At 27.4% G+C, this 57,671-nt stretch carries 42 protein-coding genes, 3 tRNA genes, 1 other RNA gene, 1 pseudogene and 1 other annotated feature (1 of these 48 cut by a window edge); of the genes and pseudogenes, 36 read left to right on the top strand and 11 right to left on the bottom strand.

Annotated elements, in window-relative coordinates:
* Positions 1–207 (top strand) — a sequence feature (23S ribosomal RNA rRNA prediction is too short).
* Between the two features lie 147 nt (positions 208–354).
* The 14 genes from BN7997_RS03525 to BN7997_RS03590 all read left to right on the top strand — a co-directional run bounded on the left by BN7997_RS03525 (position 355) and on the right by BN7997_RS03590 (position 13,769).
* Positions 355–429, top strand: a tRNA-Thr gene (locus tag BN7997_RS03525).
* A 153-nt stretch (positions 430–582) separates the two neighbouring features.
* A complete protein-coding gene (locus BN7997_RS03530; protein WP_071119502.1) occupies positions 583–855 on the top strand; it encodes a YbaB/EbfC family nucleoid-associated protein in 273 nt (90 codons plus the stop codon).
* Between the two features lie 277 nt (positions 856–1,132).
* Complete coding sequence (locus BN7997_RS03535) at positions 1,133–1,405, top strand: YbaB/EbfC family nucleoid-associated protein (RefSeq protein WP_071119502.1); 273 nt, start codon at positions 1,133–1,135, stop codon at positions 1,403–1,405.
* A 113-nt stretch (positions 1,406–1,518) separates the two neighbouring features.
* An RNA gene (gene rnpB / locus BN7997_RS03540) (RNase P RNA component class A) lies at positions 1,519–1,859 on the top strand.
* Between the two features lie 13 nt (positions 1,860–1,872).
* Positions 1,873–1,948: transfer RNA gene (locus tag BN7997_RS03545), tRNA-Asn, on the top strand.
* A gap of 3 nt (positions 1,949–1,951) precedes the next feature.
* A tRNA-Thr gene (locus BN7997_RS03550) sits at positions 1,952–2,026 on the top strand.
* Positions 2,027–2,130: 104 nt separating this feature from the next.
* Positions 2,131–3,204 (top strand): cell wall-binding repeat-containing protein, encoded by a 1,074-nt coding sequence (locus BN7997_RS03555; protein WP_071119503.1) that lies wholly within the window; start codon positions 2,131–2,133, stop codon positions 3,202–3,204.
* A 90-nt stretch (positions 3,205–3,294) separates the two neighbouring features.
* Positions 3,295–3,930: a cell wall-binding repeat-containing protein gene (locus BN7997_RS03560; protein WP_071119504.1), complete on the top strand. Its 636-nt coding sequence runs from the start codon at positions 3,295–3,297 to the stop codon at positions 3,928–3,930.
* A gap of 808 nt (positions 3,931–4,738) precedes the next feature.
* On the top strand, positions 4,739–5,590 hold the full coding sequence (locus BN7997_RS03565; protein WP_330385887.1) for a glycosyltransferase family 2 protein: 852 nt from the start codon (positions 4,739–4,741) through the stop codon (positions 5,588–5,590).
* A 196-nt stretch (positions 5,591–5,786) separates the two neighbouring features.
* Positions 5,787–7,373 (top strand): glucosyltransferase domain-containing protein, encoded by a 1,587-nt coding sequence (locus BN7997_RS03570; protein ID WP_071119505.1) that lies wholly within the window; start codon positions 5,787–5,789, stop codon positions 7,371–7,373.
* A 182-nt stretch (positions 7,374–7,555) separates the two neighbouring features.
* A complete protein-coding gene (gene galU / locus BN7997_RS03575) occupies positions 7,556–8,422 on the top strand; it encodes a UTP--glucose-1-phosphate uridylyltransferase GalU (RefSeq protein WP_071119506.1) in 867 nt (288 codons plus the stop codon).
* Positions 8,423–8,429: 7 nt separating this feature from the next.
* Entirely contained in the window at positions 8,430–9,443 is a 1,014-nt protein-coding gene (gene galE, locus BN7997_RS03580) for a UDP-glucose 4-epimerase GalE (protein WP_071119507.1), read from the top strand.
* 238 nt (positions 9,444–9,681) lie between these two features.
* Complete coding sequence (locus BN7997_RS03585; protein WP_071119508.1) at positions 9,682–12,018, top strand: cell wall-binding repeat-containing protein; 2,337 nt, start codon at positions 9,682–9,684, stop codon at positions 12,016–12,018.
* Between the two features lie 218 nt (positions 12,019–12,236).
* The gene (locus tag BN7997_RS03590) at positions 12,237–13,769 is read left to right on the top strand and encodes an N-acetylmuramoyl-L-alanine amidase family protein (RefSeq protein ID WP_071119509.1); all 1,533 of its coding nucleotides are present in this window, start codon (positions 12,237–12,239) and stop codon (positions 13,767–13,769) included.
* A 408-nt stretch (positions 13,770–14,177) separates the two neighbouring features.
* On the opposite strand, the pseudogene BN7997_RS03595 reads toward BN7997_RS03590, so the two are convergent.
* The 4 genes and pseudogenes from BN7997_RS03595 to BN7997_RS03610 all read right to left on the bottom strand — a co-directional run bounded on the left by BN7997_RS03595 (position 14,178) and on the right by BN7997_RS03610 (position 18,400).
* A pseudogene (locus BN7997_RS03595) lies at positions 14,178–15,471 on the bottom strand (IS256 family transposase).
* A 94-nt stretch (positions 15,472–15,565) separates the two neighbouring features.
* Positions 15,566–16,954 carry a DUF6056 family protein gene (locus BN7997_RS03600; RefSeq protein ID WP_330385888.1) on the bottom strand — a complete coding sequence of 463 codons (1,389 nt, stop codon included), beginning with the start codon at positions 16,952–16,954 and terminating at the stop codon, positions 15,566–15,568.
* Between the two features lie 88 nt (positions 16,955–17,042).
* Positions 17,043–17,453: a GtrA family protein gene (locus tag BN7997_RS03605; RefSeq protein ID WP_071119511.1), complete on the bottom strand. Its 411-nt coding sequence runs from the start codon at positions 17,451–17,453 to the stop codon at positions 17,043–17,045.
* Between the two features lie 23 nt (positions 17,454–17,476).
* Complete coding sequence (locus BN7997_RS03610) at positions 17,477–18,400, bottom strand: glycosyltransferase family 2 protein (protein WP_071119512.1); 924 nt, start codon at positions 18,398–18,400, stop codon at positions 17,477–17,479.
* A gap of 667 nt (positions 18,401–19,067) precedes the next feature.
* Between BN7997_RS03610 and BN7997_RS03615 the strand changes: the two genes are divergently transcribed.
* From BN7997_RS03615 to BN7997_RS03655, 9 genes are all read left to right on the top strand, one after another.
* Complete coding sequence (locus BN7997_RS03615; RefSeq protein WP_242873380.1) at positions 19,068–20,924, top strand: cell wall-binding repeat-containing protein; 1,857 nt, start codon at positions 19,068–19,070, stop codon at positions 20,922–20,924.
* 284 nt (positions 20,925–21,208) lie between these two features.
* Positions 21,209–22,489 (top strand): MBOAT family O-acyltransferase, encoded by a 1,281-nt coding sequence (locus BN7997_RS03620; protein ID WP_242873381.1) that lies wholly within the window; start codon positions 21,209–21,211, stop codon positions 22,487–22,489.
* Between the two features lie 8 nt (positions 22,490–22,497).
* Positions 22,498–23,673 (top strand): DHHW family protein, encoded by a 1,176-nt coding sequence (locus BN7997_RS03625; RefSeq protein WP_071119514.1) that lies wholly within the window; start codon positions 22,498–22,500, stop codon positions 23,671–23,673.
* Between the two features lie 28 nt (positions 23,674–23,701).
* A complete protein-coding gene (locus BN7997_RS03630) occupies positions 23,702–25,687 on the top strand; it encodes an LTA synthase family protein (protein ID WP_071119515.1) in 1,986 nt (661 codons plus the stop codon).
* Positions 25,688–25,868: 181 nt separating this feature from the next.
* Positions 25,869–29,411, top strand: a complete 3,543-nt coding sequence (locus BN7997_RS03635; RefSeq protein ID WP_071119516.1) for a cell wall-binding repeat-containing protein — start codon at positions 25,869–25,871, stop codon at positions 29,409–29,411.
* Positions 29,412–29,751: 340 nt separating this feature from the next.
* A complete protein-coding gene (locus BN7997_RS03640; protein ID WP_071119517.1) occupies positions 29,752–31,908 on the top strand; it encodes a cell wall-binding repeat-containing protein in 2,157 nt (718 codons plus the stop codon).
* A 108-nt stretch (positions 31,909–32,016) separates the two neighbouring features.
* Complete coding sequence (locus tag BN7997_RS03645) at positions 32,017–34,059, top strand: cell wall-binding repeat-containing protein (protein ID WP_071119518.1); 2,043 nt, start codon at positions 32,017–32,019, stop codon at positions 34,057–34,059.
* A gap of 228 nt (positions 34,060–34,287) precedes the next feature.
* The gene (locus BN7997_RS03650; RefSeq protein ID WP_330385857.1) at positions 34,288–35,178 is read left to right on the top strand and encodes a DUF368 domain-containing protein; all 891 of its coding nucleotides are present in this window, start codon (positions 34,288–34,290) and stop codon (positions 35,176–35,178) included.
* 81 nt (positions 35,179–35,259) lie between these two features.
* The gene (locus tag BN7997_RS03655) at positions 35,260–37,485 is read left to right on the top strand and encodes a cell wall-binding repeat-containing protein (protein WP_071119520.1); all 2,226 of its coding nucleotides are present in this window, start codon (positions 35,260–35,262) and stop codon (positions 37,483–37,485) included.
* A gap of 29 nt (positions 37,486–37,514) precedes the next feature.
* On the opposite strand, the gene BN7997_RS03660 is transcribed toward BN7997_RS03655, so the two are convergent.
* Together BN7997_RS03660 and BN7997_RS03665 are read right to left on the bottom strand one after the other, a co-directional pair.
* A complete protein-coding gene (locus BN7997_RS03660; RefSeq protein ID WP_071119521.1) occupies positions 37,515–37,712 on the bottom strand; it encodes a hypothetical protein in 198 nt (65 codons plus the stop codon).
* A gap of 250 nt (positions 37,713–37,962) precedes the next feature.
* Positions 37,963–38,331, bottom strand: a complete 369-nt coding sequence (locus tag BN7997_RS03665; RefSeq protein ID WP_071119522.1) for a helix-turn-helix domain-containing protein — start codon at positions 38,329–38,331, stop codon at positions 37,963–37,965.
* 262 nt (positions 38,332–38,593) lie between these two features.
* On the opposite strand from BN7997_RS03665, the gene BN7997_RS15370 reads away from it, so the two are divergent.
* From BN7997_RS15370 to BN7997_RS03680, 3 genes are all read left to right on the top strand, one after another.
* The gene (locus BN7997_RS15370; RefSeq protein WP_071119523.1) at positions 38,594–39,409 is read left to right on the top strand and encodes a conserved phage C-terminal domain-containing protein; all 816 of its coding nucleotides are present in this window, start codon (positions 38,594–38,596) and stop codon (positions 39,407–39,409) included.
* Between the two features lie 129 nt (positions 39,410–39,538).
* On the top strand, positions 39,539–40,843 hold the full coding sequence (locus BN7997_RS03675) for a replicative DNA helicase (protein ID WP_071119524.1): 1,305 nt from the start codon (positions 39,539–39,541) through the stop codon (positions 40,841–40,843).
* Between the two features lie 11 nt (positions 40,844–40,854).
* Positions 40,855–41,106: a Mor transcription activator family protein gene (locus BN7997_RS03680; RefSeq protein ID WP_071119525.1), complete on the top strand. Its 252-nt coding sequence runs from the start codon at positions 40,855–40,857 to the stop codon at positions 41,104–41,106.
* A 43-nt stretch (positions 41,107–41,149) separates the two neighbouring features.
* Here BN7997_RS03680 and BN7997_RS03685 read toward each other — a convergent pair whose 3' ends face one another.
* From BN7997_RS03685 to BN7997_RS03705, 5 genes are all read right to left on the bottom strand, one after another.
* Positions 41,150–41,296: a YvrJ family protein gene (locus BN7997_RS03685; protein WP_071119526.1), complete on the bottom strand. Its 147-nt coding sequence runs from the start codon at positions 41,294–41,296 to the stop codon at positions 41,150–41,152.
* Positions 41,297–41,308: 12 nt separating this feature from the next.
* Entirely contained in the window at positions 41,309–41,536 is a 228-nt protein-coding gene (locus tag BN7997_RS03690; RefSeq protein ID WP_071119527.1) for a DUF2922 domain-containing protein, read from the bottom strand.
* 69 nt (positions 41,537–41,605) lie between these two features.
* Complete coding sequence (locus BN7997_RS03695; protein WP_083334999.1) at positions 41,606–41,827, bottom strand: DUF1659 domain-containing protein; 222 nt, start codon at positions 41,825–41,827, stop codon at positions 41,606–41,608.
* 111 nt (positions 41,828–41,938) lie between these two features.
* On the bottom strand, positions 41,939–42,520 hold the full coding sequence (locus BN7997_RS03700; protein ID WP_083335000.1) for a transposase: 582 nt from the start codon (positions 42,518–42,520) through the stop codon (positions 41,939–41,941).
* The gene (locus tag BN7997_RS03705; protein WP_071119193.1) at positions 42,433–42,783 is read right to left on the bottom strand and encodes an IS630 transposase-related protein; all 351 of its coding nucleotides are present in this window, start codon (positions 42,781–42,783) and stop codon (positions 42,433–42,435) included. Before BN7997_RS03705 ends, BN7997_RS03700 begins: the two co-directional genes overlap by 88 nt.
* 379 nt (positions 42,784–43,162) lie before the next feature.
* Here BN7997_RS03705 and BN7997_RS03710 point away from each other — a divergent pair, with 379 nt between their 5' ends.
* The 10 genes from BN7997_RS03710 to BN7997_RS03750 form a co-directional block, all read left to right on the top strand.
* Positions 43,163–43,414, top strand: coding sequence for a Mor transcription activator family protein (locus tag BN7997_RS03710; RefSeq protein ID WP_071119529.1), 252 nt, complete (start codon positions 43,163–43,165; stop codon positions 43,412–43,414).
* A gap of 383 nt (positions 43,415–43,797) precedes the next feature.
* A complete protein-coding gene (locus BN7997_RS03715; RefSeq protein ID WP_071119530.1) occupies positions 43,798–47,097 on the top strand; it encodes a cell wall-binding repeat-containing protein in 3,300 nt (1,099 codons plus the stop codon).
* A 341-nt stretch (positions 47,098–47,438) separates the two neighbouring features.
* The gene (locus BN7997_RS16175; protein ID WP_278335236.1) at positions 47,439–47,564 is read left to right on the top strand and encodes a hypothetical protein; all 126 of its coding nucleotides are present in this window, start codon (positions 47,439–47,441) and stop codon (positions 47,562–47,564) included.
* An 8-nt stretch (positions 47,565–47,572) separates the two neighbouring features.
* Positions 47,573–49,015, top strand: coding sequence for a cell wall-binding repeat-containing protein (locus BN7997_RS03720; RefSeq protein WP_278335260.1), 1,443 nt, complete (start codon positions 47,573–47,575; stop codon positions 49,013–49,015).
* Between the two features lie 264 nt (positions 49,016–49,279).
* On the top strand, positions 49,280–51,622 hold the full coding sequence (gene secA, locus BN7997_RS03725) for a preprotein translocase subunit SecA (protein WP_071119532.1): 2,343 nt from the start codon (positions 49,280–49,282) through the stop codon (positions 51,620–51,622).
* A gap of 337 nt (positions 51,623–51,959) precedes the next feature.
* Entirely contained in the window at positions 51,960–53,954 is a 1,995-nt protein-coding gene (locus BN7997_RS03730) for an N-acetylmuramoyl-L-alanine amidase (RefSeq protein ID WP_071119533.1), read from the top strand.
* A 136-nt stretch (positions 53,955–54,090) separates the two neighbouring features.
* Complete coding sequence (locus BN7997_RS03735) at positions 54,091–54,756, top strand: sugar transferase (RefSeq protein ID WP_071119534.1); 666 nt, start codon at positions 54,091–54,093, stop codon at positions 54,754–54,756.
* Between the two features lie 100 nt (positions 54,757–54,856).
* Positions 54,857–55,891 (top strand): cell wall-binding repeat-containing protein, encoded by a 1,035-nt coding sequence (locus tag BN7997_RS03740; protein ID WP_071119535.1) that lies wholly within the window; start codon positions 54,857–54,859, stop codon positions 55,889–55,891.
* A gap of 62 nt (positions 55,892–55,953) precedes the next feature.
* On the top strand, positions 55,954–56,688 hold the full coding sequence (locus BN7997_RS03745; RefSeq protein ID WP_071119536.1) for a glycosyltransferase: 735 nt from the start codon (positions 55,954–55,956) through the stop codon (positions 56,686–56,688).
* 2 nt (positions 56,689–56,690) lie between these two features.
* Positions 56,691–57,671: the 5' portion of a polysaccharide polymerase gene (locus tag BN7997_RS03750; RefSeq protein WP_071119537.1), read on the top strand. Its footprint extends 174 nt past the window's final position; only the first 981 of its 1,155 coding nucleotides appear in the window; its start codon is at positions 56,691–56,693; the stop codon falls past the right edge of the window.

Below are 57,671 nucleotides of genomic sequence, written 5' to 3' on the forward strand. Positions count from 1 at the left end.
GTACCTCTGGTGTACCAGTTGTTCTGCCAAGGGCATGGCTGGGTAGCTATGTACGGAATGGATAAGCGCTGAAAGCATCTAAGCGCGAAGCCAACTTCAAGATAAGATTTCCCACCGTAAGGGTAAGCCCCCAGGAAGACTACCTGGTTGATAGGTCGAAGGTGTAAGTGCAGTAATGTATTTAGCTTATCGATACTAATAGGTCGAGGACTTGACCAAAATAAACCTAAAGGTTTATATCGCCAACCAAATCATTATTAAAATAATAATAAGAAAGATTTCGGTTGCTAAAATAAAATGACTAATATGTAAATGATATGCAGTTTTCAGAGTACTAACTTTGAAATTTAATATGCTGGTGTGGCTCAACGGTAGAGCAGCTGACTTGTAATCAGCAGGTTGTAGGTTCGATTCCTATCACCAGCTCCAATAAAGACTATACTTTTGTATAGTCTTTTTTACGTATAAGGTAGTTATGATATGAAATTTTTTATATAATGAAATTGATGGAAATAATTAGATATAGAGATTTTATAAGTAAAAATGTTATAATATATATTATAAAGCTAAGGAGTTGTAATTATGGATAACAAAATATTAGAAATATTATTAGATATGCAAAAAGAAATAAAAGATATGAAATCAGAAATGAAAGACATGAAATCAGAAATGAAAGATATGAAATCAGAAATGAAAGATATAAATACTAAAATTGACAGATTAGAATATAAAATGACTGATGGATTTGAAACTTTAGAATTATTAACTGAAAATAATACAAATGAATTAAATAAAGTTAAGATAAAAGTATCTAAGTTAGAAAAAAGAGTAGCAGAATTTAATACAGTTAACTAAATTTTTAATAATTTATATTTTATAAAAATTACCTTATAGTTACTTTAAAAACAAAAATTTACTTTTGACACAATATAAATCTTATGTTAATATANTGTAGGTTCGATTCCTATCACCAGCTCCAATAAAGACTATACTTTTGTATAGTCTTTTTTACGTATAAGGTAGTTATGATATGAAATTTTTTATATAATGAAATTGATGGAAATAATTAGATATAGAGATTTTATAAGTAAAAATGTTATAATATATATTATAAAGCTAAGGAGTTGTAATTATGGATAACAAAATATTAGAAATATTATTAGATATGCAAAAAGAAATAAAAGATATGAAATCAGAAATGAAAGACATGAAATCAGAAATGAAAGATATGAAATCAGAAATGAAAGATATAAATACTAAAATTGACAGATTAGAATATAAAATGACTGATGGATTTGAAACTTTAGAATTATTAACTGAAAATAATACAAATGAATTAAATAAAGTTAAGATAAAAGTATCTAAGTTAGAAAAAAGAGTAGCAGAATTTAATACAGTTAACTAAATTTTTAATAATTTATATTTTATAAAAATTACCTTATAGTTACTTTAAAAACAAAAATTTACTTTTGACACAATATAAATCTTATGTTAATATATATATTGTCAATTAAATACTAAGTAAGCCAGACAATCGCGGGTAGCATTTGCTACGTGAGGAAAGTCGGAGCTCCATAGAGCAGGGTGCTAGGTAACGCCTAGTGGGAGTGATCCTAAGGAAAGTGCAACAGAAAATAACCGCCACTTATGTGGTAAGGATGAAAAGGCGAGGTAAGAGCTCACCGTTTGCTAGGTGACTAGCAAAGCCGTGTAAACCCCACCTGGAGCAAGACCAAGATAGGGCTAAAAGGATGTTGCTCGCATCCTCCGGTTGGTAGGTCGCTTGAGCTTATTGGTGACAATAAGCCTAGAAAGATGATTGTCAAATACAGAACTCCGCTTATAGACTTGCTTATATTTATTGATACAAATGGGAATATGGCTCAGTTGGTAGAGCAATTGACTGTTAATCAATGGGTCACAGGTTCGAGTCCTGTTATTCCCGCCATATGCTGGTGTGGCTCAACGGTAGAGCAGCTGACTTGTAATCAGCAGGTTGTAGGTTCGATTCCTATCACCAGCTCCAAAAAAGACTATACGAAAGTATAGTCTTTTTTATTTTTTTAGAATAAATATTTAATTATGTAATAAAATGGATATGGTATATAAATTATTATATAGGGGGAATTTATGAAAAATATATTTAAAAGTGCATTATCATTAACAGTTGCAATAGGTTTAGCAGTTGTACCTATGGATTTATCCTGGGCAATATCAAATCAAGATACATATGTAGCTCTTGGAGATTCAATATCAACAGGTAATGTACTACAAGATATTGAAAATAATTTATTTGTTAACAAAATAAAAAAAGAATATGAACTAGATTTAACTAATTTAGCTGTAGATGGTATAGATACTACTAAAATGTTAGCTCTTTTAAATTCTAATGATAAAAACGGAATAGCTTATAGAAAAGCTATAAGTGATGCAGAGTTAATAACTATATCTATAGGTGCTAACAACATACTTCAACCAATTATGAATATGGTTAAAGAAGAATTAAATTTAAGTTTAGATGTAACAGGGAAACAACTTCAACAAGCTATAAAAAATAATCCGGAAGTCTTATCTAAAATATTTATCAAATTACAAAGCGAAGAAGTAATGAAAAAATTAGGAGAGCAAAGTGCATTATTTGTTAATACAGAATTTCCTCAAATAATAAAAAATATAAAAGAATTAAATCCTAATACTGAAATCATGGTCCAAACAATATATAATCCATTCTGTGATGATCTGAACAAATATTTTGCTTTAGCAAATGCTATTGATTCATATATTTCACCTATGAATGATGCTATAGAATACTATAGCAATATGGGATATGAGGTGGTAGATGTATATAAAGCATTTAGATTTAAAGAAAATTATTTACAAGTACCCCTTACAAATATGAATGAATTTGATCCACATCCAAATATAGCAGGTAATGAAGTTATATTTAATGAGCATAAAATAATATTAGATAACTTAGATAAAGAAGAAAATAAAATAGAAGTTAAAAAACTTGCTGGAAATGACAGATATGAAACTGCTATAAAAGTAAGCCAAGAAAGATTTAACAATGGAAAAGCTTCATCAGTTATATTAGTTGGAAAGGATGCTGTAGTAGATGGGTTAGCATCAGCACCTTTAGCAGTTAGTGAAGAAGCACCAATATTATTTGCAGACGTTAATTCTTTAAACGATGAAACAAAATAAGAAATAATAAGAGTTTTAGGTCAAAACTTTAATCAAAAAACTGTATATATAGTTGGTGGAGAATCAAAAATATCTAAAAATGTTGAGTTAATGTTAGATCAAACGGGAGTTAAAGTAGAAAGATTACATGGAGAAAATAGATATATGACATCTATAGAAGTAGCTAAAAAATTAAATAGTAATTCAGAAAAAGCTTTTGTTGTAGGTGGTAATGGAGAAGTTGATGCTATGAGTATATCAGCAAAAGCAGCAGAACTTAAAGCACCAATAGTAGTCGTTGAAAAAGATAAGTTAAATGAAGAGGCAAAAGCTTTATTAGAAAATAAAGAAATATATATAATAGGTGGAGAAAGTTGTGTATCTGAAGTAGTAAAATTAGAATTAGATAAGTTAGATTTAAATAAATCTTCTGAAAGAGTTGCTGGTTTAGATAGAAAAGAAACTAATGCAAAGGTAATAAGTAAATTCTATGAAAGTGAAGATGTTTTAGAATTATTTGTTGCAAAAGATGGATATGTTGGTGGAAAGGATAAGTTAGTAGATGCATTAGCAGCAGCTCCACTAGCGGCAACTAAATTATCTCCAATATTATTAACAACTGATGGATTAAATGGACTTCAACAAGGTAGTGTAGAAGAATTAAATAATGTTGAGAAAGTTACTCAGGTTGGAAACGGTATAAGTGAAAACACTATTCAATTAATACGTAATTTATTAGAAAAATAAGTATAAATAAGGATATACAAAAAGGAAATCTCAAAGTAGAGGTTTCCTTTTTTAATTACTTAATTATCAGAGGTTAAGTATAAATAAAAGAATTAAATGATTAAATTGATTACTTATAATGGTAAATTCAATTTAATACTTTACTTTAATTTTATATAGAAATCAGAATAATATACAATGTAATGAATATCACCAGAACTGATATAAAAATATAAAATAGATACGTATATGGTTTGTCTCTGATCCTAATCAATTTCATACAATATTGATTTTTACATATATCTATGATATATTAAAAAAGATTTTAGAAAAAATATCCAATGGCATTGTAATATATTGATTATATATTACAATCTTATCAATGTATCTCATTATATAACTTAGAGTAGATATACTTTAATTTTAACTTTTAGATATATATTAAATTTCTTAAAATATAAGAAGTATTTTCTAAATCCGTCTCTAAGATATATATAATAAATATGAAGCGAATAAAATTTAATAAGTATAAATACTATTTTTATACACATCATTTTATAAAATGGGTACATAAATTATATAGTATACGGATTAAAATGTAAATAAAAAATACTTTACTAAGAGTATTCATTGGAAATATGGTAGTTGGAGATATAAGTATCTAAAGTTTCAATTCATATTATACAATTTAAAATTATATAAATAAAAAAGGAGAACTATTATGGGAAAATTATCTGTGATAATATCTGCATATAACGAAGAACAAAATATCGATAATATTTCATCTGTAGTATCCTCTCTATTATAGGACAACAATATTGAGTATGAAATAGTATTTGTAAATGATGGTTCAAGAGATAATACTTGGGAGGTAATATCTCAAAGATGTAATAAAAACCAAAATATTAAAGGTTTTAATTTTTCAAGAAACTTTGGTAAAGAAGCGGCTATTTTTGCAGGACTTACTTATGCTACTGGAGATTGTTGTGCTGTTATAGATGCAGATCTTCAACATCCACCAGAAACTCTAATTAAAATGTATGAAAAATGGCAAGACGGATACGAAATAGTAGAAGGTGTAAAGGCTTCAAGAGGAAAAGAATCTTTTTTACATAAAGTGGCTGCAAAGAATTTTTATTCATTAATAAGCAAAGCTACTAATATAGATATGTCTAGAGCTTCTGATTTTAAGTTATTAGATAGAAAAGCTGTAAATATACTTAGGTCAATGCCAGAAAAGCATATATTCTTTAGAGCATTATCATCATGGGTTGGATTTAAGACAACATCAGTTGAATTCCATGTTCAAGAAAGGGAAGTTGGGGAATCTAAATGGTCTACATATTCTCTATTTAAGTATGCTATAACAAATATAACATCTTTTTCAACTGCACCTATGCAAATAGTTACTTTAACTGGAGTTATATTTTTAGTATTTTCATTAATATTAGGTATTCAATCACTATATAAACAATTTATGGGACATGCCTTAGAAGGATTTACTACTGTTATATTATTATTACTTATAATAGGAAGTATTCTTATGTTAAGCTTAGGAATAATTGGATACTATATTTCTAAAATATATGAAGAAACTCAAAATAGACCAAGATTTATAGTTTCAGAAGCTGCAAACTATGAAGAGAAATTAAATAGAAAAGAAAATGTTAGAAGTGCATAAGATATTAGACCTGTATAACTAGTATAAAGAAGTTATACTTTATTTATTTTTGGAGTATTAAATGTTATAGTTAGTATTTCAAGTTAATATCTTTGTAGCTAAATTTTAAATATAAAAATTTAATAATTAAATATTAGATTAATATAAAATATACTAACAAGTAGACAAGTGAATATAGTCGGATTTAGGAGGCAAAATGACAAAAAAATTTATATATGAAATGAAAGATTTTATAAAAAGTAAAAATGCGCTTTATTGCTTTATTTCATCGTTATTTTTTGGAGTGTTATCATATTTATATTTGTTTATGAATAATTTACATAACTGGGATAACATGTACAATACACCTGCAGGATATGGTGCAGGAACAAGTAGTGGAAGATGGTTTTTAAGTCTAATTGGAGAATTTGTACATAAGGTATGGGGAAAATATAATATTCCATTATTTAATGGAATTGTAGCTATAATTATATTAGGAGTTGCGTCTTGTATAATTGTTAAAATTTTTGACATAAAAAATAAATGGCTATGTGCTTTAATAGGAGGTATTACAGTAGTATTTCCACCTATAGCTAGTACAATGATATATATATATACAGTTGGATACTATGGTTTAGCAATATTATTTGTTGCTCTTGGAGCTTTATTAGTAAAAGAACTTAGAATCTTAGGATTTATACTTGGTTCATTATTATTCTCATGTTCTTTAGGTATATACCAAGCATACTATCCACTATGTGCATCAATATTTATTTTAATATTAATAAAGATGTGCATGGATTCAAAATCGGATATAAAAGAAATAATATTAACTGGTTTTAAGTTCTTATTTTCTTTAGCATTAGGATATATACTATATAAGTTCTTTTTACAATGTTGTCTACACCTATATAACATTGAATTAAGTCCATATCAAGGTATAGACAAAATGGGTAAAATAGATATTAGCTTAATACCATCACAGATTAAAGATATATTTAAATCGATGATTACATTAACACGTGATAATTATAGATCTATAAGCATAACAAGAATAGTGCAAGTTTCGTTCTTATATATATACATTATAAGCGCTATTATTATAATAATTAAATTTGTAAATAAAATATTGAATAAAGAATCAGCACTTAAAACTATATTATTATGTATATTTACTATAATATTCCCAATAGCGGTTAACTTTATAGTAATAATGGTACCACAAGGTCATGTACATACTTTAATGCAAATGGCATTTGTTTGTATTTTCTATTTAGTAATTTTACTAGTAGATAAAATAGATGTAAGTAATTTATCAGAAAATAAAATTAATATATTTGATAAATTTAAAATAAATAAAGTATTGTTATGCTCTACATTAGTAATAGTATTTACAGTTATAGTAAATTATGTATGGCAAACCAATGGAAATTATGTATCGTTATATTATAACAATAGACAGATAGAGAATTACTACGAAAGCTTATTCACAAGAGTAAAATCAATAGAAGGTTATAATCAAGATATGCCAATATATTTTGTTGGATCTGAAATAGATGATAGAACGTTTAGTCATGATTCATGGAGTTACACACCATTTAAATATGGTGAAAATACATATCCAATAAATAGCTATTCTAGAGGTTCATATATAGCAAACTATTTAGGATATGCATATACAGAAATCACAAAAGATAGTGAAGAATACAAGCAATATCAAGATGAGATAGAGAAAATGGAAAGATATCCAAATGACAAATCAATAAAAATTATAGATAATAAAGTATTTGTTAGATTTGAATAATTGATAAAATTAATAATAAATTTATTAAGATAGCTATAAAGCAAACTATTATAAATAAAAATATTCCAGTAGATAATTTTACTGGGATATTTTTGATTTACAATTAAATATGAGTTAAATTGAATAAAAATGCATAATATGTTATATTTAAAAGATAATCATAAAATAGAGGAGAAAAAACTATGACAGTAAAAAAAGCTATCATACCAGCAGCTGGATTAGGAACAAGGTTTTTACCAGCAACTAAATCACAACCAAAAGAAATGCTTCCAATAGTAGACAAACCAACATTACAATATATAATAGAAGAAGCTATAGAGTCAGGAATAGAAGAAATACTTATCATAACAGGAAGAAATAAAAAATCAATAGAAGATCATTTTGATAAATCCGTAGAATTAGAATTAGAATTAGAGCAAAAAGGAAAAGATGAAATGTTAGAAATGGTAAGAAATATATCTAACATGGTAAATATCCACTATATAAGACAAAAAGAGCCAAAAGGACTTGGACATGCAATACATTGTGCAAAAAGCTTTATAGGAAATGAACCTTTTGCAGTTTTATTAGGAGATGACATCGTTGACTGTGAAACTCCTTGCTTAAAGCAATTAATAAATGCTTATGATGAATATAAAACAAGTATATTAGGAGTTCAAGAAGTAGCTAAGGAAGACACTTGTAAGTACGGAATATTAGATGTAAAACATATAGAAGATAGAGTATACAAAGTAAAAGATATGGTAGAAAAACCATCTGTAGAAGAAGCACCATCAAACGTAGCTATACTTGGAAGATATATAATAACTCCAGCAATATTTAATATATTAGAAAATCAAGAACCAGGAAAAGGTGGAGAAATACAGTTAACTGATGCCCTAAAAACTTTAGGAAAGCAAGAAGCAATATATGCATACAACTTTGAAGGAAGAAGATATGATGTAGGGGATAAGTTAGGATTTTTAGAAGCCACAATAGACTTTGCTTTAAAAAGAGACAACCTAAGAGATGACTTACTAAATTATATGAGAAAAATTATAGAAAGGTAGTGATGCAATGGCGGTTTTAGTAACTGGTGGAGCAGGGTATATAGGAAGTCATACATCTATAGAGCTTTTAGAAGAGGGATATGATGTAGTAATAGTGGACAACTTATGCAATAGTGACAAGATAGTATTAGAGAGAATAAAAGAGTTATCAGGAAAGACTCCTAAATTCTATGAAATAGATATAACAGATAAAGAAAAAATGGAAGTTGTATTTAAAGAAAATGAAATAGATTCAATAATACACTTTGCAGCACTTAAGGCTGTTGGAGAATCAGTTTCAATGCCAATGGAATACTATTCAAATAATATAGGGAGTACATTAGTATTATTTGAGCTTATGAAAAAATACAATGTAAAAAACTTTGTATTTAGTTCATCAGCTACAGTATATGGAGATCCTGAGACATTACCAATAGTAGAGGATTCTTCATTATCAGTTACAAACCCTTATGGAAGAACTAAGCTTATAGTAGAAGATATGCTAAGAGATATATGTTTTGCAGATAAAAGTTTAAATGTAGCAATACTTAGATATTTTAATCCAATAGGTGCACATAAGAGTGGTAGAATAGGTGAAGATCCAAATGGAATACCTAATAATATAATGCCATATATAACTAAGGTTGCAGTAGGTCAGCTTCCATACTTGAATGTATTTGGAGATGATTATGATACTGCTGATGGAACTGGCATAAGAGATTATATACATGTAGTTGACTTAGCTAATGGTCATGTTAAGGCATTAGAAAAGTTATCAGAAAATCCAGGGCTAGTTACATATAATTTAGGAACAGGTAAAGGATACAGTGTGTTACAGTTAGTTAATGCATTTTCAAAGGCTAGTGGAAAAGAAATACAATATAAAATAACTGAAAGAAGACCAGGGGATATAGCAGCTTGTTATGCAGATCCAACAAAGGCAGAAAAAGAACTTGGTTGGAAAGCTAAGTATGGAATAGATGAAATGTGTGAAGATTCATGGAGATGGCAAAGCCAAAACCCTAATGGATATAAGAAATAGAGAGAGCTTAAATTGAGCTCTTTTTTTATTTATAAAAAACTTATAAAAAATAAAGATAAAGGTATAAATTAAGCTAATTATATCAATAATCTAATTAGTATATTGTGATAGTTACCTTGTTAAAATATTAAAATTATTATATCTAGTTTTTTATTATAAAATATATTTTTTATAATTTTGCGTTTTAAATAATTATATTTAACTAACAAAATTACTTAACTATAAAAATTAAAATGGGGTGAATAATATAATTAAATCAATAAGTTCAATAATTATTGTAGCTACACTTATAACTACAAATGCTTTTTGTAATGAAAAAAGCATAATAGCTGGAGAAGATAGATTTGAAACAGCTATAGAAATATCAAAATCTTGGAAAACATCTCAAGAAGCGATTCTAGTAAACTCAACAGCAGAATCAGATTTACTTTGTGCAACAGTATTAGCAAGTCAGATAGATTGTCCAATATTATTAACTGATAAAAATAACATAAATGAACCAACTAGTAATGAAATTAAAAGACTGAATATAAATAAACTATATTTAATTGGCGGAAAAGATGTGATATATGAAACTATAGAAAAAGAATTAAATAAAAGCAATATAAAAACAGAGAGAATCTGTGGAGTAGATAGATATGAAACTTCTATAAGTATTGCAAATAAAGTAAGAGAATTAAAAAAATCTAATACTGCAATTCTAGTAAATGGAGAATACTCAGTAGCTGATGCAGTATCAATATCACCAATAGCAGGTGATAAAAACATACCAGTAATAATATGCAAAAATAATCAAGTAAAACTTCAAAAAGAATGGATGAAAAATAACGATATAAAAAATTTATATATAATTGGCGGAGAAGATGTAATAAATAAAACTATAGAAAAAGAATTAAATATAGATAATATAAATATAGAGCGGATATATGGAAAAGACAGGTATGAAACAAATGCAAAAATAATTGAGAATTTTTATAAACAAGTTAAAATAAATAAAGTATTTTACTGTAAAGGAAAAAACTTAAATAAAGAGAATGAAATAATTGATGGAATGTTAGTATCACCTCTTGCATCTAAGGAAAAATCTCCAATAATATTACTTGGAGAAAATCTTACTAAAGAACAAAAATATGTTATAAAGAAAAAGAATATAAAAAGTTTAATTCAGGTTGGACATGGAGTAAGTGAAGAATCTAAAAAAGAATTATATAAATTAAAAGAAAGCTATACTTCACCAAGTTTAGATGATTCGTTAACATTAAATCCAAGTCAACCCGAAGAACCACCATCATTAGAACAAGAAGATTCAAGTGATCCAAAAGAAGAACCACCAATATTAGAACCTGAACAACCAAATAAGCCAGAAGAAGAACCACCAATATTAGAGCAAGAAAAGCCAAGTGAACCAGAGGAAGAACCATCAATACCAGAATTACCTCCTACAACAGACTCAGAAGAATCTAATCAACCTGAAGAAATACCTCCAATTGAAAATGAAAAAGAAGATTTGAAATATGTAGATTATACAATAGATGATAAAAAGAAAATTATAAGTATTAATTTTAATAAAGAAATATACACATCAAAAGAAAATATAAAAGAGTTGAAGGAAAGTATTAGAATAATAATAGATAAAAATAACATAAAGAATAACAAAACTAAGGAATGTAAAAATAATGAAAATAATCAAGATGGTGAAGAAAAATATATAAAACTTAGTAAATATGATAATGTAAAACTAGATGGAAAATCATTAATCATAGAATTAGATGATGAACTTATAGGCAACAATAGTAGTATTGTTATAAGTGGAGATACTATAAAAGATGATGATAATAGTTACTTAGGAGAATTAAAGATAGAAAATATACAAGGAATAAATAAAAATATTGCATTTGTGAAAAATGAAGATGAATTAAATGAATATATTAATGACAAAGAAGTAGATATTATAAAATTAGAAAATGACATAGTTAAATCTAAAAATATAAATACTCCAATAAAACTAAAAGATAATATTACAATAGATGGAAGTAACGGAGAGGCAAATTTTAAAATATATCACTCAAAAAGTTCATTACAACAAATATTAATGTCTAGCAATAATATAACATTGAAGAATTTAGATTTAGAAGGAATTTATATAGATATAATTAATAGACAAAATATAATATTAAAAAATATGAAAATAGACTTAGATAATAAGAAGATGCTTTCATCTACAATGTTTACACCATGTATAATAGTAGATTATTCAGAGGTAGATGCTAAAGATATAATCTTAATAAACAATGAAAGTGCAATAGAAGTAAAGTCGACTAGTGCAACAGGAAAAAGAGCAACACTTATAATAGATGGATATGTGTATAATGAAAAAACTGATGAAGAAAATAAATATATGCAAACCATTATATTAGAAAATAGAACAAAAGATATCAATAGTGATAAATTAAATAAGATAGTTTTAAAAAATGAAGGAAACAATATAGAAGATATGTTTACAAAAGAAATAAAAAATACTAATGCAGATGGAACGGTAAGCGACAAAACCTATGAAATCTACTACAAAAAATAGTTTTAATATACACACAATATAATGATAAAAATCAAAAACATATAAAAAAATTTTATTTATAAAGTGCTAAAAAAATAAGCACTTTATTTTTTTTCGTCAAAATATACATAGAAAAATATCACAAAAAACTTTCAAATGTTGAAAATACTAAGAATAACACTAAAGGAAAAACAATAAATTTATCAAAATATTAAAGAGCGAAGAGAGGGGGAGTTTGGATGGAGAAAAAAATAAAAAGATACATAACCGTGATACTTTCAATAATACTAATAGGTGTATCTATACCTGTAACAAAGGTAGAAGCAGCGACAAACCATCTGATAATAATCAACACAAAAACTAATAAACTAGGGTATTTTGTAAATAACAAACTAGTAAAAACATTTCCAGTAGCCACAGGAAAAGCAAGTACACCAACACCAACAGGAAAAAGTAAAATCGTAAACAAAATAAAAAATAGACCATACTACTCAGGGGGAATACCTGGTGGAAGTCCTAGAAATCCACTTGGAGATAGATGGTTAGGATTACATATAAAAGGAACTTATGGGACAACTTATGGAATACATGGAAATAACAATGAAAGTTCTATAGGAAAGCATGTATCTGGTGGATGTATAAGAATGCATAACAGTGATATAAGATGGTTATTTGATCAAATACCAAATTATAGTGATGTAATAATAAAAAATAGTAATCAAAGCTTTAAACAAATAGCAGCTGAGTATGGAATAACTTTAGAGGATGATAATATTACTACAGGATGGAAAACAATAAATGGTAGAAAATATTACTACAATGCAAAAGGACAAAAGGTGACAGGATTCCAGACTATAAACAATAATAAATATTACTTTGATGCAAATGGAGTAATGCAAACAGGATGGCAAGAAGTAGTTAAAGGAAGAAGAAGTTACTTTGGAACTGACGGAGTAATGAAAACTAAGTGGCAAATAATAGATGGTAAAAAGTATTTCTTAAATATAAATAATGGAGTAGCACTTAGATATTGGCAAGAAATAGATGGCAAAAAGTATTACTTTGGAGCTGACGAAGTAATGAGAATAGGATTTAAAGAAATAGACGGTAAAAAGTATTACTTTGGTTCAGATGGAGCAATGAAAACAGGATGGCAAGAAGTAATTAAAGGAAGAAGAAGCTATTTTGGAACTGATGGAGTAATGAAAACTAAGTGGCAAGAAATAGATGGTAAGCTTTATTTCTTAAATATAAATAATGGAGTAGCATTAAGATATTGGCAAGAAATAGATGGCAAGAAGTATTACTTTGGAGCTGATGAAGTAATGAGGAGAGGATTTAAAGAAATAGATGGTAAAAAGTATTACTTTGGTTCAGATGGAGCAATGAAAACAGGATGGCAAGAAGTAATTAAAGGAAGAAGAAGTTACTTTGGTTCAGATGGAGTAATGAAGACTAAGTGGCAAGAAATAGATGGAAATAAATATTTCTTAAACATATTAAATGGAGTAGCACTTAGATATTGGCAAGAAATAGATGGTGAAACTTATTACTTTGGAGCTGATGAAATCTTAAAAACAGGATGGCAAGTAATAAATGGACATAAATATTACTTTGGAACAGATGGAAAAATGCAAAGAGGACTTCAAACAATAGATGGTAAAACATATTACTTCTATAATGATGGTAAAATGGCTATAAATACAGTAGTAGATGGAACAATAGTAGTAGATGAAAATGGAGTAGTTGTAAGTAGTAAGGCTGCAATATAAGTGAACACTAATAAAATATAAGATTAATTAAAAAGAAAAAACCTATAAGGAAAACTATATAGTAACCTTATAGGTTTTTTATATATTTATGGATTATAAAATATATCTTATGTATATAAATTTTAATCTAATAATTATTTAAAATAAAGCTGTACATCTTGAGGAATATGGTAGAATTCCTTAAAGAACTTAGCCCAATGGTCGTTAGGTGGAACAGTTGTCCAATAATAAGAGAATGTCTATAGATTTGTGTAAATAAGATTTTTTATAATTTATATTACTGGAAATTTTAAATTCCAGTAATATTTTTTTATTTTTGAGAAATACTAATACTGGAATTCTTTACACAATTATTATGTGTTTAATTTAGTTATTTATACACTAAATTTTCCATAATTTCAAAAAAATTTATATTGTGTAAGAGTTAGGTATCCTTTCTCCAAACATAATTGTAAGCTGTCCTAAAGTAGACGCCCAATTTTGGTTTGGAGAGGTCCATTTCTCCATAATTTTCATGGTAGATAAATATAGTGATTTTCTTAGTGACTCATCTGTTGGAAATACAGTTCTTACCTTAGTATATTTTCTTAACTGTCTATTAAATCCCTCAAGAGCATTTGTAGTATAAATAATTCTTCTAATTTCATGTGGATATTCAAAATACGTATTCAGATTACTCCAGTTATTGTACCATGAATCTATTACAACAGAATATTTTGAATACCATTTTTCCTTAAGAATATCTAAATTTTTAAGTGCTGTTTCTTCGTTAAATGCCCTATAAACACTTTTTAAATCTTTCATAAACTCTCTCTGATCTTTTGATGCTATATATTTAAGAGAGTTTCTAATTTGATGAACTATACAAGTTTGAATACTTACATCTGGATATACAGTTTTAATTGCTTCAGGTAAACCTTTTAAACCATCCATACATGCAATTAAAATATCCTCTACACCTCTATTTTTCAAATCATTACAAACTGATAGCCAAAATTTTGCGCCTTCTGATTCGCCAATCCAAATACCTAATATATCTTTTTTTCCTTTCATATCTAAAGCCATACATATATATGCTGCCTTTGAAACTATTTTATTATCATCTCTTACTTTAAAATGCATAGCATCCATATATACGATTGGGTATATTTCATCAAGTTCTCTGCTTTGCCATTCGGCGGCAGCCTCTACAACCTTATCTGTTATCTTAGATATCATTGCAGGAGACACATCAATGCCATATAGTTCTTCCATTTCAGATTGGATATCTCTTACACTCATACCACAGGCATAAAGACCTATTATTTTTTTATCTAGTTCATTACATACAGTTTCATACTTTTTAACAACCTTCGGTTCAAATTGTGCTTTTCTATCTCTTGGTATATCTAGGCCAACTTCACCAAAACTACTTTCAATAGTTTTAGAACTATATCCATTTCTATAGTTTTAGAACTATATCCATTTCTATAGTTTTAGAACTATATCCATTTCTATAGTTTGGATTAGTTTCATTACTTCTTTCATGTCTTTCTCTTCCCAGATGTTCTTCCATTTCTGCTTCTAGCAATTGTTGGATAATATCTTTGAACAGCTTTTGCATTAATCCATTTTTACCAACTACATCTTCCATGGTTTTACATTTTCTTACTTCAGCTTGGTAGTCTAAATCTGGAATAATTATTTCTCTTTGATCTTTCATTTCTTTACCTCCAAAAGTTTAATATGAATATTATTCCAAACTTACCAATTTTACATTCAAAAAAGACTGTAGGTAAGTTTGTATTTACACAAAACTACCTACAGTCCCAATAATAATCTGAATATGGTAGATAATGAAGAGTTATTGACGTTTCTCCATTTTTAACAGCATTATTGATAATTTCAACTCTAGATCTTTCTGAAATACCAACATCTATAAATATACTTGCATAGAATGCACAAATTGTAACTAAAATACCAGCTATAACTGTAGTGAAATTACTTAAGTTAAAATTATACCAATTAACAAGATATAATAATAACTGAAGAGTAGTTATAACCATAAATATGTAAGATGCAAAGAAACAACGAGGACCTATAGGATTTGCAATAACTAAAGGCATAGCTAAAGCAAGAGAAGAACCATATATCATAAACATCTTCATTTTTAATCCATTATTTTCGATATATAAAAGTATTACACTTAAAATACATACGAAAAACAATAAAGAATAAAGTGCATTAAAGTAACTTGTTTTTTGTGGATTGGTGAAAATATTCCATGCAGGATATACTTTATTAATAACTCCATAAACCATATAAGTAGATAATATGAAAACTTGAATATTACCAACTACTTTATTTCCAATATAAGAAGTGTTTTTTAAATTTATTAAAACTATAAAAATACACAGTAAAGCTAATATAGTATTTAATAGCCAGTTATTTAAGAATAAAGTATCCGACATTTGATTAGTATATAAATCTATAATACTAGCAATTGAAAAAGATATTTTCTTATAACCATCAGTATCATTAGCTGCATTAAAGTATGCACCATTTGTAAACATTATAAGAGCACCAATTATAACTGCAATTAAAAATACTACTTGAAGTGGTGAAACTTTTTTGTATTTTACAAAAGTATAAAATACTATGAAGGCTGCTAAAAATACTAAGTATACAGTAGTATGCTCACTAAAAAGCTGAGCAGAAATTCCAAAAGGAATCATAAGTAAAACTAACCATATAGGACGATTTAACTTAACACGATTTAAATTATTTTCCTCAAAAATATCATCGACAATAATAAGGTATAATACTATTAAAATTACAGGTGGTATAAAGTTTATAAAAGCAGCTATCCAAGAATAAGTTTGTCTAAAAATTTCTCTTGGAAGAGATAAACATAAAACAGCTGTTAATAAAAATAAAGCAGTTTTATCTTTAGGTTTACACTCCTTAACTACTAATCTATAAACCGTATAAATAATAAAGAACATTCCCACTGTTAAGGCAATGTTCTTTGCTAAAACACTTCTTGTTATAAGTATTTCAAATAAATTACCTAAATATCTTCCATTATAATTTGCAAATCCATTAAGCATTAATAACCAACTTGAATGGCTTCCCCATTGCCAGTCATCATGACTGTATGGAACAAGAAAAAGAAGAATAAAACTAATAACACAGAAATATAGAATCTAGGATTCTTTAATATATTGTTTTTCATTTCTTATCCTACTAAAAAACTAGTTTTATAAAAGTACAAAATTATGTACTTAGATAAGTTTACTTTTTAAAAATAATTAACTTACTAAATACATAATTTAATACAACAACAATAACTTGAGTGAAAAGTTTTGCATATAAATCATTAATAAATAAAGCTTCTACAAGTAAAAACATAACCACCATATCTATAATACCTGAAAGAAGTCTGCAATTTACAAAAGCAAAAACCTCTTTTAAAATAGATTTAAAATCACTGCTCTTACTTTCAAAAACCCAAATACGATTAGTTATATAGGCAAAAGCAACTGCAAATACCCATGAAATAACATTACTTATAAGATAATATATATGTAAAACCTCACTACATACATAATAACTTCCAAAACTTACTACAGTTGTAAGTACACCAAAAAATAAATATAATATAACTTCCTTATATTTATTATAAATATTTAATAAAGAATTCATTTTATGTAGTTCCTTTTTATAATTTAATTGTGATTTTCATATTCAGAAACAATAAACCTTGGACGATTTTGAGTTTCTTCGTATATTTTTGAAATATAATATCCTATAATACCCAAACTTAACATTATAATACTTCCTATTATAAGTAATAATAATATAACAGTAGTAAAACCTTCTAAAGATTTACCAGTAAAATTCATATAAAGTGATTGAATTCCTAATATAACTGAAAAAATTGCAAATATAACTCCAGTTAAAGTAACTATTTGCATAGGTGCAGTTGAAAAAGATGTTATATTCGTAATAGCATACTTTATAAGAGATAAAGTAGACCATTTAGAATCGCCAGCCTCTCTTTCTTGAACATGAAACTCAACTGAAGTAGTTTTAAAACCAACCCATGAAGATAAAGCCCTAAAGAAAATATGCTTTTCAGGCATGGATCTAAGAATATCAACAGCTTTTCTATCTAATAACTTAAAATCAGAAGCATTTGACATATCAATCTTTGTCGCAGAACTTATAAGAGAATAGAAAGTTTTTGCAGCAAACTTATGTAAAAATGATTCCGTACCTCTAGAAGCTTTAACACCTTCAACAACTTCATATCCTTCTTGCCATTTTCTATACATTGTAACTAATACCTCTGGTGGATGTTGTAAATCACAATCTATAACTGCACAACAATCTCCAGTTGCATAAGTAAGACCAGCAAAAATAGCAGATTCCTTACCGAAGTTTCTTGAAAAATTAAATCCTTTTATATTAGGATCTTCCTTGCAAACATCAACAATCTTTTCCCAAGTTTTATCCTTAGAGCCATCATTTATAAAGATTATTTCATAGGGAATCTTCTCTTTTTTTAAAAGTGAAGATATTATGTTTGAAATATTATAAATCATTTTTTCCTCATTATAGGAAGGTATAATTACCGATAATTTACCCATATCATTCCTCCTTTTTCATTAATATATTAAAACAAGCATTTTTAGTATATCATATCTAATATAAGATATAAACTGAAAGCGGTAGGAAAACTCGCACAATGTCGAAAATATCAAAGTATTATGATAGGCTTAAAAAATACATTTTTAGAAGTACTATTTAGAAATATAATCTCTAGTATAATAGTATTACCATTAGTGTTTTATATTATATAAATTTGTAAAAAAAGCATCGCTGAAGCGATGTTTTTTATATTTTATAAAAGTTATATATAATATAATATATAAAAAAACTATAACATTGATTAAAAAATAACTAGTGTACAAGTGAAAAGAATATAAAAATGGAAAAAAAATGTAAAAAATAAAGTGGAATTAAGAAATATAATATGACAAAGTATGACATGGATACGACGAAATTATGACAAAAACCAACAAATGGAAAAAATGGATTAAATAAAGTAAAATCAAATGTTTTTGTAATAAAAAATATATAAAAATGAAAAAATAATGCTTGACTTTTGTCTTAAACTGTCGAACGAAAATTGTATAAAATTTGTCAAAAAATATTGAAATACCGAAAAATGTATATTAATATAGGTCCTGTGAGAGATACGAATATTAGGATGTTATTAAATAAATACAAAAGATATTCGGAGGAAATTATATTATGAAAAAGAAGAACATGGCAATGATAATGGCAGGGGTAACAGTTGCTACTTCAGTAGCACCAGCATTTGCTGCAGGACAAAATGAAGTAAAAGAAGATAAAAATTACAAATTAAATGCTAAAGATACAGCTAAATTAGTTGAAGAAGTAAGAAATGCATTAGAAGTTAAATTCCAAGATACTAAATTAGGTGTTACAGTTGGGGAAAGAGTATACTCTATAACAGTTGATAAGCAAGAGTTAGTTAATGCGACTCAATTACAAAATAAAATAAATGGATTAGCTGACGGAGCTACATTAAATGTAGCTATATTTGATAAAGGACACCAAGTTATAAATGGAAAAATAGCTAACTATGAATTTAAGCAATATGAAACAGCTGCAGAAATAGTTGCAGATGTAGAAGAAGCAAATTTATCAGCTACTACAAAATTATCAGCTACTATAAAATCAACAGATACAGTAGAAGTTAAAAAAGATGAAGAGGTAGTAGTAGTTAAAGTTGGAGATAACAGATTAGATTTCACTGCTCCAAAAATGCAAAACAATAAATTAGTTGGATTTGAAACAAAAGCATTCGACATAGAAAATGGAGAAACTCATACAGTAACTATAAAGAAAACTGATGCTGTAATGACTTCAGTTAAAGTTGATACATTATATGATGGAATGAGATTAACTTCAGACGGTAAGAAATTAGTTGAAGCATATAAAGAATTAAAAAATATAAACAAAGCAAGTATAGACGAAAACAGTGTAACGATAGCACCAGGATTCTCTGGAGAAGCAAGCTTTGAGATACATATAAAAGATATAAAAACAGATAAAGAATCACAAATAATAACTATATCAGGATCTAATGAATTAGTTCTTAGATTAGAAGGATTATTATCAAATGATCCAGAATTAAAAGGAAATATAGATGTATTAGCAGGAGATTCAAGATTTGAAACTGCTATAGAAGTAAGTAAAGCTACTTTTAAAGATGCAGGAGATGCAAAATCAGTAATATTAGTTGGACAAGATGCAGTAGTTGATGGATTAGCAGCAGCACCATTAGCAGCTGAAAAAAATGCACCAATATTATTAGCTAAGAAAGATGGAGTAACAGAAGAAGTTGAAGCTGAAATGTTAAGAGTTTTAGGAACTAACTTAACTGGAAAAACTATATACATAATAGGTGGAGAATCTCAAATATCTAAAGAAGCAGAAGCTAAATTAGCTAAATTAGGTGTTAAAGTTAAGAGATTAGCTGGAGCTTCTAGATATGAAACATCTTTAAAGATAGCTGAAGAATTAAATAGTACTTCTAAAACTAGCTTTGTAGTTGGTGGAAATGGTGAAGTTGATGCAATGAGTATAGCTGCATATGCTGCACAAACAAAGTCTCCAATAATAGTTACAAACAAAGATGTAGTAAGTGAAGAAACTACAAAAGTTTTAGAAGGAAAGCAAATAGAAATAATCGGTGGAACTAGCTCAGTATCTGCTGCAGTTGAAGCTGAATTAGCTAAAATAGATATGGATAAGAAGGTAGTAAGATTAGCTGGAACTGATAGAAAAGGAACTAATGCTAAAGTAATAAACAGATATTATGGAAATGCTAAAGAAGTATTCGTTGCTAAAGATGGACACGGAACAGGTGTTAGTCACTTAATAGATGCATTAACTGCAGCTCCTTTAGCTGGAAGTAAGAATGCTCCAATAATATTAGCTACTAACAGCGTATCAACTGAGCAAGTTGAAACTGCAGAATTAAAGTTAAAGAATGTTACAAAGATAACTCAAATAGGTCAAGGAATAGCTAATACAGTAGTAGAAAAATTATACGATGTATTAAACTTATTAAATAAATAATTTATATATAAATTAAAAATGAACTCTAAAATTTAGAGTTCATTTTTTTATACAAAATAAAAATTCTAATTTGTAGTTTAATGACGAAGTATATATTATGTTATAATAAATACTTGATAAAATGATAAACAAGAACTTAGGAGGAGATAAATGTTATTCAGTTCAGTAACCTTTTTATTTTTTTCTTACCAATAGTCTTTACACTATATTACATATCACCGAAAAAAATAAAAAACTACACATTACTACTTTTTAGCATAATATTTTATGCATGGGGAGGTATCTTGTACTTACCATTATTGATAATATCAATAATAATAAACTATATATTTGGAATACAAATAGAAAAGTATAAAGATAATAACAAAAAAAGAAAAAATATATTGATAATATCGATAATATTTAACGTACTATTTTTAGGGGTTTTCAAATATACAAATTTCATTACAGACAACATAAATATAATATTTAAAACATCAATAAATATACCAATAATACCATTACCCATAGGAATATCATTTTATACATTCCAAGCTATGAGTTATGTAATAGATGTATATCGAAATGATGGAAAAGTTCAGAAAAATATTTTTAATCTAGCACTATATATATCAATGTTTCCTCAATTAGTGGCTGGACCAATAGTAAGATATGAAACAATAGATAACCAAATAACTAATAGAATTCATAATATAGATAAATTTAACCAAGGTATAGAAAGGCTAACTATAGGACTTTTCAAAAAAGTAATAATATCTAATACAGTAGGAGAATTATCTGCATTAATATATTCCTTATCAAATTATCAAATGAGTATATCAGTAGCATGGCTAGGAGCAATAGCATACACATTACAAGTATATTTTGACTTTAGCGGATATTCAGATATGGCTATTGGACTAGGAAAAATGTTAGGATTTGAATTTTTAGAAAACTTTAACTATCCTTATATATCAAAAAGCGTAAGCGAATTTTGGAGAAGATGGCATATAAGTTTAGGCTCTTGGTTTAGAGATTATATATATATACCATTGGGTGGAAATAGAGTAAGTAATATAAAAACATATAGAAACCTAACAATAGTATGGTTAATAACAGGAATATGGCATGGTGCGAGTTGGAACTTCGTAGCGTGGGGATTATATTTTGGAATATTTATAATGCTAGAAAGAGCATTCCTACAAAATATATTAAACAAAATACCTAAAGTATTTTCACATATATACTTACTGATAGTAGCAATATTTGGATGGGTACTATTCTCAAAACCAGATTTAAAATCAGCAATAGATTATATGAAAATAATGATAGGAGTAGGTGAATATCCATTTATTAATGGATATACTACATTCTATTTAAGTCAATATTGGCTAAGCTTAACAATGGCTATAATTTTATCTACACCAATAATAAAGAGAACAAAACAGCTTATTAAAAAATCAAATAAAAAAATAATGACAGCAATAGAAATAATAAAACCATTAATATATTTTATATTATTTTTCATAACAACAGTTTATCTAGTAAACTCAACATTTAATCCATTTATATACTTTAATTTTTAGGAGGGGCAATGAAATACAAATATATAACATCAATCTTAATAATAGGATTTATATTGACTATATCTATAATGTCTATAATTACGCCAGATAAAGAAATATCAGAAGTTGAAGGAAGAACACTGCAACAACCTCCTACACCTAAAAATATAAATGATAAAAATTTATACAAAGAAGAAATAATGAATGGACAATTATTCATTAAATGGGACAATTACTTTAGTGACCATATATATAATAGAAATGAGATGGTAGATGTTTATACGAAGTTACAAGCAAGACTTAATAAAAAATATATAAATGAAGTATACATAGGAAAAGATGGAGAATTGATAAAATCAAGTAATTATAATGACTACAATGAAAATGAATTAAAAGAAAGAGCAGATAACTTTAATGAATTTGCTCAAGTATTTAAAGAGTCAAAGAATTATATTGCAACTATACCAAATAAAAATCATGCATATGAAAATAAGATGCCAATACAAGATTACAAATCAGGTCAAGGTATATATTTAGACAAAATAATGGATAGTATTGACAAAAATTATATGAATGTAATAAATTTAAGTGATAATATGCAAGGAGATAATCTCTATTATAAAACAGACCACCATATGAATATGAATGGAGTATTCAATGTTTATAAAAATATAGTACAAGAGATAAATAAAAGTTTACCACAAATAGGTAAAGTACAAGAAAAAGACGACTTTAAAATAGAAACATTTAAAAATGTATTTATAGGCTCCTATGGTAGACAAGTACTTCAAGTAGTTGATAAAATGGATGATATCGAAATATACAAAGATAAAAACTTTGAAAATTATACAGTAAAAAACAAGTGGGGAGAAGGTAAATTATTCTATGAAGAAAATATATCAAAAGATAAACTAAACAATGATTATGATATATACTTAGGAGGAGATCAACCTAAAGTAGAAATAGAAAACCAACAATCAAAAAATAACTTAGAAGTAGTAATAATAGGTGACTCTATGGACAACCCATTAATATCATTATTAGCATCACACTTTAAAAAAACTTATAGCTATGATTTAAGATATTATAAAGAAGATATAGTATCAGAAATAAAAAGCATAAATCCAGATGTAATATTAATGATAGGGGCAAGTAGTAACTTTGTAAATAAAACTGAAATTTTCAATTGGAAGAGAGAAGAGTAAATAAAAAGGATAGCTAAGGGAGGGTGAAATGAAAGATAAGTTTAAAATAAATAAAACTTCAATAAAAGAAATAATAGCTTGGTTATTGGGTGGAATTCTATTATTATTCATAACAGAATATATACAACGTTCAAGTTTTACTTCAATAATCACATTTGCAAAAGATAGAACAAACGCATTTGCAATAAACCTATTAATAATATTATTAATAACATCAATAACTTTTATACTTAAAAGAAAAAAAACAGCATACTTTTTAATATCAGTAACAATAATAGCAATATCACTAATAAGTGCATTTATGACTAACTTAAGAGGAACACCATTAACATACTCAGATTTATTTTCGATAAAAGATGGACTAAGTATAGCAAATAAATATATAAGTTTACATATATTAATAGGCGCAATAACACTAATAATATTAACTATACTTATAACAGTATATTTATTTAAAAAAGATAAAAATGAAATAAGAATAACAAGTATAACAAATATAATAATAGCTATAACTACAGCAATAGTATTATCTGTGAGTGTAATTTCATTGAGAGAAAGAAAAATATTAGATGTACTAAGATGGGACTTAAAAGAATCATATTATCATAATGGATTTGTATACTCAATCTTAGATTCATGCTTTGGATATATAAGAAAAAAACCAGAAGACTATAACAAAGCAAATATAGAAAATATAAAAAATGAAATAAATAGCGTAGAAGCAATGAGTACAGAAAACTCTATTACAAGCACAAATAATAAAACTAAAAAGCCAAATATAATATTTGTTCAACTAGAATCATTTATTGACCCAACACTAATAAAAGAAGCTAAATTTAGTGAAGACCCAATACCAAACTTTAGAAAACTGTTAAAAGAAAACCTAAGTGGAAATATAAACGTTCCAGTAACAGGTGGGGGTACAGCAAGAACAGAATTTGAAGTATTAACAGGTAATAACTTTGATTACCTAATACCAGGGGAAATACCATATGACAGTTTTGTAAAAGAAAAAAATGTAAACTCAATAGCAACAACATTAAAACAACAAGGATATCAAACAACAATAATGCATAACTTCCAAGGAAACTTTTACAACAGAAACAAAGCCTTTGAAAACCTTGGATTTGACACATTTGTATCTATGGAATATATGCAAAATCTAGAAGAAACATTCCTAGGCTGGAGAAAGGATATGGTACTTCTAGACTATATACAAAAATCACTTAAACAAAATGAAAAACCTGACTTAGTATATGCAATAGCAGTAGAAGGTCATGGAAAATATCCAGACTACGATAAAGGGCTAGACCTTCCAATAAAGGTAGAAACAACGCTTAGTGAACAAGATAAATATCAACTTTATCACTATGCAAACCTACTAAAAGGAACTGATGAGTTTATAGGAAAACTTATGGAGATGGTAGACAAAGAAGAAGAAGATACAATGGTAGTATTTTATTCAGACCATACACCAGCCCTTAATGTATTTTTAAAGGATGATTTTTATTTAGATAAATATGAAACTCCATATGCAGTGTATGCAAACTTTGATATACCAAAAGAAAAGCTAAACTTAGAATCATACCAACTAAGTACATTAGCAATGGGATTATCAGAGGTTGAATATGGACCAATAGAAACTATACATGCTATGAGGGGAAATAATGAAAATTATCAAAAAGAATTAGAATTAGTTCAATATGATATGTTATTTGGGAAAAATTATTATCTAAATGATGAGGATAAAGTAAAAGATAATAAAATGAAAATGGGACTAGAAGATATAGTAATCGATAGTATAGAAAATAATAATGGTAAAATTATTATAAATGGTAAAAACTTTAATAAAAGTAGTTGTGCATATATAAATGGAAAAAAAGTCGAAACAACATTAATTGATAGCACAAAACTTGAAGTTAATAATATAAAAGATGTAAAAGAGGTTGTGGTTAAGCAACTTGGAAAATATGATGCTCCTATTGGAGAAAGTAATGAGTTTGTATTAAAATAAGCTAAAACTATAAGTTTTAAAAAGCCTTAAAGTAGGAAAAATACCTACTTTTAAGGCTTTTTTTTATACAAATATATGTTAAATAAAAAACACATCTATTGATATACATTCAAAAATAATATACAATTAGAATATAGTGGTAAAATGTACCAAAAATATACAAAAAAATAGGGTGAGAAATATGTTAAAAAGAAAAAAAGAAATCATAGCAAAAGTTATGGCGACAACAATGTTAGCATCAACATTAACATCTACATTTACAACAAATGTAAGTGCAGCAGAGCCACAAACTAAAGCAACAGTATCAGAAACTACTATAGCAGGAGATGACAGATACAAAACAGCAGTAGAAATAAGTAAAAACTACAGCTCAACATCAAAACATGCTGTAATAGTAAATGGACAAAAAGGGATAGTTGATGCATTAACTGCAACTCCATATGCATCACTAAAAAAAGCTCCAATACTTATGACTCAAAGTACAAAATTAAATGAAGATACTAAAAAAGAGTTAACAAGACGTGGAGTAAAAACAGTTGACATAGTTGGGGGAGTAAACTCAGTAAGTGATGCGGTAAAAGCTGAGATAGAAGCTATGGGTATTAAAGTAAACAGAATAGCTGGAGATAGTAAATATGACACAGCATTAGAAGTAGCTAAAAGAATAGATGGTATATCTAATATATCTAAAATAGCAGTAGCTAATGGGGAAGTATTGGCTGATGCTGTAAGTGTTGCAGCTCCTGCAGCTCAAAATAAAATGCCAATAATACTTGCACATCCAACAAAAGGATTAGATGCAGAAGTTAAAAAATATATAGATGGTGAAGGAATAAGTACTTCTTATGTTATAGGTGGTACTAGTTCAGTATCAACAACAACTCAAAACTCATTACCAGGAACAAAGAAAAGATTAGAAGGTACTGACAGACAAGGAACTAATGCAAGTGTTATAAAAGAATTTTACACAAGTTCATCGTATGACAATATGTATGTAGCAAAGTCAGGACAAGTAAATAAAGCTGATGAAATAGCAGATGCATTAGCAGTTGGTGTACTTGCTGCAAGTAACCAAGATCCTGTAATGTTAGTTGGTAAAAGTTTAGGAAGTACTCAAAAAACATTATTAGAAAGTAAAGACCTTGAAAAAATAACTAAGGTTGGAGGAAATATACCTACAGCTAGTATAGATGCTATAAAGAATACTCAAAGCAGCACTAAGACTGTTACTACTGTAGCGGAGTTAAAGACTGCTTTAGCAAATGCTAAGGACGGAGATATTATAAACTTTAATCCAAGTGGAACTGTAAGTGAGGCTGTTAGTTTAAGTACTACTAAAAATGTTACTGTTAATTTAAATGGAACTCATTCTGGTGCTGTGTCTGTTGATATGGCTAGTGGGACTTTAAATATAAATGGAAATGTTTCTAACAAGGTTTCTGTTAATGCTGTTAAGGCTATAAATGTTAAGAGTGGGGTAACTGTTAAGCATTTAGAAATAAAGTCAGGAGCTAAAAACTCTAATATATCAAACAACGGAACAGTTACTACTTTTGATGTTTTAGCAACTGGTGTTAAGATAACTGGAAGTGGTAAGATAACTACTTTAAATCCTCAAGGGGACACTGATTATAGTGGATTTAAAGGTGAGATAGCAAACTTAGATACAAGTAAACCAGTCTCTCAAGTTATTGCTCAAAATGCTAAGGAACTAGTTATAAGATTTAGTAAGCAAATAGATAAATCTTCTATAATTGAAATTGATGGAACTTTAAAAGATGGTAAGATAGCATTAACTAGTACATCATCAATTAATATAGATGGATATAAAGCATCATTAGATGAAAGTAGAATGGCATTAACTATAACTGCACCAAAAGGAGTAATATTTGATGGTAGTTATAGAATAGATATTAATGAGATATATAGTAATGGTACTAAGTTAGATAATTATAGTACGACTTTCAAAGCAGAAGATAAAGTAGCACCTACAGTTACAGGGGTTGTATATAATCAAGATAATGATGAATTTGAAATAACATTATCTGAACCAGTAGATAGTTTGAATGGTTTAGTACTTAGAGTAAATAATAAGCCAATAACATTAGCTAATGTAGTAGAGCCAACTAAGAAATTAGTATTTTCTAGAAATGGAAATGATGTTGCTATAAATTCTAATGCAACTATTTATATGGCTGGTATAAAAGATGCTGCTAATAATGTTATGACACCATACAATGGAAGTGTTAATGTTACTAATTCAACATTAGCGCTTAATAGTGTAAGTCAATATAGCGATAATGAAATAAAAGTAGTATTTAGTAAAAAGTTAAGCCAACAAAGTCAATCTGATATTTTAAGTAAAAAAGGTATGGAAGTTTATAAAATGAACAATAGTGTACAAGGAGATAATATTAATATAAGTGATATTAGATTAGATCCTTCAGATGATACTAATAAAACGTATATATTAACTATTGATAATGTACTTAAAAATGAAAATAAAGATTCACAATATGTATCAGTTAAGGTTGTAAAATATAAAAGAAACTCTAATGATACAGAATTTGTAGTATATAATGATGTAGTTGGAAATAAAATATCTGAATCAACAAACTATTTAACTTTAAATAAAGATAAAGTACACCCAACTGTAACAAATGTAGAGATAAGTTCAGACAAAACGAGTATAGAAGTGACTATGAGTGAAGCAGTTACTCTTAATGAAAGTCCAGCAAGTAAAGTTAGACTTCGTATGGATGGGGCTAATTTAAGCAATGTACAAGTAGCACCAAAAGCTAATACAAATAATATATTAGTTATAACTACAACAGATGTAGCTGCGATGGAGTCTGGTAAACTAAAAGCAGGAACTTATCAAGTTAGATTGGAAAATGGTTTAGCTAAAGACTTAAATGAAAATGACAGCAAGGAATATAATTCATCAAATTTAGTAATAACTAAAGAAAGTTTACCAGCTTTAAATATATCTAAAATACAAAAGGGCGATGGTGAAAATATTTTTGAAGTAATATCACCTGCTACACAAAGATTCACATTAGATAGCTTATCATATAGTAATTTTAAAATTGATGGAAAAGTTATACCTTCAGATTCTGATGTTTATTTTAAAGGTACTGGACATGGTACGATAATAGTTAAATTACCTTCAGTTGATTCTGTAAATCTTACAGGCAGTGCGGTATTTGAAGCTACAGGATTAAAATTAGAATCAGGACGTTTACTAAATGATAAAACTGAAACTGTACAATTAACTGACAATACAGCTCCTACTTTAATGTCTGCTAAGGTATCTATAAGTAACAAAAATGATAACAAAGTACAAATTAAGTTAACATTTGATGAAAATATAGCTGGTATTTCTGAAAGTGATGTTTCAGCTATAAAGGATGAACTTGTAATAAAAAGAGGTTATGGAGATTCTGCAAAAGAATATAATTGGGGATTATCATCAAATCCATCAGATACAACTCCAGATGCTGCAACTTATTCAGTTAATGGAAAAGAGCTTACTATAACTATAACTAAAGGGGATAACTCTAATTTACTAGAGATATTTGCAGCTACTTGGAGCAGTGAAATACATATATCAACAAAGGAATTAGAAGCAGGTGCTACAAGTAATATAAAAGATGCTAATGGTGTAAGTGCAAGGGTTGATAAAAAAGTAAGTACTAATTCTGTTTCTGAAGAAATAAAATAATATATTACTATTATTAAATTTAAATAAAGTAAAAAAAACGACACTTGTTAAAATGTGTCGTTTTTTTGCTTTATTTAAATATTTATTTAAAATAAAAATTAAAAAAATGACAAAAAAATAAAAAAAATGTCAATAAAAATAAAAAAAAACAAAAAAATATATAAAAATAGAAAAAAAAGCAGAAAAAACACGAACAAAAAAAGAGTGTATAATGCATAAAATTCTTGTTTTTTTTATTTGTGTAGTTTATGATTATGTTGTGAGAGATACGTGAGGAAAAATACGGAAATTATAAAGAGATGTGATTTATATATTTTAATTATGGGGAGGACGAACAAATATGTTAAAGAAAAACATAGCAAAAGCAATGGCAGCTGCTACAGTATTTACTGCAGTTGCACCAGTTGCACAATCATTTGCAGCTGTTATAGACAGTAACCAAGAACAAGAAATAAAAGATTTAAAAGAAAAAGTATATGATAAATTTAATTTAAAATATACTAAAAACCAAGCTCTTTTAAGAATTGCAGGTCAACAACCAGGAAATTTTGTTCATAGAAAAGTAACAATAACAACTTATAAGTTAGTAAATGGAGTTCTAACAGCGCAACAACCTGTAGATGCGAACAGTTATGCTGAGTTTGAAAAAGAATTTGATAAACAATATTCAGAGTTAAATAATGGTGAAAAGATAACTGTAGGGTATAACTCTGATACGAATAAGGTTAGATTTTTAGAAGATGGAACAGCTGTAAATTTCAAAGCAATTAAATATACAAATGTTGCTACTGAATTAGCAGCAGATGCTCAAGGATTAAACAATGGTGTATCAGTAGTACATGGTCAATTAGCAGATGGAACAGACTATGTTAAAGTAGCTATAACTGATGGATACATAACTGTTAAAAATGGAGATGCTAAGCTAGACTTAACAAAGCCTATATTTAAAGTAGTAGATGGATACTACGTAGATAAAGATGGAAATTCTATAAAGAAATACGATGAAAAAACAAATGTATCTGATGTTGCAGAAGTTAAAGCTTTAGGTGGAGTAGTAGAAGGATACTATGTTGATACAAATACAATATTAGATACAGCAAGTGTTGATAAAGGAGCATTTGCTATAGTTAAAGAAAGTAGCTCAGCAGCTAAAGAAGAGGTTAAAGTAAGTGATTTATATGAAGTATCTACTGAAAGACTTACTAAAAAAGGTAATGAATTAAGAAAAGCTATAATAGATGCAGATAAAGTTCCTACTAATCCAAATGAAGATAAATTACAAGTTAAAATAGTTGGTACTAATAAAGCTGGTGAAGAAGTTGCTCAAGCAACTATAAAGGCAGCGACTACTCAAGCTGCATTAGATGCTTTAAATTTAGTTGATATAAGAGTTATATTTGAAGAAAGAACAAATCATATAACTGAATGGTCTCCAGTATATGAAATAACAATAACTGAAGATAGAGGCAATACTTTTGTAGATGTTATCAAGCATGTTCTAAATGATACTCCAGCTAATACAGTGGTAAGTGCAGGGCTAGATAGATATGAAACAGCTGTAGAAATGAGTAAGCAAGGATGGACAGGTAACAAACCATTAAATAATGGTGCAGTAGTTTTAGTATCAGGTGCTAATGATAAATTAGTAGATGGATTAACTGCAACACCTTTAGCAGCAACTTTAAATAATAATGCAGGAGCTCCAGTATTATTAACTAAGAAAGATAGCATACCAACTGAAGTTATAGATGAAATAGAAAGATTAGGTGCTAAGACAGTTTATATAGTAGGTGGAACTAGTGCAGTATCTGAAGAAGTTGAAAAGACTTTAGAAAAAACTTACAAAATGACTGTTAACAGAATAGAAGGAGAAGATAGATACCAAACTTCTATAGCTGTAGCTGAAGAGATGATGAATGGAAACAAATATGATGATGTGTTTGTAGTTGGTGGAAAAGGAGAAGCTGATGCATTATCTGCTTCAGCAGTAGCAGCAATGAAGAAATCTCCAATATTATTAACACAAGCTGGTCAATTAAATAAAGATGTAAAACACTTCATAGATAAAAATGTAACTGATAATAATGATAATACAGATGTATTTGTAGTTGGTGGAACATCTTCAGTAGCAACAGCAGTACAAAATGAGTTAGCTGATATGAAACTTGAAGTTGAAAGATTATCTGGAAAAGGAAGACAAGAAACTAATGCTAAGGTTATATCTAGATTTGAAAAGAATGGTGCATTAAACTCTGAAGTAACTGGAATAGTATTTGCTAAGTCTAATAATGCTGGATTAGTAGATGCTTTAGCAGCAGGTGCTTTAGCAGCTAAAACAAATTCTCATATAGTATTAGCTACAGAAGAATTAACAGAATCTCAAGAAGATGCTTTAGTTAAGGTTAAAGGTAATGGTGTTAGTTTAATAACTAAAACTGTTCAAGCTGGATATGGAGTATCTGAGAAGGTTGCTAAATTCATAAAAGGTTTAAGATAATATAAACTATATATTATTTATAGAAAGCTCAAGTTTTTACTTGAGCTTTTTTTATTCGAATTATGTTATTATACTATATGTAAAATGTGGAAAATTTTGGAGGGTAACATGATAAAAGGGAAAGACATCATAGTATTTTCAACAATATCAGTATTAACTGTAACTTCTGTTAATGCAATCTCACCATATAGTGTGATAGAAACAACAGAAGAAGAAAAAATAAGTAAATTAAAAGAAAATATCTATAAAATGTTTAACACTAGATACACAAAAAACGCAGCAATGTTAAACAACACATCTAATAGTGGACAAGTAGTATATAAAATAAAAATAGCATCAAGTTTAGAAGAAATAAAAAATGCTAAAGAACTAAATAACTACTCAGAATTTGAAAAAGAATTTAATAATATATATTCAAACTTAAACTACAAAGAAAAGATAGTAATAAGATACACAACAACATCAAGAATTATAGGGGAAGATGATGTAGTTGTAGACTATAAAGAACAAAAATACTTAGGGGATGAAAGAGATGTAATTTGGTCAACATTAGAAGATGGAAATAAGGTTGGAAAAATTCCTTTATCACCAGATACAGAAACTAAAGAACCAAGATTTATAAAAGTAAACATAGGTGATACAAAACTTGATACATCAAAACCAATATTTAGAACTAAAAATGGATACTATGTAGACGAAAATGGATACTCAATAAAAAAAGTAAATGAAAGTATAATAGAAACTAAAGAATCTTTACCAAATGGAATTATAGATGGATATTATGAAGACACATCAGAACCACTTACTGATGAAGATAAAATTGAAGTAACAGATGCTATAGTAAAAAGAGCAGACGAACTTAACACTATAACATATAATGTAACTGATTTGTATGAATCAAATGTAGGAAGATTAACTACCTTAGGTAATGAATTGTTTAAATATATAGAAGAAAAAAACTCTCTAAAAGATTATACTGTAATATTTGAAGGCGTTGATAAATATACAGATAATCCAAAAGAGATTTACATAGATAAAAATGATAATAACTCTGTTGTAAAATATGTTGATGATAAGAAAATAGTTGATAGCAATTATTTATCCAAAATAAACATTATAATAGAAGAAAAAAATCAAGATAATAAATACATTGTAAATGAAATAGTTATAAAACCTGTTAGAAACGCTGGTCTTGAAAATATATTAGATATTATGGTTAATAATATGAAGACATCTGTTTTTGCAGGAGTTGATAGATACAAAACTAGTGTAGAAGTTAGTAAAAATGGATTTAAAGATGGAAGTAAAAATCTTGTATTAGTATCTGGGGACAATGAAGCTTTAGTTGATGGATTAACAGCAACTCCATTAGCAGCTACTTTAGATGCTCCAATATTATTAACTTCAAAAAATAATATACCAGATGTTGTTATAGAAGAAATTGAAAGACTAGGTGCAAAAAATATTTATATAGTTGGTGGAGAAAATTCTGTTTCTTCAGATATAAGCGATAAGTTAGAAAAATATTATGGAAAGAATGTAACTCGTATAGATGGAGAAGACAGATATGAAACTTCTATAAAGGTTTCTGAGGAAGTAGTTAAAAATAATAATGATAAAGTTGATGTATTTATAGTTGGAGGAAGTGGACTTGCTGATGCTTTATCAGTTTCACCAGTTGCAGGAAGTAAGAAAAGCCCAATTATTTTAACTAATAAAGAAAATTTATCTATTGAGAGTAAATATTTTTTAAGTAAGTATGCAAATTCTACATATATGATAGGTGGAAAAAGTCATATATCAAATAATATATCTAGGGATATTGTAAATTTAGGATTAACTACTAAGAGATTAGCAGGAAGTAATAGACAAGATACTAATGCAGCTATAATAAAGGAGTTTTATGGAGTTGATAAAGAACTTTATAATGATGAGTGTTTAGTTGTTGCAAAGAGTAATGATGGTAGTCTTGTTGATGCTTTAAGTGCTGGGGCTTTTGCAAGTAAGGTTAATGCTCCTATTGTTTTAGTAGGAAGTGAACTTAGTGAAGATCAAGAGGATGTTTTAATTTCTATTGATAAGAAAAAGTCATTGGTTCAGGTTGGATACGGAATTTATAATAGTGTTTTAGATTTTATATTAAATAGATAATATAGATGATTTCTTTTGAAATCATCTTTTTAATTTATAGAAATATTTAATATATTTATAAAAATTAAAATATAAATTATATTAATAAAATGATATTTTATTAGTTTAAGTTTATCTTGTAGTTATGGAATAGATAGGTCATTTATGATATTATAAGGTATACAAAATAAATATGGGTCATTAGTGGAGGGGTCTATGTATATATTAAACTTTATCAGAGGGTTTTGTATGGCCTTAGCTGACAGCGTGCCGGGGGTTTCAGGCGGTACAATAGCATTTATATTAGGTTTTTATGATGATTTTGTAAATTCATTAAATAATCTAATATCAAGTGACAAAAATGGTAGAATAATAGCATTAAAGTTTTTAGCCAAAATAGGGATTGGCTGGATTGTAGGTTTTATATTATCGGTATCATTTATAACATCTATATTTGAAAAAAACATATATCAAATAAGTTCTTTATTTTTAGGATTTATAATATCGTCAATTCCATTAATAGTTAAATCTGAAAGAAAAATATTAATAGGCAATAAGAGAAATGCAATATTTTTAATAGTTGGGATTAGTGTTGTAGTAGCTATGACTTATTTTAATCCAGTTACAAATGTTGGACAAAGTTTCTCTTTAAAGTCTGAGAATTTAAATTTATTGTTTATAGCTTATATATTTATATCTGGAATGGTTGCAATATCTGCAATGGTACTTCCGGGAATATCAGGCTCTACAATACTTTTAATATTTGGACTTTATGCACCAATACTTACAGCCATAGAGCAGATAATAAGGTTAAACTTTGATTATTTACCTGCTATATTGATATTTGGAAGTGGAATTTTAATTGGTATTTTAATAACTGTTAGAATAGTAAGGCATTTACTTAGAAGTTTTAGATCGCAAACTATATATTGTATTATAGGTCTTATGGTGGGTTCTATATATTCTGTTATAATGGGTCCTATGTCTCTTGAAGTTTCTAAAGCACCTATGAGTGTATCTACTTTTAATATAGTATTTTTTGCCATAGGTTGCATTTTAGTTCCTTTATTAGAGAAACTTAAGGAAGTACTTAAAAACAAAAGTAAAGAAGAATTGGATAATGATATAGAGCAAAGTTAGATTATATAAAATAATAGTTTTAATGTATTAAAAGCCCCTCTTTTGGAATATACTCTAATAGTATAAAACAAGGGGGGCTTTATGAAAAAAATAATAAGCATATCACTACTGATAGCATTGGTATTAACAACACCAATATACGCAAACACATCAAAAGGAAGTTATATAATAATAAATAACGAGAGTACAGATCCATATACTACTCAAACTACAGGGAATTTTCAAAATAAAAAAAATATAAACCAATCAAAACAAAAAACATCAACTCCTTATGCAATAGATCAAGTACTACCAGAACCAAAAAATGCAAAACTATATCAATCTGCAAAATTATATCAATCAGAAACAAAAAATAATAAATCATCAAAAACTACTAGAAAATTTAAAACATTTAATTTTAGAAATAACCAATATGAAACAATAAATACAGAATTAAAATATAGTGGGAAAAAAGTTGAAATATGGGTAAATGAAAATCAAATAAGTGATGCACAAGCAATAAGAATAGGTCAAGAATTTGATAATAATATATATCCATTAATAACAAAAAATTTTGGAGAAGAAAGTGACGTAGATAATAATGGAAAAATAAATATAGTAATTTATGATATACAAGATGACTATGATGAAACAAATGTATATACACAAGGATACTTTAATCCAACAGATTTATATGATGTAGAGGGTTCAAATAATGGAGAAGTATTATATATAGATACATATCCAACAATGGATGTAACTGATTATTACGACAATCAAGGCATAGAAAATTTATATCCTGTAATAGTACATGAATTTCAACATATGATAAGTTTTAATGAAAATGCAATTAAAGGATATTCAGGTAGCCTAGATACTTGGATAGATGAAGGTTTATCTATGGCAGCAGAACAGTTATATACAAATAAGCCAAGAATGGATAGAATAAATTATTACAATCAATCAAGTAGTATAACAAATGGACATTCACTACTTTATTGGGATTATGATAATGATACTCTTTCAAATTATTCTTTATCCTATTTATTCATGGAGTATTTAAATATACAAGCAGATATAGGAGATAGTATATATAAAGAAATTATACAAAATCCTAATAGTGATTATAAAGCTATAGAAGATGTTGTTAAAAAATATATAGACAATAATATGGACTTTGGTGAGTTTATGACAAACTTTAGAATGGCTTTAACTTTAAATTATAGCACTGGAAAATATGGTTTTAAAAATAAGGAAGGTTTTAATCAATTACAAAAGAAAATTTATAATGGAAATGAAATAAATTTAAGAGGTGGAGGCGCTGTTGTAGTTAAAGCGAACTCTTCATTAGATATACCAAGTAATAAAGGCGATAATATTGTATACTTTGGAAGTGATGAGATAGACAAGGAATTAGAAAATCATATTAAAATAATTGGTGAGAATAGATATGATACAGCGTTGAAAATAAGCAAGGCAGCTTTTAATGATAAAAGTGATGCAGTTGTTTTAATTAATGGAAAAAATAGTAGTGATGGATTAGCTGCAGGTCCTTTTGCATCTTTAATTGATGCATCTATCTTATTGGTTGAAAAGGATTATATACCAAATGAAACTATAAATGAAATAAAAAGATTAAATCCAAAAAATGTTTATTTAATTGGTGGAACTGATGTAGTATCTGAAAAAATTAAAGATGATATACAAAATATTATTGATATTAATTTAAAAGATATTAAACGCATTGGTGGAGTAGATAGAGAAGAAACTTCTTTATTAATAGGAAAGGAAATTGCAAAAATTTCTAATGTAGAAAATATTTATGTTGTTAATGGATACAAAGGTGAAGCTGATGCAATGAGTATTTTATCTAAGGCTTGTAATGAAAAATCTCCTATATTAATAACTAATGGAAAGAAATTTAACAAAGCTCAAAAGTATTTTATACAGTCTATAGAATATCCTAATTTTTATTTCTTAGGCGGAGATAATGTTATGAGTGATAATTTATTAGATGAAGCTGAAGGTTTATTTGATGTAGAAGTAAGTGTAATTAAGCTTTATGGAGATGATAGACAAGAAACTAATGGTATAGTTTTAGATTATTTCTATGGTGATAATATTAATAGCTTAATTGTTTGTAAGTCTAATAATCTAATAGATGCTTTATGTGTTGGTGTTTTTGCAGGTAAAAATAATATTCCTGTGTTAATTGCTACTAATAATTTAAGTAGTACACAAGAAGAGGTTGTAAAATATAAGACTTATGATACTTTATATGAAGTTGGTGGTGGAATTAGTTCTACTGTTATAAATAAATTAAGATAGATAAATAGGGACTTATGTAAGTCCCTATTTTAATCTTTTTTATCTAATTGACCATATAAAGCAGCAATTTCTAAGTGAAGTTCTCTTTTTTCTAAGTTATCAAATTTATCGCTACAAAATACTATACTAGCAATTTCTATTATTTTATCGTATTGAGATGATATAGAATTACAACTTTTTATAGCATCTTTCTTATCAAACTTGTCTATTAAATTGTTTATATTCATAAAACCTCCAAATTAAAAGTGATATATATAAGCTGATGCTTAATTTTACTTAGTAAAGTGTTAGAAAATATGTTCTTTTCTAACAATAGAGTATCTTAGAAAAATACCAAGTTAGTATAAGGTTATAATTAAGTAAATACAAAGTATGTACTAGGTAAATACTAAAGATTATATTTTGAAAAAAGTGTGAGAATATATGTTCTTTAAAGGCTCAAAAAAATTGGCTACAAATATGTAGCAATTTTTAAATTTATAAAGAATCAAAATACATTTTAGTTAATTCTTTATAAAGTCTATCTTTCTCATCCCTTTTGATATTTTTATCACTAAAAAATTTATTTATTTCAGTTAAAAGATCACGTTTTAAATCTTGTTTTTCAATATTTACATCGTTATTTCTAATATCACTAACCCCAAGCAAATAATCTATAGAAACGTTAAAGTATGATGCAAAGTTTTTAAGAGCTTCATTTTCTGGAGTTCTTTTTCCATTTTCATATTGTGATATTGATGGTTTTGAAAAAGTATGTCCATAAATTTTATTAAAATCCTCTGCTAATCCCTGTTGAGTTAACCCTTTCTCTAACCTTAATTCTTTAAACCTTTCTCCGAAAGTCATAATTAATCCACCTCACCATACTTAAAGTATAGTATAGGGTTATCAGAATGTAAACTTAAAAATGAAAATTTATGGAAAAATTTCTTTTGTCTAAGCTATATGTTGTAAAAGTAGTTTATTTAACCTATGATATTATATTGTTATAGCTAGGGTTAAATACGTTTATCAAAAAATAAAATATTTTATAATGCTGTAAAAAAAGTTATTGAAAGTTTACATAAAATTAACTAATATAAAAATTAATAAGTTGGGAGGGAATATTATGATTTATAATTTTAAAAAATTAAACAGTAAGGTTTTAAGTTTTGATCCAATTAAGGATATTGATAAGATTAAGTTTAATCATTACATAATGAGAAAAGAAAATAAAAATAGGCTAACTGGGGAACTTGAAAATGGTAAGTTTAAAATGACTATAAGAACTGTTATGGAAGATTTAAACTTTTCAAAAGGAAAATCAGAGAGAATGATAAATGAATTTGAAAAAATGGGAATTATAAAAAGTGTTTTTAAAGGAAATCGTACAAGTGGATATTCTATATATGAATATGTTACAGAGTCAAAATGTGGGGCAGATGATGGGACAGGTTTTGAGAATTGTAGTGGGAATAATAATTGTGAAAATAAAATTATAGATAAATGCGATGATATAAATACTTGTAATAATAATTTTTATAAAGAGAGTTTACAGAGTTTTGGGACAGGTGATGATATAGGTCATGGGACAGATAGTGGGACATCTAAAATAGATAATATAAATATATATTTAAATATAAATAATAATATTTGTGATAATGTTATTGATTATTTAAACAAAATTACAAAAAAGAACTTTAGAAAAAATACACCAAAAACTAGAAAGTTAATTAATACTAGGTTAAAGGAAGGTTTTGTAGAAGAGGATTTTTATGCTGTTATAGATATTAAAGCATCTCAGTGGTTACATAGTGATATGGAAAAGTACTTAAGACCAGAAACTTTATTTAGTAATAAGTTTGAAGGATACTTAAATGAAACTGCTAAAAAGGTTGAAGAAGTTGAGGAAACAGGATATTGGGATATTGAATTTGATTTTTAAAAATAAATTTAGAAAAATATATTGCAAGTTTAAATAAAATGAACTACTATTAACTTGAAGTTAACTCAAAAGAAACTTATAATTAACAACTCACCATTTTATTTATAATTTTAGTTTGGGGGAATAATCATGGAGCAGTTTCAAGCTGTAAATATAGAGCAAAGTATTTTAGGAAGTTTTATAGTTGATAATTCTTTAGGAGAAAAGCTTAAAGATTTAAAAGAGAATATGTTTACTGTTGAATATAATAAATTAATTTTAAAGGTTATGAAATCTTTGTATGAAAGTAAACTATCTCTTGATATAGAAAGTATTTTTACAAAACTTAAGGAAATGAATAGTGGAGTTAACGTTACATATTTAAGTAATTTAGCTTCTATGAGCCAATGTTCTTCTATTGATTCTCATATAAGCATATTAAAGGACAAACTTTTAAGAAGGGAGATTATTAAAAGTTGTACAGACCTTTTTCAAAAACTAGGAGAGGGAGAAGATATTAACTCAGTTGTATATAATTTTGAAAGTAATTTATACAATATTTTAAATGAAGAAGCTACAAATTACGGTGATAGCATTGGTGAAATTTGCGAAAAATTATTATATTTCCTGGAAAATAGTGACGAAAAAGGTATGAACTTTGGAGTTAAGTTTTTAGATGATATTATAGGTGGTTTATTTAATGGAGAGCTTACAACTATTGCTGCTCGAAGTGGTGTTGGTAAAACTGCATTGGCACTACAAATTATGTTAAACTGTATGGAACAAGGTAAAAAAGTACTTTTTATAAGCAGAGAGATGAGTAAAGAGCAAGTTTTTATGAGAAATATAACTAAGAAAAGTGGTATCAGTACAAAGTATATGAAGAATAAAGAAATTGATGAAGAAGGTTGGAAAAAGATTATAGATGTAATGTCTTATTTTAGCAGTAAGGATTTAATTTATATAAATGATAAGATAAGTACTATTAGTGGTTTAAGAAAAAGAATTAGAGAGATAAAGCCTGATTTGGTTATAGTTGATTATATTCAGCTTATGAATGCTGAGGGCAGTATGCAAAATAGAGAAAGAGAAGTAGCAAGTTTATCTAGAGAGCTTAAAAATATTACTTTGGATTTTGATATACCTCTTATTCAACTTAGTCAGTTAAATGATGAGATGAAGGATTTTAGACCATGGGGTGAAAGACCAATGCGTGACAGTAAAGCTATTTTTCATGATAGTAATAATGTTATATATATTCATGAACCTGTTCACTCTGATTTTGATGAGGCTGTTGAAAATATCAAGAAAAACAAAAATGATGTGTTGTCTGCTAGAAAAAATGGAATTAAGCTTGTTGATTTGATTGTTGCTAAGTGTAGAGATGGGGAAACTGGTATGAGGCATTATTGTTATAATGGGCCAAGGTTACATTTTCAGTATATAAATTATTAGGAGGGGATTTTATGGAAAGGGTATTGTTAGAGGATTTTTCTGAGGAGATTGTTTCTTTTGTTGATTTTATTGGAGTTGATATGTTTATTGATATTTGTGATAGGTTTGGTGGAAGTCAGTTGTATTTTCCTAAGAAGGAAAGTGTGCTAAGAGCTAGTCGAAACAGGCAGATTAAGAAGATGTATAATATATATAGTAAAAATGAGATTGCTAAAAAATTTGGTATTACTAAAAGGCAGGTTGAAAATATTCTTAAGGGATAGTATAAAGGAGTGCTTTAAAATTGTTTTAAAGCACTCCTTTATTTTATTTAATAGTTAATATATTTTTGGATAATTCATTAATACTATCTGTTAAATATGATAGCTTTCCTTCTATTCTAACTAATAAATACATTGAAAGAGCAATAGGAAAGCCAATATTAGCAACAAGATTTTGTAAATCTAAATCCATAAGAATGCTAGACTATACTACTAAATCATATGAAGTAGTATCAGTTTCAACAATCTTGGCTTCAACTAAAGAAGCAAGTTCTTCACCATTAGGTAAGAATATATTACTAGATAGTATTAAAGTCATAGTTGCTTTTACTTCAGTCTCAGTTAAATCTTCTCTTGGATTATCCACTGATATAGATACGTTTTTATCTCCTGTAGTTTTGAAATACATCAATAATTTTTTCTTAGTTTCCATAAAATTACCTCCTGTAAATTTAAATAATAATTTGGTGAAAATTTAGCCAACAATTTAGCTAGATTTTAATTAGGCTGTTATTGTTGAATTATCAATTTTAGCTACTTCTAACAAGTCGTATTCTTGAAGTGAGGCTATTGATGCACCAACTTCGTATACATCATCAGCACTAGCGTTAGGATCTAGGTTTGAGTAAGTTTTACTTTTTACAACTGTTTTTCCTGTTTCAGGATTTCTACCACAATCAAATTTTAATTTTAATCCAGATGGATTTTTTAGAAGATTTGCCATTTTAATTCCCCCTTTAAATTTTTTATAAGCTGTTTGCTTATATTTACATAGTACACCCTTAAAACTAAATACAAATATAAAAATCTTTGAAAATATTTATAGTAGTCGAACTTAAAAAAGTTCGTAAATAGATTCTTCAAGGCTCTTGTTATTTTTAGTTATTTTTTTCAAATTTTTCTTTAATGTTGCCCAATACTTTTCTATAGGATTTAAATTTGGAGAATATGGTGGTAAAAATATTAGTTTTAGATTTTTATTAGCATTTTTACATAATTCGTATAATCTACTCTTACAATGAAATGTTGCATTATCCATTACAATAGCTTTATTTTTTTCTACTTCATTTAAAAACATTTCTTTAAACCATTTTTCGAAAAACTTACTATCCATTATTTTATCGTACACTAAATGAGAGATAATCTTATCTCCACATTTTCCTGCTACTATATTTGTTCTTTTGTATTTTTTACCTGGTATTTTATCGTAAACTTTTTTACCTCTTATAGCTCTTGCATATTCTCTATAAATATAACCTTGTATTCCTGTTTCATCAATATATACTATATCTTCTTCGCTAAAGTTTTTTATCTCATTTAAATATTTATTTACTTTTTCCTTACATTGTTCTTTGTATGAAGTTGTCTTTTTTTTCGTGTTATATTTAATTTCTTTAATGCTTTTCTTATTGCACACTCACTACAATTAAACTCCTCTGCAATCTCAACTAAATATGCATCTGGATGTTTTTCTATATATTTAATTAACTTTTCTGGATAAATCTTTTTTGGTTTTCTAACCTGTATTTTTACTTCACCTAATTTACCTTCCTTTTCTTTATTTATCCACCTAGTTAGTGTTGTTTCAGATATTTTAAATACTTTACAAGTTTCTTTGTAAGTATGGCCTTCTCTTTGGTATTCTACTGCTCTTTGTTTAAACTTTATATCATAACTCATATTATATTTGTTAACTTATTTAATAATTTTCATACCTTTATTATTAAGTTCGTTTACTATATTGTAAAGATATTTACATTAACTAACAATTTTAAGTTGAAAATTTTGTAGATAATCTATGCATATAAGTTATATCAATGATTTGCAAGAAAAAAATATATTTTGAAATGCTTGGCCCACGCAGTGGCTCAAGCAACGGATGTATCCGTAGCGGTAGCAAGTATACATCGTTGGCGAAATAAAAAATAGCGCCCACACGTGGCTTAAAGTGATTCGCCGACACGTCGCTCAAGCGAAGCGAATTTTTGAAATACTTTTATGGGAAAGGATTTTAATTACAGATAAAATTATTATATAGATTAATAAAGGGAGGTTTTTTATGAAGGTTGAGGCTTATGATGTTATTGAAAATTTATCTCTTATGTATGAGATTGTTGGAGAAGAAAAGTTCTTAGAGATTATAAGAATGTATGGAGGAAATAATCTTTATATTCCTACTTATAAGAGTGTTATAAGAAGTAGTAGAAACAGGGATATTGTTAATAGATATAATGGATTTAATGGAACTCAGTTAGCCAGAGAGTATGGGATCAGTGTTAATCAGGTGAGAAATATTATTAATAAAATATAACAAATTACATCAAGAAAAATAGAAATATGTCGAAAACAGTAAAAAAAATATATTTTTTGGAAAATAATATATTTTAGTGACTGAAAATGTAGGGCGAAATTTGTTGTTTATGATAAAAATGGAATCTATAATAAAATTATAATTTGCTGTAAAGTTATTTATCAAATATAAATAGCTTACTATAAAAATATTTAGATAGTACAACAAGTTATATAAAAATAATATAAATATTTTACATAAAAAATATTTTAATGGAGTTAGTACTTCAATTGGCTAATACTATGTAGAAATAGTGATAATGATGATTATTATTGTTTGTAGTTTTAATATTAGCTTATTTTTATGCAAATTTTAATTTAGACAACATTCGTGGGAGGCATCAAATGAAATTACCAAAGAAAATAGCAGCACTTTTAGCAGTGACATTGGTTGCATCAAGTGCAGGAAATTTAGGGTATGCAGATACTATAAAATCAGTATCTGAAGATAAGTTAGTTGGAGCTGGAAGATGGGAAACAGCTATAGAAGTTAGTAAAAAAGGATGGAGCAAATCAGATAAGGCAGTAATTGTAAATGATAGTTCAATAGCAGATGCACTTGCTGCAACACCATTTGCAGAGGCTGAAGATGCACCAATACTTTTAACAGGAAAAGACAAGTTAAATGAAAAAACAAAAGAAGAGTTAAAGAGACTTGGAGTTAAAAAAGTATATGTAATAGGTGGAGAAAATACATTAACTAAAAATATAGAAACTGAGTTAAAAACTCAAAATATAGAAATAGATAGAATACAAGGTGCTACAAGAGAACTTACAGCACTAGCAATAGCTGAAAGATTAGATAAAATAAAAGATATATCTGAAATAGCAGTTGTAAATGGAACTAAAGGACTTGCTGATGCAGTAAGTATAGCAGCTGTTGCAGCAGATAAAGATATGGCGATAATACTTTCAAACTCAAAGGAAGGTACTAAAGCAAGTGATGAATTTATAAACAAAGAGGATATAAAAACTTCTTATGTAATAGGTGGACCGAACACTGTATCTAATGAAGTTTTAGGAAAATTACCTAATGCTAAAAGAATAAATGGTATGGATAGAAATGAAACTAATGCTAAAGTTTTAGAAGCTTTCTATACTGAAAAAGAATTAGATAATGCTTATGTAGCTAAAGATGGTATGGGTAAAGAAGATCATCTTATAGATGCATTAGCAGTTGGAGTTTTAGCAGCTAAAAATGATTCTCCAGTTATAATAGTTGGAAATAAGTTAAATCAAATGCAAAAGGATGTAACTAATACTAAGAACTTTAAAACTGTTACTCAAATTGGAGGAAATGGTAACGAAACTGCTTTTGGTGAGTTAAAAACTATGCAAGCAGTTACTACGTATAATGTTACAACTGTTAAAGAATTAAATGATGCTTTAGCTAAGGCTGATGCAAATGACGTTATCAATGTTGAAGGTTTAAATGATAATTCTAGAACTAAAAAAGTAGAAATAGCATCTAAGAATGCAGTTAAGATAAATTTAAATAATACAAGCGGAAAGTCTGTAGTTGTTAATGTTACAAGTGGAACAGTTGCAGCAAATGGAGCTCATACTAGTATAGATATTAAAGGTGGAGATTTAGTTATAAACGGAAGTGTTGAAGCTGTTAATATATTAGAAGGTGGAGATGTTACTGTAAGTAATGAAGGTACTTCTAAGCCTAATATTACTGTAGAGGCAGGAGCTAGTGTTGAGGTTGCTGGTAATATAAACACTATAACTGTAAATGGTAAAGATGCAGCAGTTAGTGTTACAGAAGGTTCTCATGTAAATAAGGTTGAGGTTAGTGAAAATGCTAGTGGTACTATTATAGAAAACGCTGGTAAGGTTGATAAGGTTGAATCTAATGCACCTAATGTTAGTGTTGAAAATAGTGGTACTGTTGGAAATGTTTCAGGAAGTAATAAGCCAAGTATAGATAATACTGGAGGCGGAACGGTTAACCCACCATCAAATGGAGGAGGTTCTTCAGGTGGAGGAATTGTTCAAACTCCAAGTATTAGTGATATAAGTGTAAATACTTCTTCTGATACTGTAACGGTTACAGCAAATATTAAAAATTATGGTTCTAATAACGTTGCTAAAGTAGAGTTATTACAGGGAACAACTGTTATTAAATCTCAAGAAAATGCTGATATTTTGGAAGGGCAACTTAATTATACTTTTAGTAATGTTGCAAATGGTACTTATACTGTTAAAGTTACTGTAGGTTCTACAACTTCTACCTCAAAATCATTTGTATTAAATGTATGGAATGGAACTACAAAAACAGAAGTAAAACCTAATAAAGATGGTATTTATGAAGTAAGTTCTCCAGATGAATTAGCTTGGATTTCAGATTTTGTAAATGAAGGAAATACTAATATATCAATAGAATTAATGAATAACATAGATTTAAATAACAAAGAATGGACGCCAATAGGAACATCATCAAAGCACTTTAGAGGAAGTTTTGATGGAGGAAGCTATACTATAAAGAACTTAAGCATAAACAAAGCAGATGGTTCAGATTTAGGTTTATTTGGATATACAAACAGTGGAATAAATGTAAAAAATGTTACATTAGATGGAGTAAATATACTAGGTAACCAAAGAATAGGTTCATTAGTAGGAAGTATATTTGATGAAGGTACTTCAGGTACTAGAGAAGAGATAATTGAAAATTGTCATGTGAAAAATGTTAACTTAACTGCAAAGAAAAAGGACGTAGCAGGAATTGTTGGATACGGATATGTTGACATAAAAGACAGTAGCGTAGATGAAGCAGTAATAACAGCAAAGACAGAGTCACTTAATGGTGATAATGTTGGTGGTGCTATAGGATACTTAGCTTCAAAGCGTACAGTAAGCAATGTTAAAGTAAGTAATGTAACTTTAAGTGGTGAAAGAAAAGTTGGTGGTGTAGCTGGTTCAGCTAATGATGCTAACATAGTATTTGAAAACTGTGAAGTGACTGGAAATACTTCAATAGAAGCTAGAGCATTATCAATACCAAAAGCAATATTACCATTTGCTGGAGGAATAGTAGGGGAAACAGTGCAAAAAGGTATAACAGTAAAAGATTGTTTTGTAGACAAATCAACTGTAAAAATAAGTGGTAAAAACAATAAGTTATTAGGATGGTTTATAGGTGGAAGTAGAGCAAATGATACAGAATTACTTAAATATGATGTAGTTAACTTTGTTGATACTAAAGACTTAGGATGTAGCTTCAGAGAAAATAATATGAGTGATGAATTTAAATTATTTGAAATTGATTCAAGTTTCTCTACATCAAATATAAACCTAGGTATAAAACCTAATGATGATATGAATATAGGATTAAGTACAAAGGATAATATAACAATACAGTACTTAGATGAAAATGATAAAGTAATAACATCAAACGGTAAAATATGGTCAAAGGATAAAACTTGGGCAGGATATTTAAATGATGCTGATAAAAACAAATATGGTAAGGGACTTGGAATTGGCGCTGCAGCAAATTACTCAAATGAGTTAAAGGCTGGAGTTAGATATTCAACAACTTTATACAGTAAAGATTTAGATCCTAAAACAGTAGCTAAAGTTAAAGTTATAGTTAAAATGGGAGATGAAACTCAAGAAGTAGTTTTAGAAAATACTGCAAAATAATTTAATATATAGAAGGTATCTTATAATAATGTGAACTTAAAGTATTCAAAAATATATAATAGATACTTAAATTATAAAAAAGAACATCTTAATAGGTGTTCTTTTTTTGTAGAAAATTATAAGTAAAAATATAGATAATCAATAGTATATATTTAATTTTAAAATATAAATTGACTAAAAAATAATGGATATTAAAACAGGTTATGACAGATTAAAAATAAATAATATGTTACGATTTAAAAGGAAGGTTTTTATATACTATATAAAATTATAAGGGGGTATCATATTATGATTAAAAGAAAAAAAGGAATAATTATAGCGTAGCAATATTATCTATATTATTGACTACAGCACAAATACTTCCTGTTGATGCTAAAGTATTTGAAAATGAAACTACAATAAACCAAGAAGTTGCAAATACATTTGCCCCTGTAAAAGTAAAAGAAATAATAGGAAAAGATAGGTAGACACAGCAATAAAAATATCAAAAGAAGGATTTAAAGAAAAGGTTTCTTCTGTAATATTAGTGAATGCTACATCATTACCAGATGCACTATGTGTTGCACCATTAGCTAATGCTTATGAGTGTCCTATATTATTAATAAATAAAGATAATATACCAAATGAAGTTTATGAAGAGATAAATAGATTAGGTGCACAAGATATTATATTAATAGGTGGGGAAGGTGTAATATCTAATAAAGTTGAAAGAGAATTAGAATCAAAGGGATATTATACAGATAGAATAGGTGGAAAAGATAGATATGAAATATCATTAAATATAGCATATGCATTAAATGAAATTAATCCAGTTAAAGAAATATCTATAGTAAATGGAGTAAAAGGATTAGCAGATGCTACAAGTATAGCACCACCGTCAGCGAGGGATGGAAGAGCTATATTATATACAAATGGAAATGATATAAGTGGTATAGAAAGTTTTATAACTAAAGATATTGAAAAAGCCTATATTGTAGGTAAAGAAGCAGCAGTATCTTCAAATGTTGAAAATATATTAAAATCTAAAAACTTAGATGTAAAAAGATTAGGTGGACAAAACAGAAAGGATACAAATGCAAAGGTAATAAGTGAGTTTTATTCTGGAAAAGAATTAAATAATATATATGTAGCTAAAGATGGAACTGGAAAAGAGAGCGACTTAATAGATGCATTATCTGTAAGTCCATTAGCTGCAAAGACTGAATCTCCAGTAATAATAGCTACAGGGAATGATAATATTTATACTTTAAGTGAATCTCAAAAAGATTTTGTAGAAAATCATAGACCAAAAGAGCTTACTAGAATAGGGGGAGGATATAATGAAGGACCATTTGATGACATAAAATGGCTTATTAGGGATACGATAGAGTTAGTTGATACTATAGAATATGGTGATGGATCAATTATAGAATTTGAAAATTGTTATGATTATTATTGTTCTTTTGAGGATGAAGTTTTAGTAGATATAGGAGCAATTGGTTGGATTAATATAACTTACAAGGATAAAAATGGAAACATAATCTGGCAAGATAAAATAAAGGATGAATATTTCACAGATATAGGGAAGGATATATATGTAACATATCTAGAGGATGTATATGATTTAAATGATGGTAATTTTATAGTAGCTTATTCTTCTTACAATATCTATACTGAAGATAAGCCTGAACCTAAATCAGTTAAATACAATAAAGCAGGAGATGTATTGTGGGAAACTACAATATCTTTTGGAGATTTTGAATATTCACCTTTCAATGTTTTAATAGAACCTAATGGAGATAATCTAATGGTAAAATCAAAAGGATATTTTGATTATATGTATGTATGCTATATAGAAACTATAATAAACAAGGATGGACAGATACTTGACCAAAAAGTTTGGGATGAAGATGGAAATATAGTATATAAATTAAAATAATAATATTTAAATTGGAAATGTAAAAGAGGACTGATAAAATCAGTCCTCTTTAATGTGAGAAATACTTGAAAAAGAGATGTTTTAAATTTTTCAAGTATTTATATTATATATTAATTAATTAAATATGTCTATATAAAAACAAAATATATATACTATTCTTTTCATATGTATTAAAAATATAAGTAAATTGAGAAAAAAGAATATATATATGATATAATAAAATATAAGTTTTAATAAGTGTATTATAATATAAGGGGGCAGATTATGTCAGTTTTAGACCGAATATTGAGTAAATCAGACGAAAATGAAATAAAAGTACTGAACAAAATAGTAGATGCCATAGACGCTCTTGAAGAAAAGACTCAAAAACTAAGTGATGATGAATTAAAAAATATGACTAATGTATTTAAAGATAGATTAAATAAAGGTGAAACATTAGATGATATATTAATAGAAGCTTTTGCTGTTTGTAGAGAAGCATCAAGAAGAGTTTTAGGGATGCGTCAATATAGAGTACAATTAATAGGTGGGATTGTACTTCATCAAGGTAAAATAGCAGAAATGAGAACTGGTGAAGGTAAAACATTAGTTGCAGTAGCGCCTGTTTATTTAAATGCATTAGCAGGTAAAGGAGTACATGTTATAACTGTTAATGACTATCTTGCAAATCGTGATAAAGAAATTATGAGGCCTGTATATGAGTTTTTAGGTATGAGTGTTGGGGTGATTCTTGCTAATCAAGATCCAGCAGTAAGAAAGGCTCAATACGATTGTGATATAACATATGGAACTAATAATGAGTATGGATTTGATTATTTAAGAGATAACATGGTAACTAAAAATGAAGATAAGGTACAAAGAGAGTTAAACTTTGCTATAGTTGATGAGGTTGACTCAATACTTATAGATGAAGCTAGAACTCCTTTAATAATTTCTGGTACTGGAGATGAAAGTACTAAATTATATGATATAGCAGATGCTTTTGTAAAAAGCTTAAATGAAGAAGATTATGAAATAGATGAAAAAGATAATGTAATATCTCTTACTGAAGAAGGTATGTCAAAATCAGAATCTTTCTTTGGAATAGAGAATTTAACACATATAGATAATATAGAAATATATCATCATATTAACCAAGCTTTAAGAGCTCATAAGTTAATGGACAAAGATGTAGATTATGTAGTTAAAGATAATGAAATTATGATAGTTGATGAATTCACAGGAAGAATAATGGATGGTAGAAGATACTCTGATGGTCTTCATCAAGCAATAGAGGCTAAGGAAAAAGTTGAAATAAAAAGAGAATCTAAAACTTTAGCTACAGTAACATTCCAAAACTTCTTTAGAATGTACTCTAAGTTATCAGGAATGACTGGTACTGCTAAAACTGAAGAAAGTGAATTTGAATCAACATATAATATGAATGTTGTAACTATTCCTACTAATAAGCCAATACTTAGAGCTGATTTAAATGATTTAGTATTTAAAACTGAAAAAGCTAAGTACAATGCAGTTGTAGATGAAATTATAAGGATAAATAAAACAGGACAACCTGTGTTAGTAGGTACTGTTTCTATAGATAAGTCAGAGTATTTATCTGAACTACTTAAGAAAAAAGGAATAGCACATGAAGTATTAAATGCTAAAAATCATGAAAAAGAAGCTGAAATAGTTAAAAATGCTGGTAAGTTAGGTGCTGTAACTATAGCTACTAACATGGCTGGTCGTGGTACGGATATATCTTTAGGAGCGGGAGATAAAAAAGAAGAGGAAAAGGTTAAAGAACTTGGTGGTCTTTATGTTATAGGAACAGAAAGACATGAAACAAGAAGAATAGATAATCAATTAAGAGGGCGTTCAGGACGTCAAGGAGATCCTGGTACTTCAAGATTCTTTGTTAGTTTAGAAGATGAAGTTATAAAGCTATATGGTGGAAATAGCATAGAAAAGCTTATGAAAAAAATGAATCCAAGTGAAGATGAAGCATTAGAAAGTAAGCAATTAGCTAAGGCCATAGAAAGAGCTCAAAGAGGTATAGAAGGTAAAAACTTTGAGATAAGAAAAAATGTTATAAAATATGATGATATAATAAATGAGCAAAGAAAAGTTATTTATGCTGAAAGAAATAAAGTATTAAATAATGAAGATTTAGAAGAAGAAATACAAAAAATGGTTAAAGATATAATAGCAGAAACTGCTGAAAAGTATTTAAGAAAAAATAAGGATTATTATGGATTCTTAAATAGTATTCATAGTAGCTTTATGCCAAAGGAATCTCTTATAATACCGGGTATGGACAAAATGAGTGTAGAAGAAACTATAGACTATACTTATGACTTATCTAAAAGGGTATATGACTTTAAAAAGATTATATCTGGAATAGATAAGGTTAAAGAACTTGAAAGAAGAGTTTTACTTGAAGTAGTTGATTCTCATTGGATAGATCACATAGATGCTATGGATCAATTAAGACAATGTATAGGACTTTCAGCTATAGGTCAAAAGGATCCTGTTAAGGAATATACTATACAAGGTTATGATATGTTTGAGGAATTAAATAGAACTATAAGATTAGAAACAGTAAAATACTTATATAAATTTAATTAAAAAAGTAGGCGATTACGCCTACTTTTTTTATTATGAAAATTAGAGAAAAATTAATTTAAATGTGAGAAAGGTCATAGATAAAATCTATGACCTTTATTGTGAGAAATACGGAAAAAAGAGATGTTAGAAATTTCTTTCTTCCTACAAATATTATACTATAATTTTTTTTAAAAGTCGAGAGTATATATCGTTAAAGTATAAAAAAATTTAAAGTAGTTTAATTACATAGATAACAAATTTTACATGTATAATTTGGCATTTAAGTTCTGTAATATGTCCCATAAATTATCTTATTATGTTATAATAGATATTAATGAGTAAAAATAGGAGGAATATTATGAGAAAAAGGACAAAAATGTTAACTTCTGGGTTAATATCGGCAACTTTATCAGTTCCAAGTTTAGCCTTTGCAGTTGGCAATAATGAAAATTCAAATATTAATATAGAGCTAGAAAAAAACAGCGTAATATTAGGGGATACATCAAAAGTAAGTATAAGCTTTAAAGAAAAGCAAAGTGCAAATAATATAATATTAAATCTTTCATGCTATGATGAAAAACTTAGCACAACTCTAAACTACAATCCTGAAAATAACAGATATGAAGGTGAGATAAAATTTGATATAGATCCAGAATATTTAAATGTATGGACAATTGAAAATATAGTAGTAAATAGTGATGAAAATGCACAAACTTTAGATAAAAATAAATTAAAAGAATTAGGTGTAAATGTAGATGATTATAAAATAACTCAAGAGTATATCTTAAGTAATGCTGTAGCACCTGCAAACTATCTAAAAAAGGTATCAGCACCAGTTGAAAAACTTGCTGGAAACACAGAATATGATACTGCAGTAGCTGTAAGTAAAAAAGGATGGCCAAATGGTAGTAAAAAGGTAGTTATAGTAAATGGGGATATAATTGCTGATGGAATATCTGCAACACCTTTGGCTGCAACTTATGAAGCTCCTTTACTTATAGTAAAAAAGGATACATTACCACAAGCTATAAATGAAGAATTAAAACGTTTAAGACCAGAGGAAATAATAGTAGTAGGTGGAGTAAATACTATATCTGACTCTGTATACAACACTATAAAATCAAATACAAATGCTAAAATGAGCCGTATTTGGGGGAATGACAGAAATGAAACATCATTAAGGATAGCTGAAAAAATAGATAAGGATCATGATGTAAATACTGTATTTATATCAAATGGATTTAAAGGAGATATAGATGCTCTTACAATAGCGGCTAAAGCAGGGCAAGATAAACAACCTATAATACTAACTAATAAAAGTACTATACCAACAGAAACTTACTCTTGGATGAAATCAGAAAGTTTAACAAATGCTTATTTTATAGGTGGACCAGATACTTTAGATACTGAAATTATTCATAAAATGGCAGACATAGCTAAGCCAGCTAGTGGAAGTATATACCATAATAGAGTTTATGGTGCTGATAGACATGAAACTAATGCAAAAGTTATAGAAAAGTTTTATACTAAAAGTGATTTAGATGCAGTATTAGTAGCTAGATCAGATAAGTTAGCAGATGCTTTAATAGCAGGACCATTAGCAGCTAAGTTAAATTCTCCAATACTTATAACTCCAACAGATAAATTATCTGAGTATCATGAAGATAACTTAACACAAAAGTCAGCTAATGTAATATATCAAATAGGTGGAGCTTTAAGTGATGATGTTTTATCTAAAATAGCATATAAGTTATCAATGCATAATTCAGGAGATAAAACTGTAGTAATAGATCCAGGTCATGGTGGAGCAGATCCAGGAGCAGTAAATAAAGTTGACCAAAGCATAAAAGAAAAAGACTATACTTTAGATACTTCATTAGCTACAGCTGAATATTTAAGAAAAAATAATATAAATGTAGTGTTAACTAGAGAAACAGATTTACCAAGTAATCAGAAATTATCTTTAGCAGAAAGAAGTAGTTTATCAAACTCTATTAATCCAGACTTACTTGTAAGTGTTCATTTTAACTCTTATAACACTGTCGCTAGAGGAATAGAAGCATTTTACAAGTATAAAGATAGAAATGGTGGAACTAGTAAAACACTAGCATCAAATGTATTAAATAGTGTATTAGAAAAATTTAATCTTCCAAATAGAGGTATAAAAACTAGAGTAGGTGATGATGGTGTAACTGATTATTATCATATGATAAGAGAAGTTAATGCTCCAGCTATAATAATAGAATCATCTTTTATAGATAATGAAGAAGATCAAAAGCTTGTTAACACTATTGAAAAAAGAAAATTATTAGGTACACAAATAGGTAAAGGTATAGAAAAAACTTTAAAATAAATTATTTATTAAATTTGTAAAAAATAGAATATTAAATTTCACATGGCATTAATTGTATTGATAATATATTATTTTTTGAGTATAATATAACCATAAATCATAAAATGATAAAATTTATTCCAAAATGGAGGTTATTATGTCTGAATATGCAACAGGAGGATGCGTTGTTATGGATGACCCATCTTATGTAAACAACATTGATTATAGTAATGTACGAGGCAATGTATTATTTGATGTTTATCAAAGAGTTTTAGACATAGTATTATCAGTAGTAGGGCTTTTAGTAGGGATACCTTTAATAGCTATATTTGGAATTCTTATTAAATTAGAAGATAATGGACCGATAACTTATAAACAGGAAAGATTAGGCAAAGGTGGAAAAAGATTTTATATTTATAAGCTAAGATCAATGAGAACTGATGCTGAAAAATTTGGTGCTCAATGGGCAGAAAAAAATGACCCTAGAATTACAAAAGTTGGGAAGTTTATTAGGAAAACTAGAATTGATGAGATCCCACAGTTATTTAATATATTAAAGGGAGATATGAGTATTATAGGGCCAAGACCTGAAAGGCCGGAATTTACACAGGAGTTTAATGAAGAAATACCAGGATTTATAAATAGGTTAGCAGTAAAGCCGGGACTTACAGGTTGGGCGCAAATAAATGGAGGATATGATATTACTCCTCAAGAAAAGCTCGTAGAAGATATATACTATATTGAGAATAGAAGTATATTACTAGATTTTAAGATAATCTTAAAAACTGTTAAGGTAGTATTAACAGGACATGGAGCTAGATAATTTTAAAAATATTAGATTATTAACCTATAAAGAGGCTCTTTTAAAAAGAGCCTTTTTTTATAGGATATTGCAAAATAAAAATAAAAGGATATGATTAGATATGATAAAAAAACTTGCGTATGTTTTATTAGCTTTATTTACAATGGTTACATTGTCAATAAGTGTATATGCTAATGAAAATTATAAAAAAGAATTTATAAAGGGGACTAATGGTGAAATATCAACAATTATAAATAAGCGAGCTTTTAAAAAGGCAGATGAGGTTATACTTATAAATGAAAATGCGAGTATTGATGCTATAAGTGTAACACCGCTGGCATATTTAAAAAAAGCTCCTATTATAACGACTTCATATAAAAATATTAACCAAGATACTATAGATTATTTAAAAGATTTAGGTGTTAAAAAGGTAACTATAATTGGTGGTTTGAAAAGTGTTTCTAAAACAATAGAAAATAAAATACAAGGTATGGAAATTGAGGTAGAGAGAATTTATGGAAATGATAGATATGAAACTTCTCAAAAAATAGCTAAAATAATGGATAAAGAGGAAAAAGTATCAGAAGCGATAGTTATTAGCTCTTTAGCTGGAATAGAAAATGCTATATCCATATCTGATTTAGCGTGTAAAAATAATATGCCTATATTATGGTCGAATGATAATCAAATACAAGATATTGCTAATTTTGTAAATAAACAAAACTATAAAAAGGTTTATGCATTAGGAAATGATGAAAGATTTACTCATAATGCAAAGCAGTATATAAACAATGTCGAATTAATAAAAGAAATGAATAGATACGATACAAATATAAATGATATTAAAAAATTATACAATGATATAAATAGTATTTATACTGTAAATATAGAATATGGAAATAACGGAGATATAACAAAGTATTTATCATTACCAGCAGCTGCTGCACATCAAAATGTTCCTATATTGATTTGTAATGAGAATTTAACTTATAATCAAGAAGAATTTATCAAAGAAAATGTGGAAAATGTAATTGAAGTAGGAGAAAAAGTAGGGGAATATAGTGTTTTAAATACATTTAAAAGTGATGCATTTTTTAAAGCTATGATAATGGTAGCTGTAATTATAATTATTATTATTCGAGGAATTAAGTCTTAAATAATTATAATAGAAGAAAATGATAAAAATATAAAATTTATAATATTAAAGGAGTGATATATTTGATACCTAAAAAAATTCATTATGTATGGATAGGTGGACCTAAAGGAAACTTAGAAAATATATGCATAAATTCTTGGAGGGAAAAATTACCTGATTATGAAATTATAGAATGGAATGAGCATAACGTAGATATCGAAGAGGAAATAAAAGGTAAAAAGTTTTTGGAAGTTTGTTATCAAAAGAAATTATGGGCGTTTATCTCAGACTATATAAGAGTAAAAGTTCTTTATGAAGAGGGCGGAATTTATATGGATACTGATATGCAAATATTAAAAGATATAAGTCCTATTTTAAAAGGACAGGATGTATTTTTTGGTTATGAGGATGAAAAACATATAAGTGCAGGTATAATTGGTGCAAAAAAAGGTCATAGGTTGTTTAAGCAAATGTTAGATTTTTATGAAAGTGATATATTAAGTGCAGATTTTTATACAATACCAAAATTAATAACACATATAGTAGAAAATAACTTTGAGAAAATAGATAAAAATCATTATGAAGATAATATAACAGTATATGATAGAGAATATTTTTATCCATTTAGTTATAGAGAAGAATTTTATCCAGAATGTATAACAGAAAATACTTATGGTATTCATTGGTGGGGAAAAAGTTGGGCTAAAAAGAGAGACTATTTCCTTGAAACTAAACATTTAAGTGGAAAAAATAAGATTATTAAATGTGCTAAAATATTTGCAGGAAATACACTTATAACCTTTAAGAAAAGAGGTTAATTATGAATAGTTTATCAAAAAAAATAGATATAAGAAAAATAGCTTTTACATTTATTTTGTTATTAATAATAACTAGAAAATATTTGATATCTTTTATTAATCCTAGTATAGATATAGGTTTAGTAAAATCACTTTTATTTTATGGTTCGATTCTAGGACTTTTAATACTGTTTATAACTGATAGTAAGAAAAGCGTTTCAGAAATAATTTTAGTAGGCATTTGCTTTATATTATATTTACTCAATAGAGAAGGTGCTATATTACTAATTGTATTATTAGCTGTATCAGCAAAAAATATTGATGATAGATATATAGTTAAAAACTATTTGATAATGACAGCAATATTTTTAGTTGGTGCACTTATTATATTTAATGTTTTTCCATGGTTAGAACATAATCAAGAGGTTCACTACAGATATATGAAAAAAATAGATGCCCTTGTTGTAAGAATGGATTATGGATTAGGAAATCCTAATGCTATATTTTATTATATGGTAACTATATATTCAGCATATATATTCTTAAGATTTAAAAAGTACAATTTTATAGATAGAATTATATTATTTGCTTCAGCATTTTTCATATACCAAACCACTTATAGTAGAACTGGAGGATATACTATATTTGCAGGATTAATATTTGTAGAGATAATAAGATTTTTAGATATAAAGAATATAAAGCCTTTAAAATTGCTTGCTAAAATATCTCCAATACTAATATCTGCAATAAGCGTAATTACAGGATACTTTTTCTACAATAATAGCATGGTTAATAGATTATTGGCTAGTAGACCTAAGTATTGGAATGTATATTTGGCTCAAGAAGGCAACTTTTTAAGTATTTTTGGTAATCATTATGACTCAACTATCAAATCTTTAAATCCTTTAGATAGTTCATATATATATATTATTTGTGTACTAGGATTATTAACTTGGGTACTATTTATGTACTTATTATATAAAGGTATAGGTGGATTTATAGAA

The organism is Romboutsia timonensis (genome assembly GCF_900106845.1).
Taxonomy (GTDB): domain Bacteria; phylum Bacillota; class Clostridia; order Peptostreptococcales; family Peptostreptococcaceae; genus Romboutsia; species Romboutsia timonensis.

What these genes read in the sequence shown, in the direction of transcription:
- BN7997_RS03705 (WP_071119193.1), bottom strand. Translation starts at nt 42,783, where the DNA reads ATGAGTTATGATATAAAGTTTAAACAAAGAGCAGTAGAATACCAAAGA.
- BN7997_RS03570 (WP_071119505.1), top strand. Translation starts at nt 5,787, where the DNA reads ATGACAAAAAAATTTATATATGAAATGAAAGATTTTATAAAAAGTAAA.
- BN7997_RS03640 (WP_071119517.1), top strand. Translation starts at nt 29,752, where the DNA reads ATGTTAAAGAAAAACATAGCAAAAGCAATGGCAGCTGCTACAGTATTT.
- BN7997_RS03665 (WP_071119522.1), bottom strand. Translation starts at nt 38,331, where the DNA reads ATGACTTTCGGAGAAAGGTTTAAAGAATTAAGGTTAGAGAAAGGGTTA.
- BN7997_RS03690 (WP_071119527.1), bottom strand. Translation starts at nt 41,536, where the DNA reads ATGGAAACTAAGAAAAAATTATTGATGTATTTCAAAACTACAGGAGAT.
- BN7997_RS03710 (WP_071119529.1), top strand. Translation starts at nt 43,163, where the DNA reads ATGAAGGTTGAGGCTTATGATGTTATTGAAAATTTATCTCTTATGTAT.
- BN7997_RS03535 (WP_071119502.1), top strand. Translation starts at nt 1,133, where the DNA reads ATGGATAACAAAATATTAGAAATATTATTAGATATGCAAAAAGAAATA.
- BN7997_RS03650 (WP_330385857.1), top strand. Translation starts at nt 34,288, where the DNA reads ATGGCCTTAGCTGACAGCGTGCCGGGGGTTTCAGGCGGTACAATAGCA.
- BN7997_RS03605 (WP_071119511.1), bottom strand. Translation starts at nt 17,453, where the DNA reads ATGAATTCTTTATTAAATATTTATAATAAATATAAGGAAGTTATATTA.
- BN7997_RS03735 (WP_071119534.1), top strand. Translation starts at nt 54,091, where the DNA reads ATGTCTGAATATGCAACAGGAGGATGCGTTGTTATGGATGACCCATCT.
- BN7997_RS03590 (WP_071119509.1), top strand. Translation starts at nt 12,237, where the DNA reads ATGGAGAAAAAAATAAAAAGATACATAACCGTGATACTTTCAATAATA.
- BN7997_RS03635 (WP_071119516.1), top strand. Translation starts at nt 25,869, where the DNA reads ATGTTAAAAAGAAAAAAAGAAATCATAGCAAAAGTTATGGCGACAACA.
- BN7997_RS15370 (WP_071119523.1), top strand. Translation starts at nt 38,594, where the DNA reads ATGATTTATAATTTTAAAAAATTAAACAGTAAGGTTTTAAGTTTTGAT.
- BN7997_RS03555 (WP_071119503.1), top strand. Translation starts at nt 2,131, where the DNA reads ATGAAAAATATATTTAAAAGTGCATTATCATTAACAGTTGCAATAGGT.
- BN7997_RS03675 (WP_071119524.1), top strand. Translation starts at nt 39,539, where the DNA reads ATGGAGCAGTTTCAAGCTGTAAATATAGAGCAAAGTATTTTAGGAAGT.
- galE (WP_071119507.1), top strand. Translation starts at nt 8,430, where the DNA reads ATGGCGGTTTTAGTAACTGGTGGAGCAGGGTATATAGGAAGTCATACA.
- BN7997_RS03530 (WP_071119502.1), top strand. Translation starts at nt 583, where the DNA reads ATGGATAACAAAATATTAGAAATATTATTAGATATGCAAAAAGAAATA.
- BN7997_RS03655 (WP_071119520.1), top strand. Translation starts at nt 35,260, where the DNA reads ATGAAAAAAATAATAAGCATATCACTACTGATAGCATTGGTATTAACA.
- BN7997_RS03680 (WP_071119525.1), top strand. Translation starts at nt 40,855, where the DNA reads ATGGAAAGGGTATTGTTAGAGGATTTTTCTGAGGAGATTGTTTCTTTT.
- BN7997_RS03740 (WP_071119535.1), top strand. Translation starts at nt 54,857, where the DNA reads ATGATAAAAAAACTTGCGTATGTTTTATTAGCTTTATTTACAATGGTT.
- secA (WP_071119532.1), top strand. Translation starts at nt 49,280, where the DNA reads ATGTCAGTTTTAGACCGAATATTGAGTAAATCAGACGAAAATGAAATA.
- BN7997_RS03660 (WP_071119521.1), bottom strand. Translation starts at nt 37,712, where the DNA reads ATGAATATAAACAATTTAATAGACAAGTTTGATAAGAAAGATGCTATA.
- BN7997_RS03730 (WP_071119533.1), top strand. Translation starts at nt 51,960, where the DNA reads ATGAGAAAAAGGACAAAAATGTTAACTTCTGGGTTAATATCGGCAACT.
- BN7997_RS03695 (WP_083334999.1), bottom strand. Translation starts at nt 41,827, where the DNA reads ATGGCAAATCTTCTAAAAAATCCATCTGGATTAAAATTAAAATTTGAT.
- BN7997_RS03615 (WP_242873380.1), top strand. Translation starts at nt 19,068, where the DNA reads ATGAAAAAGAAGAACATGGCAATGATAATGGCAGGGGTAACAGTTGCT.
- galU (WP_071119506.1), top strand. Translation starts at nt 7,556, where the DNA reads ATGACAGTAAAAAAAGCTATCATACCAGCAGCTGGATTAGGAACAAGG.
- BN7997_RS03625 (WP_071119514.1), top strand. Translation starts at nt 22,498, where the DNA reads ATGAAATACAAATATATAACATCAATCTTAATAATAGGATTTATATTG.
- BN7997_RS03630 (WP_071119515.1), top strand. Translation starts at nt 23,702, where the DNA reads ATGAAAGATAAGTTTAAAATAAATAAAACTTCAATAAAAGAAATAATA.
- BN7997_RS03685 (WP_071119526.1), bottom strand. Translation starts at nt 41,296, where the DNA reads ATGGATTTAGATTTACAAAATCTTGTTGCTAATATTGGCTTTCCTATT.
- BN7997_RS03610 (WP_071119512.1), bottom strand. Translation starts at nt 18,400, where the DNA reads ATGGGTAAATTATCGGTAATTATACCTTCCTATAATGAGGAAAAAATG.
- BN7997_RS03715 (WP_071119530.1), top strand. Translation starts at nt 43,798, where the DNA reads ATGAAATTACCAAAGAAAATAGCAGCACTTTTAGCAGTGACATTGGTT.
- BN7997_RS03560 (WP_071119504.1), top strand. Translation starts at nt 3,295, where the DNA reads ATGTTAGATCAAACGGGAGTTAAAGTAGAAAGATTACATGGAGAAAAT.
- BN7997_RS03645 (WP_071119518.1), top strand. Translation starts at nt 32,017, where the DNA reads ATGATAAAAGGGAAAGACATCATAGTATTTTCAACAATATCAGTATTA.